Consider the following 56,922-nt stretch of genomic DNA (forward strand, 5'->3'; position numbering starts at 1 on the left):
TCGAACCCGTCGCGGGATTCGACGAGGTCGGTGCCCTGGTCGGCGACGTAGATCGCGTCCAGGGTGTCCAGCGACGACACGTCCGCGGCGAGGGCCTGGAGGTTTTTGAGGCAGTCGTCGGCGCGGTTCATCGTGCAGATCGTGACGGCGGTCGGGCGGATCTTCTCCGGCGCTTCGACCGTCCAGCGGACCTGCTCCACCCGCAGCGTCTGCCCGCCCTCGGTTTCCAGGTCGAGCCAGAGGGCGCCGCCGTCGTAGAACTTGTCCAGCTTCGAGGTCAGCGTGACCTTCGTCTGCTTGGCGTTCGCGACCTGCTCGGCCTCGACCACGCGGGGTTCGCCCTCGACGTCGGAGGCGCCCATCGACAGCAGGCCGGTGCCGGTGACGACAGCCTCGACCGACACCTCGGTGACGGTGGACCAACGCTGCCAGTAGGAGGCGGGGAAGCGGCCGAAGTACGTGTTGCCCGACACCTTGGAGGCGGGCTCGAGGGTGATCACCGCACGTTCCCGCACGGCCGAGCCCCACTCGAGCTCGGCGTAGAGGTCCTTGCTGACGATCGGGGCCGGACCGGCGTAGAGACCGCGCTGCGCCGTCAGGCGGCCCTGCGGAGTGTGCTCGGTGAACCGCGTCTCGGCGGCCGCGCCGGCTGTGGTGGTCGGCGCCGGGGTAGCTGTTTTACCGGGCATGAAGTTCCTCAGTTCTCCTCAGTCGACGGCTCGCGGAAGACGACCCACTTGAGCATCACGAAATTGATCACCGTGGCAGTCGCCTGCGACACGGCCCAGCACAGGGTGTGCTGCCACGCGGACTCCGGCAGCACCTGCAGCATCAGCTGGTTCACCCCGACCGCGACGAAGAACGTCACGGTGTAGAGCAGGACGAACGAGCCGACCTGCGCCTTCCCGTCGCGCCGTCCGCCGGAGAAGGTGAACTTGCGGTTCAGGAAGAACGCCGTGGTGGTGCCCACGATGAAACTGATAGCGCGAGCGACGTCGACCCACGGTGAAGTGGCCATCCCGGCCACCTGGGTCAGCAAGGTGTACGTGCCCAGGTCGACCAGGGCGCAGAAGCCGCCGATCAGGGCGAAGCGAATGAGCTGCCCCAGCAGTCCGATGGACGGCTGCGCAGCTGCTACGTCGGCTTGCGGATCGGTCGCCACCACTGCTTTACCTCGTTGCCTGAGTCATGGTCACCCGCGCGGGCGCTTGTGCCTTGATGCGCAAAGTGTAGAAGCGAGCACTTCAGGGTCACGTTCCGGGCGTCGTTCGGCGTGGCTACCCTGGTCGAGTGACCCAAGCACCCGACACACAGCGTCGCACGCTCACGGGCTGGGCGCGGACGGCACCGACCACCGCCGACGTGCTGAGCACCGCGGACGTCGAAGTCATCGCGAGGGCCGTTACCCAGGCCGGCGAGCGCGGCGTCATCGCGCGCGGGCTCGGCCGCTCCTACGGCGACCCGGCGCAGAACGCGGGCGGCCTCGTCGTCGACATGACCGCGCTGAACCGGATCCACTCGATCGACCCGGACAGCGCGCTCGTCGTTCTCGACGCCGGCGTGAGCCTCGACCAGCTGATGCGGGAGGCCCTGCCGTACGGCCTGTGGGTCCCGGTCCTGCCCGGCACGCGCCAGGTGACCATCGGCGGCGCGATCGCCAACGACATCCACGGCAAGAACCACCACAGCGCGGGCAGCTTCGGCAACCACGTCGTGTCGATGGACCTCATCACCGCGGACGGCAACGTCCGCACGCTGACGCCGGAGGGCCCGGACGCCGAGCTGTTCTGGGCGACCGTCGCCGGCATCGGCCTGACCGGCATCATCACCCGGGCCACGATCCGGATGAAGAAGACCGAGACCGCCTACTTCTCCGTGGACGCCGACCGCACCTCGAACCTCGACGAGACGCTCGGGCTGTTCACCGACGGCTCGGACCTCGGGTACGACTACTCGATGTCGGTGCCGGACCTGATCTCGTCCGACGGCCGGCTGGGCCGCGCCACGTTCTCGCGCGGCTCGCTGGCGACGGTGGACCAGCTGCCGCCGAAGCTGCGCAGCCAGCCGCTGAAGTTCGACGCGCCGCAGCTGCTGACGCTGCCGGACGTCTTCCCGAACGGCCTGGGCAACAAGCTCACCTTCGGGTTGATCAACGAGCTGTGGCAGAAGACCGTGCCCAAGAAGGGCGCGCGCGGCAAGATCCAGAACCTGACGCAGTTCTACCACCCGCTCGACATGATCAGCGAGTGGAACCGGGCGTACGGCTCGAAGGGTTTCCTGCAGTACCAGTTCTCGGTGCCGTTCGGCGCCGAAGACCAGCTCAAGGCCATCTGCCGCAAGATCTCGACGTCCGGCAACTACTCGTTCCTGAACGTGCTCAAGCGGATGGGCGACGCGAACCCGGCACCGATGTCGTGGCCCTCGCCCGGCTGGATGCTCAGCGTGGACTTCCCGATCAAGGACGGCCTGAGCCGCTTCTGCCAGGAGCTGGACGAAGACGTGCTGGCCGCGGGCGGGCGGCTGTACACCGCGAAGGACTCGCGCACCTCGCCCGAGACGTTCGCGAAGATGTACCCGCGCCTCGAAGAGTGGCGCAAGGTGCGCGCCGCCGTTGACCCCGAAGGCGTTTTCGCCTCTGACATGAGCCGGAGGCTCGAGCTGTGATCGACGCTGTTGGCAACCCCCAGTCCCTGCTGCTGCTCGGCGGCACGTCCGACATCGCCCTGGCGATCGCCGAGAAGTACCTGGCCGAGAAGCCGCTGCGGGTCGTGCTCGCGGCCCGTCCCTCGCCGCGGCTCGACGCGGCCGCGCAGCGCCTGAAGGACAAGGGCGCCGAGGTGTCCACTGTGGACTTCGACGCCAAGGACACGGCGTCGCACCCGGCGGTGCTGGCCAAGGCGTTCGAGGGCGGCGACATCGACGTGGCGGTCGTCGCGTTCGGCTTGCTCGGCGACCCCGAAGAGGTCTGGCAGGACCACGCGAAGGCCGTCGAGCTGGCGACGGTGAACTACACCGCCGCGGTGTCGGTCGGCGTCGCGCTGTCGGAGAAGCTGAAGGTCCAGGGCCACGGCACGGTGATCGCGCTGTCGTCGGTGGCCGGCGAGCGCGTCCGGCGGTCCAACTTCGTCTACGGCTCGACCAAGGCCGGTTTCGACGGCTTCTACCTGGGTCTCGGCGAGGCCCTCGCGCCGCACGGCGTGAAGGTGACCGTCGTCCGCCCGGGTCACGTCAAGACGAAGATGACCGAGGGCCTCAAGGACGCTCCCCTGGCGCAGACGGCCGAGCAGGTCGCCGAGATCGCCGTCTCGGCCGCGCGCTCGGGCAAGGACCTGGTGTGGGCGCCCGCGCCGTTCCGGCTGGTGATGTCGGCGCTGCGGCACGTGCCGCGGCCGATCTTCCGCAAGCTCCCGATCTGAGGCCTCAACCCCGGGGTTGACGCGCAGTTCCATCCGGGACCGGTCCGGACGCCGATGTGGCCGCCCGGCAGTCGCCACAGACTGTCACCATGACGACCACTACCGGCGACCGCGGCGGGCTCACGATGCTCCTCCGCGACGTCGCGCTCCCGATGGCCCTGTACTACGTCCTGCGCTCGTTCGACGTCGACGCGTTGTGGGCGCTGCTGGCCGGGGCCGTGCTGCCGCTGCTGCGGACCGGGTACGTCCTGGCGCGGCACCGGCGGATCGACCCGGTCAGCGCGTTCGTGCTGGCCGTGCTGCTGGTCAACGGCGCGGTGGCGGTGTTCTCCGGCGACGCCCGGCTCCTGCTCGTCCGCAGCGCCTGGATCACGCTCCCGCTCGGCGTGGTGATGCTGGTGAGCCTGCTCGCCGGGCGGCGCCCGCTCCTGTTCCGGGCGGTGTGCACCCTCCAGCCCGCCCGCGCCGGCGACCTCGAACGGCGGTGGGGCGTTTCGGCGCCCTTCCGGCAGCGGTGGCGTTCGGCGACGCTCTGGTGGGGCGCCGGCTGTGTCCTGCTGGCCTGTGCCGTCGTCGTGATGGCGTTCACGCTGCCGGTGGACATCGTCCCGATCCTCGACACCGCGCTGACCGTCGGAGCCGTGGTCTTCGGCGTGAAGCTCACGCGGCAGCGGATGGGCATCCACCGGACGGTTGATGCGTAAGAGCCAGGTCGACGATGTTCCCGGCGGCGCCGGTCGCCCATGCTCGGGACATGCTCGGCACGCTGCTCTGCGACATCGCCGCCCCGGTCGGCGGCTACTACCTGCTGCGCGCGTTTGACGTCGCGCCGATCTGGGCGCTGACGCTGAGTGGCCTGCCGCCGGCGCTGCGGGTGCTGTACCTGGCGGTGCGGCACCGGCGGGTCGACGGCATGGGCGTGTTCGTGCTCGCCATCGTCGCGCTCGGGCTCGCGACGTCCCTGCTGACCGGCGACGCGCGGCTGCAGCTGGTGCGCGGCGCGTGGTTCAGCGTGCTGATCGGGGTGTGGATGCTGGCGAGCCTGCGTCTCGGCCGCCGCCCGACGACGTACCAGGCGACGCTGGCCCTGCTGCCGGGGCGGGCGTCGACGCTGGAGGCCCGCTGGGCGGACACGCCGTCGTTCCGGCGGGTGTGGTGGGTCCTGACGGTCGCGTGGGGCGTCGGCGGGCTGGTGCACAGCGCGGGGAGCATCGCGATGGCCTACACGCTGCCGGTGGACGTCGTGCCGGGACTCGACACGGCGTTGTCGATCGGCAGCTTCGTGGTGCTTCAGGTGATCACGCAGGTGCTGCTGGCCCGGGAGGGGACGATGAACCGGATGTTCCGCGGCGGTGATCAGCTGCCGGCCGCGTGAGCGGGCATCAGGTACAGGTTCTGGGCGCCCATCCACGGGGAGTCGATGCGCCAGGTCGCCAGTGCTGTCGGGGGCGGGGTCCGGCGGGTCGTCGCCAGGACCAGGTCGGGACTGATCGGGACGACGCTGTGGTCGAAGTTGTGGAAGTTGGCCTCCAGCAGGGCACGGCCGAGGTCGCCGCTGCGGCGCTTCGTCTCCGTGATCGCCGGGTCGACCGCGCCGCGGTCCGAGAACTCGTCCACCAGCTCGCAGTCGCACGCGTACGCCAGCGCGCCGACCTCGCCCGCCGTCTCGACCTTGCGGCCGTGGGCGATCGAGGCCAGTTCCTGGCCGATCTCGCGGTACTCCGTCGTCGACGCGTGGTTGCTCGTGATCGGCGCGAACTGGCGCGGCAGGCCCGGCAGCGCGTAGACCACGACGCTCGCCACGAGGACGCCGCCGGTCAGCGTCCACGTTGCGCGGCGGACACGTTCCGGCACCGCGCACGCGCACGCCGCCAGGAAGATCGTCGCGCCGATGATGCTCGGCGCGTAGTACCAGTGGTACGGCGGCACGCCGAGCCGGCTGTAAGCCACGTAGTGCAGAGCGCCCGCGACGGCCAGCGCCGCGAACGGCGTCAACCGGCGGGCGACGTCCGAGCCGCGGCGGTACTGGACGATCCAGAGCACGCCCACCAGGCCGGCGAGGGGCAGCGGCAAGAACGACAGCGCGGCCTCGGCCGGGAAGTTGCGCCAGTACAGGAGCGGGCCGTTGGTGAAGCTGAACGGGCCCCACGACTGCTGGCTGATCTTGATGACGAGCGTGTCCGGCACGGCCGAGCCGAGCACCATCCAGCTGAACCCGAACCACGGCAGCGTCACCGCGAGGGCGGCGAACGCCGTGCGCCAGATGCCGGTCCAGAACTCGCGGCGGGCCGCGAACAGGACCGCCGCGATGAGCAGCAGGTCGATCCGGACGAGCGCGAGCAGCCCGATCACGATGCCGAGCCGGCCCCCCTTCCGCTCCCCCGCGTAGACCAGCGTCCAGACGACGCCGGTGGCGCCGAGCGCGACCTCCAGCCCGACCGACGACAGCAGCAGCGGGTTGACCAGCAGCAACGCGAACGTCACCGGCGCGAACGCCGCCGGCAGCCCGGTGCGCTCGCCCAGCCGGCGCAGGCCGGCGACGAGCAGCACCTGCGCGGCGACGAACACGATCCCGGCGGCCAGCACGGCGTCGCGGACGAAGAACGTGACGGCGGCCAGGGCCAGGACGTTCAGCGGGGACGTCGCGGTGTTCGCCGTCCCCTGCTCGATCAGGCCCCAGTGGCCGTGGAAAGCGAGGTTCTTCGCGTAGGACAGCGTGATGTAGGTGTCATCGATGAGATGGCTGCTGACCAGGGCGAACACCAGCGCGGAAGCCGCCGCGGCCCCCGCCGGCAACGCCCACGAGCGGGCAACGGGCACAGCCGCCGACAGGGCGGTGACGGCCTTGGGGAGTTCTGCGGAGGCGCTTCGCATCCCGGACACGGTACCTCGCCCGTGATGCTTCTGTGATCTGAGCACGGTACGGGTGGCTCAGACCACAGCGCACTTTCACGTGAAAGTGCGGGGCCCAGGGCGGACCTTTCACGTGAAAGTGCGGCTTCTAGATACCGTTGCCGGAGCCGGAATCGTCCGAGTTGCCGGAGTTGCCGCCGCCGCGGCCGGGGAAGCCGCGACCGTCGGGACCCTGGTTGTGGCCGTTGTACTGGCGGTGGATGCCCGGATGGTCGCCGCGGGGACCGTGGCTGGTCGCGGCGGCGATCCCGCCGACGATGCCCCCGCCGATCAGCAGGCCGAGGAGGCCGACACCGACGAGCTGGGTCGCGCGGTGGCCGACGAACCGCCGGAAGCCGCCGGGCTGCCGTGGGGCGGCCGGGGGCGGGCCCCAGGCGCCGTAGGCCTGGCCGGGACCGGGCTGGGAGAGCTGCGGAGTCGGCGGGGCCTGAGCCGCGCTCGCGGCGGCCGGCGGCGCCTGCTCCTGCGCGGCGTTCGGCAGGGCAGTGGTTCCGGCAGGGGTCTGTGCGGCGGGCGGCTGCTGGCCGTGCACCGCGGTCTGCTCGGCCGCGCCGGGCTGCTGGGTGGCCGGCTGCTCGGCCGCGGGCTGGGCGGCTGCGTCCGGGGCTTGCGCGGCGGGCTGCCCGGGTCCGGCGGCCGGGGCCTGAGCGGTCGGCTGGGCGGCCGGCAGCTGCGTGGTGGGCTGGTCGGCCTGCGCCGTGGGCTGCTCGGCGGTCGGGTGGTCGGTCCCCTCCGGGGCCTTCTCCTCGCGCGGCTGGTCGTTCATCGTGGGCTCCCGTGGTCACGGGGACGGGCGCAGTGCCCGCCCCCACCACCTCAGCCTGCGCCGGTCAGCTGTGCGTCAGCTGAAACGAACCTGTCGATCCGCCATGAGTCACAGGTAGAACGCCAGGAACAGCGTGATCACCCAGGTCGCGCCGAGGACCTGCAGGATGCGGTCCTTGAGCGCGATCTCCTCGGGCTCGCCCGCGATGCCGCCGTCGACGTCGACCGCGTAGCGCAGCACCGCCACCACGAACGGGACCATCGAGATGAGCGCCCACACCGAGTTGTGCTCGGTCTGGCGGATCTCGAACGCCCACAGGCAGTACGACATGATCAGGATCGCCGCCGACGTCGCCCAGACGAACCGCAGGTAGCTGGCCGAGTACTTCTTCAGCGACGAGCGGATCTTCGCGCCGGTGCGCTCGAACAGCATGATCTCCGCGTAGCGCTTGCCGGCGACCATGAACAGCGAACCGAACGCCGTGACCAGCAGGAACCACTGCGAAAGCGCGATCCCGCCCGCGACACCGCCGGCGATCGAGCGCATCAGGAAGCCCGAGCCGACGATGGCCAGGTCGACCACCGGCTGGTGCTTGAGGCCGAAGCAGTAGCCGAGCTGGACGGCCTCGTAGACCCCCAGCACGATCGCCAGCTGCCAGCTGGCGAAGAACGACACGCCGAGACCGGCCAGGAAGAACACGACCGCGGCCCCGTACGCGACGGGGACCGGCACGATGCCGGCCGCGATCGGCCGGTTCCGCTTGGTCGGGTGGGCCCGGTCGGCCTCGACGTCGATGGCGTCGTTGATGAGGTAGACCGAGCTCGCCACGAGCGAAAACGCCACGAAGGCGACGATCGCGTCGAGCAGGAGGCCCGTGCGGTCGGTCGACTTCGAGAACGCGAAGAACGGGGCCGCGAAGACCAGGACGTTCTTCACCCACTGCCGGGGACGCGCCGTCTTGATGACGCCGCCGGCCAGGCCGAACGGGCCGCGGGTGGCAGTCACCGAAGACGTCTCCGCCGTCTCCGCCGTCACCGGGGTCTCCGGTGCCTCAGGAGTCACGGCCGCTTCGTCGCTGTTGCGCTGCTCGGTCGTTTCGCTCATGGATTCTTCTTCAGCTTCCGTCGTATCAGACCACCGACGAGCCCCCCGAGAGCTGCACCGGCCAGAACGTCTGTCGGATAGTGAACGCCGAGTACGAGCCGCGAGGCGAGCATCGGCGGTACCAGGGCGGGCACCAGGTTACGCCCGGTCAATCCGGAGTAGAGCACCGCCGCCGCCGTCGTGGACGTCGCGTGCGACGACGGGAAGCTCAGCTTGCTCGGCGTGCCGACCAGGACCTCCACGCTCGGGTGGTCCGGCCGGGGCCGCCTGACCACGCGTTTCACCGCGATCGAGGCGGCGTGCGCACCGACGACGCCGGCCGAGGCGACCAGCCAGTCCTTGCGCCGCTTCTTGTCGACCACCGCACCCAGGAGCCCCAGGCCGAACCAGCCGAGCGCGTGCTCGCCGAAGTGCGACATGCCGCGCGCGGCTTTCACCGAAGCTTCACTCTTCAGAAAGCCCTGGGCCTTCGAGAGGACCGCGACCTCGCCCGTCGGGGCGCCCTTCTCAAGCATCGAGGGACCCGTCGAGCGGCGCGCCGTCGGTCAGGTGCGGGGCGATCTTGTTGTCGAACGCCGACAGCGCCGACCCGATGGCCATGTGCATGTCGAGGTACTTGTACGTGCCGAGCCGGCCGCCGAACAGGACGTTCCGCTCGCGCGCCTCGGTCTTGGCCAGCTCGCGGTAGGCCTCGAGCTTCTCGCGGTTCTCCGGCGTGTTGATCGGGTAGTACGGCTCGTCCTCTTCCTTCGCGAAGCGCGAGTACTCCCGGAAGATGACCGTCTTGTCCTTCGGGTAGTCCCGCTCCGGGTGGAAGTGCCGGAACTCGATGATGCGGGTGTAGGGAACTTCCTGGTCGTTGTAGTTGACGACCGAGGTGCCCTGGAAGTCACCGGTCTCCGCGACCTCGGACTCGAAGTCGACGGTGCGCCAGGTGAACTTGCCGGCCGAGTAGCCGAAGTAGCGGTCCAGCGGCCCGGTGTAGACGGTCGGGGTGCCCGCCGGGATGTGCTCGCGCACGTCGAAGTAGTCGACGTTCAGCCGGATCTCGATGTTCTCGTGCTCGGCCATCTTCTCGAGCCACGCGGTGTACCCGTTGACGGGCAGGCCCTCGTAGGTGTCGTTGAAGTACCGGTTGTCGAAGTTGTACCGGACCGGCAGGCGCGTGATGATGTTCTCGCCCAGGTTCTTGGGGTCGTTCTCCCACTGCTTCGCGGTGTAGCCCTTGATGAACGCCTCGTAGAGCGGGCGGCCGATCAGCGAGATCGCCTTTTCCTCGAGGTTCTGCGCGTTGGCCGTCTCGAACTCCGAGGACTGCTTCGCGATGAGTTCGCGAGCCTCGTCCGGCGTGTGCGACTTGCCGAAGAACTGGTTGATCAGGGCCAGGTTCATCGGCAGCGGGTAGACCTGCCCCTGGTACTTGCCGAAGACGCGGTGCTGGTAGTTCGTGAACTCGGTGAAGCGGTTCACGTACTCCCAGACGCGCTTGTTCGACGTGTGGAACAGGTGCGCGCCGTACTTGTGCACCTCGATCCCGGTCTCGGGCTCGGCCTCCGAGTACGCGTTGCCGCCGATGTGGCTACGCCGTTCGAGGATGAGGACCTTCTTGCCGAGCTCGGCCGCCGCTCGCTCGGCGATCGTCAGGCCGAAGAAACCGGACCCGACGATGACGAGGTCGTAACCTGCGAAATCGGCTTCAGTAACCTGTGCGGGGTTCGTGTGCGCGCTCACGGGCGTCGAGGGTACGGGGGTCGCTGACCCGGCTCGCACCCGACTATCACATTTCGGCCTACGACACACCTGGAAAGCAGTGCCTGCACCCGAGGACTTCTGGAGCTACTTCACCGCCGTGGCCACCTATCTGGCCGTGCTGGCGGTGCCTGGCGGCGTCGTCGGATGGGCCGCCGGGGTCCGTGGCTGGACGCTGGCCGGCCTCGCGCCGCTGCTCAGCTACGCCATCACCGGCCTGGCCGGCCCGTGGCTGGCGATCGCGCACGTGCCGTACGGCCCGCTGAGCGTCGCCGCCTGCACCCTGCTGCTCGCCGCCGTGCTCTACGGCCTTCGCCGGCTTTCGATCGCGCGAGGCTGGTCGCGGCTCACGCCGGGCGCCGAGGAGCCGCCGCAGCCGTGGACCCGCCGGGCGCACCTGGCCGTCGGTGCCTGCGTGGCGGTCGCCACGGCCGTGTCGATCGCCGTGGTGATCACCGGCCGCGGCGGGACGACCGCGGTGTTCCAGCGCTGGGACACCGTCTTCCACGCGAACGGCATCCGCTACATCGCCGAGACCGGCGACGGCTCGCTGACCGGCATGGGCACGATCAACTGGTACCCGGACGGCTCCTTCTACCCGAACGCCTACCACCTGGTCGGCGCCCTGGTCTACCAGCTGTCGGGGACGTCGGTCCCGGTCACGCTCAACGCCGTCACGATGCCGATCGCCGGGCTGTTCGCGCTGGCCATGGTCGCGCTGGTGCGCCAGCTCGGCGGCCGCGCGGTGTTCGCCGGCAGCGTGGCGCTGGTCGCGGGCGGCGCGACGACCGGGGCGTACGAGTCGGTGTCGAGCGGGCTGCTGCCGTTCGCGCTCGGCATCGTGCTGACGCCGCTGGCGGTGGTCGCGCTGCAGCGGTTCGTCGTGCGGCCGGGCGTCGACACGGGCGCGGTGCTGGCGCTGAGCGCCACCGGCCTGCTCGCCGCGCACTCGAGCGCGCTGTTCGGGGCGCTCCTGTTCGCGTTCCCCGTGGTCGTGCAGCGCTGGTACCGGGCGCTGCGGGGCAAGCCCCTCGACGGCGTCGCGCCCGGAAAAGCGGCCTGGCGGGTCGTCGGCGGCGACGTCCTGCGGATGGTGCCGGTCATGGTGGCCGCGGGGGTACTGGCCGCGCCGATGATCCTCGGGGCGCTCACCTTCACGGCCGGGTCGTACCCGTACCACCCCTGGGGCTCGCACATGCCGGTGTGGAAGGCACTGGCGATGCTGGCGACGTTCAAGCAGGTGCTGCCGGTGCCGCAGATCTGGCTGACGGTGTTCCTGGCCCTGGGTGTGTTCACGCTGGCGCGGCTGCGGCGGATGCGCTGGGTGGTGCTTTCGGCGATCGGGCTCTCCGCGCTGTTCGTCGTGGTCGCCTGCTTCGGCGGCGAAGACTGGGTGATCAGCCTGTCGCGGCCGTGGTGGAACGACCGGTTCCGGCTGATGGCGCTGGCGGCGATCCCGATGTGCCTGCTCGCCGCGCACGGCATGAGCGAGGCCCAGCAGTGGCTGGCGAAGGTCGCGAGCGGACGCGCCTGGGTGCGGGCGCGGCCGTGGCTGACCGGCCGGGTCGGGCTGGCGACGGCGGTGCTGCTGGTCGTGGCGATGGGCGTGCTGACCGGCGGGTTCTACCGCGCGGCCAACGCCAAGACGGTCTCGCTGCTGTACTACAACGGCCTGCCCGGCGAAACGGTCCCGCCGGTGAGCCAGGACGAGATCGACGCCATGGACCACCTCGGCACGCTGGGGATCCCGGCCGACCAGAAGGTGCTCAACGACCGCATGGACGGCACGGCGTGGATGTACGCACTCACCGGCGTGCACCCGGTGGCCGGCCACTACGACGCGGGCGTCGCTCCCCCGGACGCGCTCTACCTGGCCCTGCACTTCGGCGACTACGACAGCGACCCGCAGGTCCGCGCCGCGACGCGGCGGCTGAACATCCACTACGTGCTGGTCGGCAGCGGGACGATCCGCCGCGACACGCCGATCGCGCCCGGCCTGCGGCACCTCGACGGGCACGACTTCGTGCAGGAGGTCTACCGGAACCCGGGCGCCGTGATCTACCGGATCGTGAAGTAGCCCGGAGAAGACAAAACCCTCGTGGCCGCGGCGCCCCGTGCCGCGGCCACGAGGGCCTCCGTCCCCCAACCACCCCCGGGGTGATCTCTGACGTCTGCTGTGAAGGACGCCTGAGGGACGGCAATCGGTTTCCCGGTGACCCGGATGTCACCCGTTCGGACTAGCGTGCAGCTCCGGCAGCACGTCGCTCGCCACCTGCTCCAGGACGGTTTCGCGGCCTTCGTACGGCGATGACGACCGCGGCCAGTGCGCGATGACGTCGGTGAAACCCAGCTCCCCCGCGCGGCCGGCCGCGTCGCGGAAGGCCTCGACGCTGCTCAGCGAGAAGACCGGCGACGCGTCCAGGCTCAGGTGCCGCTGGATGCCCGCCCGCTCGCGGCCCACCGCGTCCAGGCGCTGGTCGAAGACTTCGGTGAGCTGCTTGATGCCACCCCACCACTCGTCCTCGGTCGCGCCGCCCTTGCCCGTCGTGACCCAGCCCGCGCCGAAGCGCGCCGCCAGGGTCATGGTGCGGGGGCCGTTCGCCGCGACCACGAACGGCAGCCGCGGCCGCTGGACCGTGCCCGGCAGGTTGCGGGCCTCGATGGCCCGGTAGTACTCGCCGTCGAAGTCGAACTTGTCCGTCATGAGCAGCCCGTCGAGCGCCTCGACGAACTCGGTGAACCGGTCCGCGCGCTGCTTCGCCGTCAGCTCGGGGGCGCCGAGTACCGCACCGTCGTAGTGCTGGTGGTCGACACCCGCGCCGACGCCGAGGACGAACCGGCCGTCCGAGATGTCGTCGAGCGTGGTCAGCTCCCGCATGAACGGCACCGGGTGCCGCGCGACCGGAGAGGCCACGAACGTGCCCAGCCGGATGCGCGACGTCACCATCGCGGCGGCCGTCAGGGTCGGGACCGCGGAGAACCACGGGCCGTCGACGAGGTTCCGCCAGCCCAGGTGGTCGTACGTCCACGCGTGGTCGAAGCCGTACTCCTCGGCGGCGCGCCACTTCGGCTCGGCGGCCCACCAACGATCTTCCGGAAGAATCACGATGCCTACTCGCACGCTCCGGGACGCTATCGGTAACCACCGACGATCGCTCGGACGGGGACGAGGCCACCCGAACGGGTCAGGGACAATGGCGAGGTGGAGAGACCTCAGTTGATCGCGTCCGATGTCGACGGCACCCTGCTCGGCCCCTCCGAATCCCTCAGCGCCCGCACCATCGCGACCGTCCGCCGGGCGATCGACGCGGGCGTCCCGTTCGTGCTGGCCAGCGGCCGGCCGCCGCGCTGGATCGCGCCCGTGGCCAAGCCGCTCGAGCTGACCGGCTACGCGGTCTGCGCGAACGGCGCCGTCCTGTACGACTGCGGCCGCGAGGAGGTCGTCGCGGTGCACGGCCTGCTGAAGCCGGAACTGCTGCACGACATCGCGCACGCGCTCGACAAGGCCCTCCCCGGCTGCCGGCTGGCCGCCGAACGCGTCGGCACCGACGCCGACCACGAAATGCGCAGCTTCGTGATCGAGCCGAACTACCACAACCCGTGGGGTGACGGCGAGGGCCGCACCGCGCCGCGCGCCGAAGTGCTCGGGCACCCGGCGATCAAGCTTCTGGTCAGCCACCGCGGGATGTCGTCCGACGAGATGTCCGACGCGATCAACGCGCTCTTCGACCGTGACGTCGACGTCACGTACTCGTCGTCGGGCGGGCTGGTGGAGCTGTCCGCGCACGGCATCACGAAGGCGACCGGCCTCGCCGACGTCGCCGAGCGTTTCGGAGTCGACCGCGAGCGGGTGATCGCCTTCGGAGACATGCCCAACGACGTCGAAATGCTGCGCTGGGCCGGCCACGGCGTCGCGATGGAAAACGGGCACCCGCGGGCGCAGTCGGTGGCCGACGAGATCACCGGCCCGGCCGGCGAAGACGGCGTCGCGCAGGTCCTCGAGCGCTGGTTCTAGCCGCGGTCGAGCTCGGCCGCTTCGGCCGGGGTCGGGGCGGTTCCGCCCAGGTGGGCGGGCAGCCACCACCGTTCCTCGTCGGAGGCGGGCTGGTCCGGGTACTCGGCCTGGGCCCGGTCGAGCAGCGCGCTCATCCGCGTGCGCAGCTCCTTCGTGACGACGTCCCAGTCGTCGCCCTTGGCCGGGTGCATCGGCTCGCCGATGAGGATCGAGATCGGCACGTGCCGGCGGGTCAGGTCCTTCGGGCGGCCCTTCGTCCAGAGCCGCTGCGTGCCCCACAACGCCATCGGCACGACCGGGACGTTCGCCGCGGCGGCCATCCGGACGGCGCCCGACTTGATCTCCTTGACGGTGAACGACTGGCTGATGGTGGCCTCGGGGAAGACGCCGACGACCTCGCCGGCCTGCAGCTTTCCGAGCGCCTCGCGGTAGGAGGCCAGGCCGGCGGAGCGGTCGACGGAGATGTGGTGCATCCCGCGCATCAGCGGTCCGGCGATCTTGTTGTCGAAGATCTCCTTCTTCGCCATGAACCGCGTCAGCCGCTTGGCCGGGCGCGCGCCGAGGCCGCAGAAGATGAAGTCGAGGTAGCTCACGTGGTTGCACGCGATGACCGCACCGCCGCGGCGCGGGATGTGCTCCGCGCCGTCGACCCGGATGCGGTTGTCCAGTACCCGGAACATCGTCCGGGCCGCCGCGATCACGGGCGGGTACACGAGGTCAGCCATCACGCCAGGTTACGGGACCGTAGGTTCTTGACCGCTGTTCAGCGGTGAAGGCCACAAACCGGGCGAAGCTCACGGCCGCCGCACGCCCACTAGGCTTCGGGGCGTGTTGCCAGTGATCGAGGAACCCGGCTCGCCCGTCAGACGAACCGGGCACCGGGTCGCGGTGTACCTGGGCCTGGCCACGGTGACGCTCCTCAACCTGATTTCCTACGCGCCAGTGCAGCCGAACGCGCACGAGAAGGCGTGGGGCGACGCCGCCGAGTACTACGCGATGTCGGTGCAGACCGGCGCTCAGGTCGACAACCCGTTCGCCCTCCGGATGCTCAGCCCGTGGCTCGTCCACACCGTCAACCGGTTCACCGGCATCTCCCTCGACTCCGTGTGGCTGGCGTTCACGTTCGCGCTGGTGCTCGCCGCGGCGATCGTCTTCTTCGAGTTCCTCTGGATCCGCCTGGACCTGCGGCTGTACACCTCGGCGCTCGCCGCGACCGCGCTGGCCTGCACGTTCTGGTACGCGCCGTACGCGTTCAGCAACCCGTACCTGGTCGACCCGCTGAACAACCTGCTCTACCTCGTCGCGCTGTGGCTGCTGTTCGACCGGCGGCTGATCTGGTTCGCGCTGGTGATCGTCGTCGGCACGATCAACAAGGAGACGACGCTGCTGCTCGCGCCGCTGTACCCGCTGGCGGCGTGGACGCGGTCGCGGTCGCTGCGCGACAAGCAGGTCGTCGGCGGGCTCGTCGCCGTCGTGGTCGCGGCCGGGCTGTACTTCGCGTTCCGGCTGTGGGCCCAGGCGCTGATCGGCGGCGACTACGGGTTCGGGGCCGGGCAGGCCAACAGCGGCCTGCTGGGCAACATCCGCTTCGCCCTCTCTTCGAACAAGGGCGTGGACCAAGCGGCCCTGTACAGCACGTTCGGCTTCTTCTGGCTGATCTTCGCCTACGGCCTCTACCTCGAGTACCGGCGCAACGGCACTCGGAGCCTGCTGCTCGTGTCCAGCGTCTGGCTGGGGTTGTGCTGCCTGGCTGGGCGGATGGTCGCCACGGACACCCAGCGCGTCTTCGTGATGCTCGCGCCGCTGGTCATCGGCCTGGTCGCCGTCGTGCTCGACCGGCACCGCGGCGACGCCCGGCGCATCTGGGTCGGCGTGGTGTTCTTCCTGTACTTCGCGGTGAACTACAAGCTGGCGTCGTCGTCGACGATCTTCCTGGTCGGCTTGGCCGGGCTGCTCGTCTTCGTGCTGCTCGAGGTGCCGCCGTTCTGGCCGAAACCGCCGGCGAAGCGGGACCGCGTGGCCGACGACGGCCCGCCGACCGAGGAGTTCCTGCCCCACCGGGGCTCGCTCGACCGTGACTGAGGCAGTGCCGCCAGCACCAGGGCCAGCAGGATCGTGAACAGCGCGACGGACTGGTGCTTGATGCCCTCGATGCCGTCGCCGAGGGCCGCGGCGCCGAACTGCGTCAGCGAGACGGCGAACAGGAACGCCAGCACCACGCCCAGTGCGCCACGGCGCTGCGTCCAGGCCCTGACCAGCACGAACAGCCAGATCGGGACCAGCGCGAACAGGCCGAGCGGGCTGAGCAGGCCGGTCAGCCACGACACCACCGGCACCCGGTACTCCTGCGCGTGCGGCGCGAAGCCCGCGTCCTGGTCGAAGCTGCCGAGGTAGTCCGGGCGCGCGGTGAGCTGGTCGGTCGCGGCCCGGTTCAGCACCTCCAGGGTCCGGCCGGGGTGGCTCGCGAAGTACGCGACGACGTTTTCGCGGGTCAGCTGCCCGCGGTACCGCGCGTAGAGCGGGTCCATGGTCGCCGGGTGCGGGTGCCACCAGCCGTTGCCCGCGTACTGCGCGAACGACGGCGGCAGCCCGAGCGCGGCCAGGTCGGCCTGGGTGTCGTGCTTCCCGTCGACGATGTTCAGGAAGACCGAGTTGAACACGTTGATCTCACGCGAGTCGTCGCCGGGGAACTCGCTGTACGTGCCGTCCGGCGCCCGGGCCGGTTCGACGCTCTGCTGCGCGGACAGCGTGACGGCGCCGAGAGCGCCGACGACCAGCACCGCCGCGGCCCACCGCTTCGGCCCGCGCAGCGTGCCCGGCCGGATGAGGAACACGGCGAGCGCGAGGATCGGCAGGATCGTCAGCGTCTGGACCTTGGCGTTGACCGCGAGGACGCCTCCGGCGAACGTCACCGCCATGCCGGCGTAGCTCCACCGGCCCTCACGCGCGGTCAGCAGCAGGCCGCCGACGACCAGCAGCAGGCCGAGGAAGGCCGCGCCTTCGCCGAGCACCGCGGCGAAGTACCCGAAGAACGCCGAGTCGGCCACGACCAGCAGCAGCCCGGCGGCCACGGCCAGCCGGGCACGCCGGGAGTACGGCAGGCCGAGCACGATCGCGGCGATCGCCGCCGCGGCGATGACGCTGCTCAGCAGGCCCAGCACGACCAGGCTGAGCGTCCCGGGCAGGCCGATCAGCCCGCCGATCCGGACGGCCAGGTCCGCGAGCCAGCTCTGCGTGAGCAGGTAGGTCGGCCGGCACGGCGGCGCGCCGGGCGCGGGCGTGTAGGCGAGGTGGACGAAGGCCTCCGGCAGGCCTTTCCAGGTGATCCCGGCGCCGCACAGCACGCGGCCGCCGTCGCCGTTGTTGGACATCGCGACCGGGCGCGGCATCAGGAACCGCAGCACGAACAACGCGAACGACGTCCCGAAGACCCCGATCCCGAGCTTCGCTTCGGCGCCGAGCCGGCGTTTCGGGACCTCGAGCTTCACGAAGGACAGGGTACGTAGCGGAAGTCCGGGCCCTTGTCGAGGTTCGTCACCACCGACTTCGCCTGCTCCGCGCGCGGGTACACCGAGACCCAGTAGGGCGTGCCGACGCGGCGGAAGGTGGCCACTTCGTACTTGCCCGCGTAGACCGGGTCGATCGCGCAGTGCTGTCGGTCGGCGAACCCGCTGTCGGCGGGCACGGCGACGGTCGGGCGGCGGCCGTTGACGACGTAGTCGTAGTCGGTCGTGACGCCGTCGTCGTGCCGCCCCTCGCGGGCGATGTGGTCGTCGGTGCGGCCGAGGACGTCGATGATGAGCAGCTGGCCGCCGTGCGCCGCGAGCGCCCCGGGCGCGGCGGCGCTGACGACCGACCCGGGCGGCAGGTACCGGCCGAGCCAGCCGCCGATCTCGGTCAGCTCGGTGCCGTGCGCGCGCCAGTCGCGCACGCGGTCGAGCATGTCGGGGCTGAACACCGAGACGAGCACCGCGATGCCGGCCAGCCCGCAGGCGGTCACCGGGACGAGCCGGGTCGCGGCGGACCACGCCTTCGGCCGCGGTGACGGCTTCGCGTCGGCGTCCACGGTGAGCACGCCGTACGCGCTGACGGCCGCCACCGCGATCAGCGGCGGCACCGGGGCCAGCAGCCGCCACGACGGCCCGGGGTCGCCGCCGATCAGCACCGCGGCGGCGGCGACCGTGGCGGCGATCGCGAACAGCAGCCAGATCAGGGCGCGGGCCTCGACGGCTGTGACGACAAGGGCTTTGGCGGGTTCGGTGCGACGCAACAGCAGCGCAACCGCGGCGATCAGTCCCAGCAAGACGAAACCCTGGTGCGCCAGGGCGAATCCGGACAGGTACGGCCAACCCGCGGCCACCTGCGAGCCGAACGGCCCGCCGAGCTTCGCGGCCAGCGGCGCGGGGAGGAAGTGCTGGTAGAACGTCGCGCGCCAGGCCAGCCGCGGGATCAGGAACACCAGCGCGCCCAGGACGTAGCCCACCGGCGCCCACCAGCTGTGCTTCTTCCGCAGCGCGGCGCCGGCCAGCCAGAGGCCGCCCAGCACGGCGACCACCAGCCCCTCCGGGCTGGTCATCACGGCGAACGCGACGAGCACCCCGGCGACCACCGGGCGGCGCGCCGCGAGCGAGTAGCAGACGGCGAGCAGGAGCAGCACGAACAGCGGGACCTCGGAGCCGGACGGCCCGTAGACGGCGAGGCCGCCGGCACTCGCGGTGAGCACCGCGGCGGCGACGCCGATCGCCGGGCGCGGTCCGGCGTCGGCGCCCGCGACGATCCGGTTCACGAGGAGGTAGGACAGGAGCACGCACCCGAGCGCGGCGAGAACGCCGAACACGACGGCGGTGGACTGCACGTCGGCGCCGAACGCCGCCCGCGGCAGGGCGATCAGCACCAGCCAGAGGAAGTTCGTGTACCCCTCGACGCGTTCTCCGGGATTGAAGACCGGGCCGTTTCCGTCGGCGATGTTCTGCGCGTAGCGGAAGGAAACGAGGGCGTCCTCGGTGACCGTCGCGAACAGCAGCTGGTGCAGCAGGGAAAGGCCGAGGGTGAGCGTGAGGACGAAGCCGCGCCAGCCGCGGTCGGTGTCCAGCCGTCCCCAGGTCAGGACCACGATCGCGGCGAGGACCAGCCACGCCACCACGACCGCGTAGACCACCCGGCCCCCTTGTGAAGATCTCTCCGCCCGGCGTCAGTCAAGCAGGGAAACGCACGCGTCAATATAACCCGTTCGGGTATCGCGAAGGGACATTCGCGAATCGTCCCGTTCGGACTGCTCACCCCGGGGCGTTCCCCTGATCGTTGTCGGCTTAGTCTCCAGCGTGCTCTCCGTCTGCGTTGCCGTTGCCGTCATCGCCGTCCCGGGCCTCCTGACGGCACTCGCCGCGGGAGTGCGCGGCTGGGCCCTGGCCGGCTTGGCCCCGTTGCTGAGCTACGCCATCGGCGGCCTGACCGGCCCGTGGACCGCGGCGGTCGGGTGGAAGTTCACGCCGGTCACCTACGCGGTTTCGACCGTCGTCTTCGCCGCGATCGCTTACGGTGTCCGGAAACTGACCGTCCGGCGGTGGGCCCCCGAGCCGGAACCCGGGCTGTGGGACCGTCGCGGGCACTTCGCCGTGGGCGCGTGCCTGCTGTTCGGAGCGGCGGTGGGTTTTTATGCGACACTGCGCGGCCTGGGCCACATCGGCGCGTTGCCGCAGGGGTTCGACGCGGTGTACCACGGCAACGCCGTCCGCTACATCGCCGACACCGGCGACGGCAGCCTGTTCGGCACGGGCCACGTGAACTGGTACGGCGACGCGGCGCCGGTGTTCTACCCCAACGCCTACCACCTGCTGGCGGCGGTGACCAACCGGCTCAGCGGGGCGTCGATCCCGGCCACCCTGGACGCGAACACGCTGCTGCTGCCGGGTTTGCTGACGCTCTCGCTGGTGACCTTGGTCCGCGAATTCCGCGGACGCGCGGTGCTGGCGGGCGCGGTGGCGCTGACGGCGGTGGCGCCGGTGGTGGGCGTCTACGAGTCGATGGACCGCGGGCCGCTGCTGCCGTTCGCGCTGGGCGTGGCGCTGACCCCGCTGGCGGCGGTCGCGGTGCGGCGGTACCTGGAGCGCGTCGCGCCGGACACGGGTTTCGTGCTGCTGCTGGCGGCGGTGGGCCTGCTGTGCATCCATTCGTCGACGTTGTTCGGCGGGATCCTGTTCGCCGGCCCGCTGCTGGTGCAGCGCTGGCTTTCGGGCTGGCGACGGATCGGCCGCGACCTGCTGGCGCTGCTGCCGATCGCGGTGGTGGCGTTCCTGGTGGCGTGGCTGCAGTTGTTCGGGGCGCTGGGCCTGGCCCAGAGCGACCTCCCGTACTTCGGCTGGCCGAGCGAGTGGCGCGCGTCGACGGCGCTGGGCGCGTTGCTGGGGTTCCAGCACTTCGAGGCGCATCCGCAGGTGTGGCTGTCCGTGGCGCTGTTCCTCGGCATCGTGTTCTTCGCGCGGGCGGGCGCGCTGCGCTGGATCGGGTTGACGGCGGGGGTGACGGGCCTGGCGTACATGGCAGTGGCGTCGTCGAACGCCCCGCTGGTGATGGCGTTGTCCCGGCCGTGGTGGGACGACCCGTACCGGTTCTTCTCGATGGCGGCGATCCCGCTGTGCGTGCTGGCGGCGCACGGTTTGGCGTCGACCCAGGCGTGGCTCCGCGAACGGCTGCCCGCGCGGGTGCCGGCGGTGGCGATCGCGGTGGTGGTGCTGCTGGGTTTCGTGGCGCTCACGAACGGCTTGTACTTCCGTTCGAACGGCGCCCGCGTGTACACGGGTTACCAAGCGTCGGACCCGTCGAAGCTGCACGTGACGCCGGGCGAGGAAGCGGCGATGGCGGAGCTGGGCAAGCTGGCCGCCCCGGGCGAGTGGGCGATGAACGACCGTTTCGACGGGACGGCGTGGACGTACGCGCTGTCGGGAGTTCGCACGGTGGCGGCGCATTACGACCAGACTTCACCACCTTCGGACGCGGTGTTGCTGGCGCAGCGGTTCCGGGACTATCCGACTGATCCCGCGGTGAGGGCGGCGGTTCAGCGGCTGAACATTCGTTGGGTGATCCTGGGCGTGCCTTTGCCGGCTCCGGAGCAGCCTTATCAGCCGGGGTTGGTCGGATTGGCCGGGGAGCCGTTCTTGCGGGAAGTTTGGCGCAATTCGGACGCGGTGATTTACCGGCTGGTCAGCTGAGGCGGCGCTTGGCCTTGGCAGAGTCGGTTCCCGGTGGGCGTCTTCGGGGGGCGCAGGTTCGTGGCCGCGCCGGGTGGTGCCTTGAATGAGTCATTCAGGGCGCAAGAGGTCCTGAATGACTCATTCAAGACGTTTGCCCGAGGCACCGCTCCCGTCGGCATGTGCCGGGTGGCAGGCTCGAGGCGGAGCAGCACGGCCCCCGCCCTTCCCCTGGGGGGCGTCCCCTTGGCCAGTCTATCGGCGGCGGCCGACAAAACCCTGGGTTGAGCGCAGGTGGGCCGAAGTTGTCCACATGTGCGTAACGCCTGTGGACAACTTGGGTACAGGTGGTGGACAACCTGCTCCGGGTTCCGGAGTGGGCGAGGTCGAGCGGGCTCCGGCCGCGCAAGACGTGGCGGCCGCTCGGGGCCGGCAGGGTGCACTTGACGGGCAGGCGATGGGTGGGTCAGGCGGGGTTGGTCAGGCTGGTGGGGACCGCCGCGCAGGGTTGAGCGGCTCCGGCCTTACCGGGACAACCACTCAGGCGGGAGTGACCGCCGGGCGGGCTGAGCGGGCCGCTATCGCTGCCAGGCCCGCCGTCAGCAGGTCCGCCACCGTGAACATCACCCGGGATGCCACCGCGAACGCCGTTGCCTGGCCGACCGTCAGGCCGCTGGCCGTCAGGACCGCTACCTGGGCCACCTCGCGGACGCCCACTCCGCTCGGGAGGATGAACGCGAACGTGCCCACCGTCATGGCCACCGCCATCGCGCCCACGCACAGGACGAAACCGCTGAAACCGGGCGTTCCCACCGAGTTGGCCAGGAGCCACAGGTGGATTCCCTGGAGGCACCACGCCGCCGTCGAGGCGCCGAAGACCTTGCCGATCACGCGCCAGCTCAGGGGGTGGGCCAGCGGGGGCCGGCGGAGGATGCGCAGCACCAGGGATGTGCCCCACGTCAGGATCTTCGGGTGCAGCATCGCCAGGCCGACCGGGATCAGCACGAACAGCCACAGCGCGCGGGGACTGTTGCTGAACACCGCCGGGGCCGCCAGGAGCGACACCACCAGCGCCGACACCACGCCCACGCCCAGCTGGATCAGTGAGCCCGTGAAGATGCGGGCCCGCGCCAGCCCCGCCTTGCGGCCGAGCTCCATCTGCAGCAGGTACGCCCAGACCGAGCCCGGTACGTACTTGCCGAGCGAGCCGACCAGGCAGATCTGGGCTCCCCGGGCGTAGCCGATCGGCTTGCCCAGGTCGTCGACCATCACCTGCCAGCCCCAGGTCGACACCATGATCGCCGCGACCAGGGCCACCAGGCTGAGCAGCGACGACTGCCACGCGACGTCGCGCAGGGTGTGCCAGAACTCGCCCCAGTTGGACGCCAGCTGCTTCGCCGCGAAGCCGATGACCAGCAGGATCGCGACCCACCTGACGACGTCGAGGATCTTCGCCTTGGCGGACTTCGGCTGCTTGCCGGCAGCCGGCAAGTCCTCAACTGTCGTCATCGACGGTCTCCTCAGGTCTGAGGCTTGTTCTGGTCAGGCCGCCGCGGCCCGCCCGCACGGTGCTGATCACCGCAGAAGTCATGCGGCGGCCGACGGCTGAACAAGCCTCATTGCACCGTGACCAGGCGGCTGAATTCGGCCAGCAGATCGTAACCGTCCCACACCGCGGAGAACGTCAAGGCCGAACCGAACGGCACGATCCGGTCGACGCCGCGGCCCGCCAGCTCGTGCGCGAACTCCGTCAGCTCCTCGGTCGTGAAGCCGAACTGGCTGACCGTCTGGTCCTTGCGCAGGACGACCGGCACCAGATCGGACAAAGTGGACACCTGCGCGTTCGCGAACGTGCCGGCGCCGAGCCACTCCCGCGGCAGCACCGCCGGGTCGGCCAGCTCCAACGTGGCCAGGCCGTTGCCGTCGAACGCGATCTCCTTGACCAGCCCGTCGACCGCCGCGCCGTACGCCGAGACGCGCTTCTGGACCGCCATCGCCGGCTCGGTGACGTGCTGCTTCGTCTCCAGGACCGCCGCCAGCAGGGTGCGGAACTCCTGGCCTGCCTCACGCGCCCCGGCGGCGTCGCCGACCCAGAACACCGCGCGCGGCGACGAGCAGGCGGCCTGGTCGAACCAGTACGAGTCGTTGTAGAAACCCTCGGCGGCCGCGCGACGCTCCGCTTCGGACGCCCGCTGCCAGCCCGCCACCGAGGCGACGGCGAACGACGAGCGGTCCGGGAACGTCAGGTCACGCGCGTGCGGCGCGAGCGGGTACTTCCGCAGCGCCGCGACCGAGCCGTCGCCGCCCCAGATGACGCGCAGGTCGGCGGCCAGCGACAGGGCGCCGCTCACCTCGTCGCTGCGGTCGTACGTCACCATGCGCTGGGTCGCCCGGACGACGTCGGACACCGCGGAGTCCACTTCGGACAGCGCCGCGTTCAGCGCGTCCAGCACCGCCTCGGCGGCGCCGGCCGAGCGCGACGACACCCGCACCACGTTGTGGTTGCCCGCCAGCGCGGACAGCGCCCACGAGTAGACGAAGATCGTGTCGACGTTCGCCGGCGGCACGTGGAACACGAGACCGCGCGGGAACCGCAGCGAACCGGACGAAGTGTCCAGAGTGGACAGTGCCTTGGCTATTTCGCCCTTGCGCAGGAAGAACCCGAGCGACGCCAGTTCCGGGAACCGGCGCGCGGTGGCCGGGGCCAGCAGCTTGCGCGCGAACTTCGTGATGAATTCGACGATCCGCGGGTCACCGACGCGCAGCCGGCCGCCGGGCGGCGAGGCGCGCAGCTCGGAGACCAAGTCATCCACCGAAACCGCATCCGACAAAGGGAAACGCTGATTCAGAGTGGTCACGCCGCCGCTCCCGAGAACGTGTCCGAACAGCCGCGAGCCTCGGCCTTGGGCAGCCGGCCGAGCACGGAGAAGTGCTTGCCCGGCCAGTCGCCGTCGTCGATCCCGTTGTAGACACCGAGATCTTCGGTCAGCAGCACGTGCCCCGGGTACGACCGCGGCAGCGTCGAGACGACCTCGATCACGCCCGGCTCGCCGACCGGCTGCTCTTCCCACGTCTCCGGGTTCCGGATCACGACGTCGGCGAAGTCCGGGCAGTACAGCGAGTTGCCGGACGGCCCTTCGAGGAACACTGTGCCGATCTGCTCGATCATGCCGTAGTAGTTGTGGATCCGGGTGAGCCCCGTGTCTTCCTTGAACCGCCGCCGGAACTCGGTGTTGTCCACCGCGCGGTCGATCAGCTTCTTCCAGCCACCGCTGTGGATGAGGATGCCGTTCGAGAGGTCCAAGCCGTGGTCGCGCGCGACCTCGTACAGGTACTGCCACACCATGAACGTGAAGCCGAAGATCAGGAACGGCTTGCCGCCGTACTCGGCCAGGAACTTCTTGACCGCTTCGACGTCCGGCTTGTCGTTCTCGTCGAGCACGTACGTGTGCTTGCGGCCGAAGTTCGCCATGCCCAGCACACCCGCGCCGCGCGCGGAGAACGACCGGCGGTTCTTGATGATGCCGATCGTGTCGACCATGAGCATCGGCAGCCGTTCGCCGCCGAGGACCTCCTGCAGCGTCGCGCCCAGCTGCTTGGTCTGCGCGCCCGCGGCCTCCTTGTCGAGGTAGATCCGCGACGCGCCGGCGCCGGTGGTGCCGGACGAGGTGAGAGTCTTGAACACCTCGCTGTCCGGGACCGACTTCAGGTCGTGCGTCTTGAACATCCGCACCGGCAGCCACGGCAGGTCGGCGATCGTCGCGAACGAAGCGGAGGGCGTGATCCCGAGTGACGACAGGATCCGCTCGTAGCCCGCCGAGTTCGCCCTGTGGTGGGACGTCAGAGCGGCGAGCTCGGGCAGCAGCAACGCCTCCCGGTCGGCCTGCGACCGAGTGAACACGCTCATACCTTCGCCTCCAGTGACCGGTAGTCGATCTTGCCGCTGGCCAGCAGCGGCACGGTGTCGATCGGGCGCACGTCGAACCCGCTCGAGTGCAGGTGCAGCCGCTCGGACAGCGCCTTCGACGCGTCCTTGCAGATCGCCTTGTCGACGCCCTCCGCGAACAGCACGACCTTGTCGCCGGCGGGCACCGCCGCCACGACGTCGATCCCGACCGCCGCCGCGCGGGCCGCCTGCTCGAGGTCGTCGAGGCTGACGCGGTTGCCGAACACCTTGCCGATGCGCTTGAGCCGCCCGGTGATGAACAGGTACCCCTCTTCGTCGAGGTACCCGAGGTCACCGGTGGCGAGCACGCCGCCGCATTCGTCGCCCTTGGCCAGGCCGGACTCGTCGTCCGCGTAACCCAGCATCACATTGGGCCCACGGTAGACGACCTCACCGACAATTTTCGGGTGCGTGGTCTCCGAGCCGTCGTCCCGGCGGACCGCGAACTTGCCGCCCGGCAGCGCCGGCCCGGCGGAACCGAGCTTCTCGGCCAGTCTTTCGGCGGGCACCGTCGTCATCCGCGGCGCGGCCTCGGTCTGGCCGTACATGACGTACATCCGGCCGCCGACGGCCAGCATCTTGGCGTTGAACTCGGCGATCAGGTCGTCGCGCAGCTTCCCGCCGGCCTGCGTCAGCGTGCGCAGCGTCGGGTACTTCGCGGGGTCGAACTTGAGCCGCCGCAGCATTTCGTAGTGGTACGGGACGCCCGAGAGGGACGTGACGCCGTACGTGGTCACGGCGTCCCAGAAGCCGCGGCCGAGCACGCCGGACGGCTCGATCACGATCGTCGCGTCGCGCACCAGGTGCGAGTTCAGCACCGACAGGCCGTAGCTGTAGTGCAGCGGCAGGCACGTCGGCGCGACCTCGTCGGCGTCGATGTCCAGCACCTGGGCGATGGCGTCGGCGTTGGCCAGGATCGCCTGGCGCGACAGCCGGACGAGCTTGGGGTTGCCGGTCGACCCGCTGGTCGGGAGCAGCACGGCCAGGTCGGGGTGCGGCTCCACGCCCTCGGCCGACGAGCGAACCCAGTCGGAGCCGCGGGTGACGTACCCGGCGGGCGCGTCCCCCGAAGCCGACAGCACGGCCGCCGGCCGGAAGCGCGAAACCAGCCCGGCCAGCACGTCGGCGTCCAGCGCCGGATCGATCAGCGCGATCGCCCGGCCGGATTCGAACGCGCCCAGGTAGGTCAGCACGCTCGGCAGGTCGACCGCCATCCGCGCGAAGACGACGCCGACGGGCAGCGCCGCCAGCTCGTCCATCCGCTTGCCGACCTCGGCCGACAGTTCCGCGCCCGCCAGCGTGCGGCCCCCGGCCACGTCCACCAGCCGAGCTCCCGCACCCAGCAAAGTCACAGCACCAAGCCTCCGTCGACGCCCAGCACCTGTCCGGTGACGAAGGACGCCTCGTCACTCACCAGGAACCGGATCGCGTTCGCCACGTCTTCCGCCCGGCCGAGGCGCCCGAGCGGCGTCCGGCTCGTGTTTTCGGCCTTCGCGTCCTCGCTCAGGCCCGCGGTCAGGTCCGTCTCGATCACGCCGGGCGCGACCGCGTTGACCCGGATCCCGGACCGGCCGAGCTCCTTCGCCGCCGAACGCGCGATGTTCGCCACCGCCGCCTTCGACGCCGCATACACCGTCTGACCAGCGCTTCCGTACTCACCGACGATGGAGGCGAGCACCACGACGGAGCCGGTCTTCTTCCGCATCATCGCCCGGGCCGCGGCCTGGACGGTGTGCAGCGTGCCGGCGACGTTCGTGCTCAGCGTCGTGTCGACGAGCTCCTCGCGGATCATCCCGAGGAGCGCGTCCTCCATGATCCCGGCGTTCGCGACGACGATGTCGAGCTTGCCGTGCTCCTTCGCAACACCCCTGACCAGCGAAGACACGGCCTTCGCGTCGGTGACGTCCAGCGCGAGCCCGGCCGCGGCGCCCACTGAAGAAGCGGCTTCCTTCGCACGAGCTTCGTCGCGGCCGGTGAGCACCACCGTCGCGCCCGACTCCACCAGAGCGCGGGCGGTGGCCAGGCCGATCCCCCGCGTCCCGCCGGTGACGAGCGCGACGCGACCGGACAGATCAGTCATTCTTCGCCTGCAGCTCGGTCACCATGTCCACGGCGACCTTGAAGCTCGACATGTCGATCACCTGGTCGGTGTCGAACTCGACGTCGAACTCGTCCTCGATGGCCGCGACCAGCGCCATGTGGCCGACCGAGTCCCACGCCTCGAGGTCGCGGTACTTGAGGTTCTCGACGTCCACGTCGCCGTCGAGGTCCAGCGCCTCGACGAAGACCTCGCGCAGCTTGGGGGCGACTTCCGACATCAGACAGCTCCTAGTGCTCTTCGCGCGGGCGGGCGTCCCACGCCTTTACCAAGGTAGAGAGGTCGCCGGGCAGCGTGGCGTCCGGGAGACCTTCCTTGCCCTTCAGCCACGGCCCGAGCGCCTCGATCGTCGCCTCGTCGACGCCGCGGCGGGACAGGCCCACGACGTTGACGCCGGTGACGCGCGCCGGGTTGCCGACGGCGATGGTGAACGCGCCGATCTCGCGCCGCACCGCCGAGCCCATCCCGATCATCGCGCCGGGGCCGATCACGACCTTCTGGTGCAGGATCGCGCCCATGCCGAGGTTGGCGCCGTCCCAGATGTGGCAGTGCCCGCCCGTGACGGCGTTGGACGCGATCGTCACGCCGTCGCCGACCAGGCAGTCGTGCGCGATGTGGGAGTTGCGGAGGAAGTAGCCGTCGCTGCCGATCATCGTCGTCCGCCAGGTCCCTTGGTGGACACTCACGTACTCGCGGATGCGGTTGCGGCTGCCGATGACCACGCCGTGGCCGTCATGATCCGGGTCACCGGACGGCGGCTCGCTCCAGGCCGCCGGGTGCGGGCGGCCGCGGTCCTCGCCGGGGGTGCCGATCGTCACGTGGGGGCCGATCCAGTTGCCGTCGCCGATCCGGGCCGGCCCGACGATCACGGCGAACGGCCCGATCACGTTGTCGTCGCCGAGTTCGACGCCTTCGCCGAGGACGGCGGTCGGGTGGATGCGGTTGGCCACGGGCGGGTATCCGTTCGTCGGCGGCTGGGTACTGGGCGTGCTACCGCGCCCGGTAACGTGTGGCCCGCGTTCATGCAGGGCGGCCGGGCGCAGAACCGGCGGCTCACTGTACCGGACGCGCCGAAATCGCCTGCCGAGAGAGACTGCCCATGATCCCCATCACTGTGGTCGACGTCCGCGACGCGGAGGACCTCGTCGTCGAGGTGCTGCGCTCCGGCGCCATCGCACAGGGACCGATGGTCAAACGCTTCGAAGACGCCTTCGCGGCGGTCTCCGGGACGAAGCACGCGATCGCGGTCAACAACGGGACGACCGCGCTCGTCGCGTCGCTCCAGGCGCTCGACCTGAAGCCGGGCGACGAGGTCATCACCTCGCCGTTCACCTTCGTCGCGACCCTGAACGCGATCCTCGAGGCCGGTGCGACGGTCCGGTTCGCCGACATCCGGCGCGACGACTTCGCGATCGACCCCGACGCCGTGGCGAAGGCGGTGACCGGCCGCACGAAGGTGCTCATGCCGGTGCACCTCTACGGCCAGACCGCGGACATGGGCAAGCTCGCCCCGCTGGCCGCCGAGCACGGCCTCCAGGTCATCGAGGACTCCGCGCAGGCCGTCGGCGCGTCGTTCGAGGGCAAGCAGGCCGGCTCGTTCGGCATCGGCTGCTTCTCGCTGTACGCGACGAAGAACATCACCACCGCCGAGGGCGGCGTCATCACGACGGACGACGACGCGCTGGCCGACAAGCTGCGCGTGCTGCGCAACCAGGGCATGCGCGCCCGCTACCAGTACGAGGTCGCCGGGCACAACTACCGGATGACCGACCTGCACGCGGCGGTCGGCATCCCGCAGCTGGCGAAGCTCGACCAGCTGACCGCGGCCCGCCAGGCGAACGCGAAGCGGCTGTCGGAGGGCCTCGCCGGCACGCCCGGCCTGGACATCCCGCAGGTGCTGCCGGGCCGCGAACACGTGTGGCACCAGTACACCGTGCTGGTCGGGCCGCACGCGTTCCTCTCGCGCGACGAGCTGGCCGCGGCGCTCACCGAGCGCGGCATCGGCAACGGCATCTACTACCCCAAGATCGTCTTCGACTACGAGTGCTACGCGGGTCACGACCTGATCCCGGGCGCGCGCGTCGAGGACTTCCCGGTGGCGCAAGCGGTCGCCCACCAGGCGCTTTCGCTGCCGGTGCACCCGCACCTGACCGAGTCCGACCTGGACACCATCATCGAAACCGTTCGCGAGGTACTGGGCGCATGACGCATCGGATCGCTCTTGTCGGGACCGGGAACATGGGTTCCCTCCACGCCCGCGTGCTCGCCGGCAACGAACGCGTGGACCTCGTCCGCGTGATCGATCCGCGTGAAGAAGCGGGCAAGGCCGTCGCCGAGCGGTACGAAACCCAGTGGACGCCGGAAATCGGCTCACTGTCCGATGTGGACGCCGTGGTGCTGGCCTCGGCCACCGAGGCGCACTACGACCTGGCGCAGGAGATCCTCGGCCAGGGCAAGCCGATGCTGGTGGAAAAGCCGGTGTGCAACAGCTACGAGCTCTCGCAGGAGATCGTCGCGCTGTCGGCGTCGAAGGGTGTCCCGCTGATGTGCGGGCTGCTGGAGCGCTACAACCCGGCGGTCATGACCGCGCGGGCGCTGGTGCAGGAGCCGGTGCACCTGATGGCGCGCCGCCACGGCCCGTACGCGCCGCGCATCAAGACCGGTGTGGCGTGGGACCTGCTGGTGCACGACGTCGACCTGGCGATCCAGTTCTTCGGCGGCGCGACGCCGTCTCGGGTCACCTCCGGCGCGGGCTACTTCCACCCGTCGTCGGTCGACGGCGCCGAGGACACCATCGAGACGGTGCTGTCGTTCCCGACCGGCCTCGCCACCGTTTCGGCCTCGCGGCTGGGCCAGAAGAAGGTCCGGTCGCTGGTGGTGTCGGAGCTGGACCGGCTGATCGAGATCGACCTGCTGCGTCGCGACGTCACGATCTACCGGCACATCTCGCACGACTCCGTCACCCCGGACGGCCTCGGCTACCGGCAGCAGACGGTGATCGAGATCCCGGAGCTGATCACCGCGCGCGAGCCGCTGGCTTCGCAGCTGGACCGGTTCTGCGACCTGCTGGAGGGCAAAGTCGACGCCGACACCGAGCGCGACCTGATCCTGCCTTCGCACCACGTCGTCGAGCAGGTCCTCACGCAGGCCGCGGCTTAGCTGACCGGCGCCGGGAAGGCCGCCGGGCTTCGGCGGCCGTCCGGGCCCACCGCGCGGACGGCGAAGAAGACGTTGTCCTTGGACAGGTCGATCTTCGCCGTCAACGCCGGGCCGGCGTCGATCGCGTGGGTCCAGTCCGGCGCCGTCGTTTCGCGCCAGAGGACCTCGTAGCCCACGGCGCCCGGCGTCGCGTCCCACAGCAGTTCCGAATCGTTCGTCAGGGCCGCCGTGCGGATCTTGACGCCCTTGGGCGTGCCCGGCGCCGTCGCGAGCGACCACAGCGCGGCGCCGTTCACCCGCGCGACCCGGGCGATGAACGGGAAGTCACAGAACTCCGGCAAGTCGCCGTACCGGACGCCGTCCTCGACGCGGACGTCCTGGTGCTGGTGCGCGAAGTCCTCGGCGGGCTCGGTGAACCGCGCCGCCGGATAGCCCTGCTCCAGGAAGCCGATGTGGTCGCCGCCGCGCAGGTAGCGGTCGCGGCGATAGATCACGCGGACGTTCATGCCGGTCGCATCGTTCTCCGCCACGGACTTCACGAACCGGGCCAGCTGCCGCGGCGGTGAGTCGTTCTCGCCGCCGATGCTGCGGCGCAGGTTCGCCTCGGCCGGCGTCTCCGCAGTCGGGACGCCCTCGGCGAACAGGCGAACCGTCACTGGGTCCCGCGTGCCGTCGTCCGCGCGGCTGGAGCCGACGATGTCGTCGGTGAACATCGCCTGGACGTCGGTGCCGGCGGCCTTGAACTGCCGCGCCAGGTATCGCGCGCCGTAGAGGCCCTGCTCCTCGCCCGCGACGGCGGCGAAGACGATCGTCGCGAGCGGCTGCCGGGTCGAGAGGACTCGCGCGAGCTCCAGTGCGACCGCGACACCCGAAGCGTCGTCGTCCGCTCCCGGTGCTTCGCCGGTGAAGTCCATGACGTCGCTGCGGCGCGAGTCGTAGTGCCCCGAAACGACGTACACGCGGCCAGGATCGGCGGATCCGCGCAGCGTCGCGACGACGTTGGTGATCTTCGTCGGCACCGGGATCCGGTCGGCCGGCGGCTGCACGTACGACTGCAGCTCGACCGTCAGCCGGCCTCCGGAAGCGGCTGCGACCTGCTGGAACTGCGCGTACAGCCAGTCGCGCGCGGCGCCGATGCCGCGGGAAGGGTCGTCTTGGGCCGAGAGCGTGTGCCGGGTGCCGAACGCGGCCAGCCGCCGCACGGTCGCCTCGATCCGCCGCTCGTCGACCTGCCGGAGCAGCGCCCGCAGGTCCGGGCCGGGACGCTGCGGCCGCACCGGGCGGCCCGGCCCGCGGTCCCCGAGTTCGGCGGCACCCGCCGGGACACCGGCCGCGGAGACGGCCCCCAGCACGGCTGGGACATTCGGGCTTCGCCCCGCGCCCCCGAAAAGAGTCGCTGAAGCGGTCAGGAACGCCCGTCGTGAGGTCACGGTTGCCGTCTTACGCCCGTGCGGGGCCGTCGTGTACCGCCGACCGGCTGTCCGGCTACTTGGTGAGCCGCTTTCCTTCGCCGTCGTAGGCGATCAGCGGGGTCAGCGACGCCGAGTCCGGCACGACGACCGGGTCGAACCAGAAGAACACGACGTTCGGGTCCTCGGTCCACTTCGTCAGGTTGGCCTCGATGGTCTTGCCGTGCACCGTCGTGGTGATCCGCGCCGCCGGGCCGGCGAAGTAGCCGAAGACCGGGATGAGCTGGTCGCTGACGAGTTCGCCGCCGTCGGTGGCGTGGAAGCCGAACGACCGGTCGGAGCCCCGGATCTCGTTCGTGGCCAGCGCGGCCTGCAGGGACGTGCCGGAGCGGAAGCCCGCGACCAGGCCGAAGTGGATGTCCGGCAGTATCTGCGGCTCGTCGACCGCCCGCGCGAAGAAGACGATCTCGCCCGCTTTCGTCAGGATCCCCGTGCCGACGACGTCGCCGATCGGCGGCCGTTCGGGTGGGGCGCCGGTCGTCGACGCGGACGACGTCGGCGGGGCAGGCGGCTGCGCGACCGGCACGGGCGCGGGCTGCCGCAGCTGGACGGCGAACACGACCACCAGCACGACGGCGGCCGCGGCCGCGATGCCCCCGGTGGTGGTCAGCACGCGGCGGCGACGCCGGATGCGCGTGCCGCCGGCCATGATCGCGGCCAGGTCGGGTTCGGCGAAGGGTTCGTCGGGCGGCTGCCGGAGGGCGGCGCGGAAGTCGTCGAGGTCGTTCATCGCCCGCTCCCTCCGATCAGCGTGTCCTCGCCGGTGCCGGCCTCCACGCGCAGCTTGGCCAGCGCGCGCGAATTCGTGCTCTTCACGGTACCCAGCGAAACGCCGAGCTCACGGGCCACGTCGGCTTCGGGCAGGTCGAAGAAGTGGCGCAGCACGACGACGGCGCGTTCGCGGGCGGTCAGCGTCCGCAGCACGGCGGTGAGCCACGCGCGCTGGGTGACGGCCTGGTCGACGTCGAGCCGGTCCTGCCGGTCGGGCATCGCCTCGGTGGCGTACTCGCGGATCGGGCGCCGCCAGCCGTCGATGACGTGGTTCACCAGGACGGTGCGGGCGTAGCCGTAGGCGTCCTTGTGCCGGACGCGCGACCAGGCCGCGTACGTGCGGGTGAAGGCGGTCTGCGCGGCGTCCTCCGCCTGGTGGCGGTCACCGGTGAGCAGGTAGGCTGCGTGGGTGAGCCGGGCCGAGGACGCGCGCACGAAGTCCGCGAACTCGTCGTCGCCGCGCGCCATGCGTCACCTCGTTCCGTTTCTCCCAGCGACGGCCGGGCCGCGGAAAGGTTGCTCCAGACCTTTCGAGCGTACGCTCGTCTTGGGACGCGACCGAAACGTTGCGTAACCGCAATCCTGCGCTCGGTTACGAAGTACTAAATTGTCAGGCGTGCGCTTCACCGGGGGATTCTTCGCCGCCACATGCCTGCTGACCTGCATCACAGCGTGTTCGGGCGGCTCCACGACGGCGGCGCCGGCGACGACGTCGGTGCCGCCGTCATCCACTTCTTCGGTGAGCAAGCCGAAGACCACGGCCTACGTGTGCGAATACGGCGCCGGCCAGACCGCGGAGCTGTTCATCGGCCCGGACACGTCGGTGTCCCGGTTCGTCGCGGGCGCGAAGTCGTCGTGCAAGAACACGACGATGATGGCGGGCATCGGCGAGGCCGCACTGCACTGCGAGTCGACGAGCCAGGGCGGCGGCACCACGGTCGCGGTCGCCAAGCACAGCCACGGAGGGGTGCGCACCGCGCAGTTGTACCTGTACGTGACAGGCAGCGAAGACGGCTACGCCAAGATCGGGAAGCTGCTGGCGGACCGGCTCTGACCTACTCCGAGAAGTCCCCGGACGGCGCGCCCCAGCCGGGAGCCTGACCACGTTCCTCCGCGATCTCGCGGCGGCGGGCGTTCTCCGCCCGGACGCGGTCCACTTCGGACTGGATGTACTCCTCGTCGTACCGCTGGAACACCCGTGCCGGGTTGCCCGCCACCAGCGTCCGCGGCGGGACGTCCTTCGCCACCACCGAATTCGGCTGCACCGTCGCGAAGTCGCCGATCGTCACGCCCGCCATGATCACCACCAGGCCGCCGATGAAGCAGCCCTTGCCGATCTTCACCGGCTTGCGCTCGATCAGGTCGCTGCCCGAATGGTTCTGCAGCGTCATGTTCGCGAGCCAGCTCGAGTGCGTGAAGATCAGCGTGTTCAGCCCGATGCTGGTGTGCTCGCCGATCTCCAAGCCACCGCTCGCGTCGAGCGCCGCGCCCTCACCGACCCAGCAGTGGTCGCCCATCTTCAGGTTCTCGGGGCTGATGATCTTCACGCGCTCACGGACGCGGCACGTCGACGGCAGCCCGTAGAACTGCGCCCGCTCGGCGTCGTTCATGTACTGCGAGACGAGCTCGGTCAGGATCTGCGGACGCAGCCGGTGGCTGCGCTCGTCATCGAAGAACATCCGCTTCAGACACCAGTTTCTCGAACGTGCGAAGGTGTTCCTCGGCGACGACGTCGAGGCCGAAGTTCGACCGGACCAGCTCGCTCTCGCGCTGCGCGATCAGCGCCCGCTTCTCCGGGTCGTCGAGCAGGCCGATCACCGTCGAGGCCACGGCTTCGGCGTCGTCGGGCCGCACCAGCAGGACGTTTTCGCCGTTGCGCAGCTCGATGCCGGGGTAGTTGTCCTCGGTGACCGACGCGATCGTCGCCGTGCCGGACAGCATCGCCTCGAGCGACGCCGTGCCGCAGCCGCCGTTGAGGTCGTGCGTGACGATGTCCGCCGCCGCGAAGTACGCCGGGACGTCCGCCTTCGGCACCGCACCGGTGACGACCAGCGCGTCCGAGACACCCAGTTCCGCGGCCCGCTTCAGGAACGCGTCGTGGTAGACGCGGCCGACGACCACCACCCGGGTGCCCGGGTGCTTGTCCAGAATGGCCGGGAGCGCCTCGATCAGCGGCAGCCGGTTGCGCAGCGGGATGACGTGCCCGAGCGAGACGATCAGCGGCGCGTCACCGATCTCGTGCTCCGCGCGGACGTCCTTCGTCACCGGCTTCGCGAAGTGACCCGTGTCGACCGCGATCGGGAAGTACTCCGAGTTCGCGTCGCTGGTGCCGTAGCGCTCGACGCAGTAGTCGACGCCGAGCTTGTCGAGGATGACGTAGCGCGGCCGGATGTAGCGCAGGATCGGCTTCACCAGCACCGCGTCGAGCATCCGGAACACGCCGCCGTACAGCTTGTTGTCGCTGATCAGCAGCGTGTGGATGGTCAGCAGCACCGGGATGTTCCGCCGCCGCGCGTAGCTCCCGGCCAGCCACGACAGGTCGAAGAACTGGCCGTGCAGGTGGATCGCGTCCGGCTTGAACTCGTCGAGCAGCTTCCACAGCCGCCGCCAGTTGCCCGGCCGCAGCGACGCGAAGCTCATGTCGAAGTCGATCGACAGGCCGACCTGCGGCATCTTCACCGCCGGGAGGCGCACGACGCGGTAGCCGTCGCGCTCCTCCTCGGCGGGGGCGTCGGCGTACGCGGCCGTGATCGCCAGCACCTCGTGGCCGGCCTCGACGAACTGCGCCGCCAGCGAAGCCGACATGTGTGCGCTCCCGCCCACCCGGGGCGGGAAGAAGTTGTTGACCACCGCGATGCGCATCGCACGTCCTCGGGCAGGGCCCGCGGTGGCTGCGTTCATGACGCCTCCGCGGGGAAGAGCACGTCGGCGTTCACTGAGAGTCCTCGACCAGCTGCCGCATACCTTCTTCGACAGTGATCCGCGGCTCCCAGCCGAGCACCTCGCGGGCGCGGGTGATGTCGGCGGCGCGGCGCGAGACCAGGACGTCACGCTCGTTGAACAGCGGCTCGACGTCGACGCCGACGGCCTCGATCAGGATCTTGGCGAGCGCGGCGATCGAGGTGTCGATGCCGGTGCCGATGTTGATCGGCAGGTTCGCCCGCTCCGACTCCAGCGCCGCGACGACGGCCCGCGCCAGGTCGCTGACGTGCACGAAGTCCATCGACTGGTCGCCGCGGCCGTCGATGATCGGCGGCTGGCCGGCGCGCAGGCGCTGGATGAAGTGGTTGATCACCGACGTGTAGTAGGCCTCGATCTTCTGGCCCGGGCCGTACACGTTGAAGAACCGCAGCGCGTTCCAGGACAGGCCCTTCTGGCGCTCGTAGAAGCCGAGCATGTCCTCGCCGGCGCGCTTCGAGATGCAGTACGGCGTGAGCGGCTTGAGCTCGTCGTCCTCGTGCATCGGCAGCCGCTTCGGCTCGCCGTAGACCGACGCCGTCGACGCGAACACCAGGCGCTCGACGCCTTCGTCGGCGGCCGCGGCAAACACGTTGTGGTTGCCGGTCATGTTGATGTCGAACGACTCGTGCGGGTCCGCGATCGACTTGTTGATCGACACCGTCGCGAAGTGGATGACGTGCGTGCAGCCGCGCATGGCCTCGCGCACCGCACCGCCGTAGCGGACGTCCTTCTCGACGAGCTCGACCTTGCCGGTGGCGACGAACTCGTTGACGCGGGCGCGGTCGCCGCGGGTCATGTTGTCGAAGATCCGCACCGTGTAGCCGCCCTCGATGAGCAGCGGGATGACGTGCGCGGCGATGAACCCACCCGCCCCGGTGAAGAGCACCTTCTTGTCGGACACCAATTTCTCCTCGGTTGGCGGGGTCAAGACAGGGACTGCACGGCTTCGCGCACGACCTCGCCGACGCGCGTCACTTCGGCGTCGGTGAGGTTCGCGTGCATGGGGATCGCGAGCTGACGCGCGAACGCGTCGGCGGAGACGGGCAGCGGGGTCTGGGGCCCGTAGATCGGCTGGAGGTGTGAGGCGTAGGTGCCGAAGTTGCACTGGACGCCCCGCTCGCGGACCCGCAGGGCGAGCGTGTCGCGGCTGATCTCCGGCGCGACCGTGAGCAGGTAGGCCTGCCACGGGTGCTCGCGATCGGGGAGCTCGACGGGGACGGTCAGCGCGCCGGTGTCCGCCAAGTCCGCGAACGCCTCGTGGTAGCGCTTCGCGACCGAACGGCGGGCGGCGAGCAGGTCCGGCAGCCGGTCGAGCTGGACGTTCATGATCGCGGCCTGGACGTCCGACATGCGGAAGTTGTAGCCGAGCTCGTGGAACTCCGGGATCGGCAGCGTGTTCGAGCCTTCGCGGCTGATCGCCGGCTCGATGCCGTAGGTGTGCAGCTTGCGGGCGTGCGCGATGAGGTCTTCGCGGTCGGAGACCAGCGCGCCGCCTTCGCCGGCGGTGATGCCCTTGCGGCCGTGGAAGGAGAACGCCGCGAGGTCGGCGAGGCTGCCGGCCGGGCGCGTCTTGTACGTCGCGCCCGCGGCACAGGCAGCGTCCTCGAACAGCCAGAGGCCGTGCTTGTCGGCGATCGCGCGGTACTCGTCGAAGTCACCGGGCTGGCCGGCGACGTCGACGACGAGGATGCCGACGGTCTTCGGCGTGATCAGGGACTCGACGTGGGCCGGGTCGGCGCTGAAGACGTCCGGGCGGATGTCGGCGAACACCGGCGTCGCGCCTGCCTGCACGACGGCGTGGCCGGTGGCGGGGAACGTGTAGTCGCCGACGATCACCTCGTCGCCCGGCCGGACTCCCAGCACCTTGAGGCCCAGGAAGAGCGCGGAACCGCAGTTCGCGGTCGTCAACGCGTGCGCGGTGCCGGTGACCTGCGCGAACCGTTCTTCGAAGCGGCGGCAAGCCGGTCCGGCGCCGGCCAGCCAGCCGGATCTGAAGACCTCGGCTACGGCGGCGAGCTCTTCTTCTCCGACGGTCGGCTGACCGAGGGCAATGCTGTCGGTCGACATACCTCTCCCATTGCGTGGGGACCCGGCGAAGTGTATATACGCTCACTCAGGTGATTCACAGGCCCACGCCGAAGACCACTTTCGAGTGACAACTTCCCCAGGTCGGCGACCGTCTTAAGCTGAGGCCATGCGATTCGGGGTGCTGGGGGCGGTCGCCGCGTGGCGCCCGGACGGCACGCAGGTGCCGGTCGGCGGCCCGCGGTCGCGGACGCTGCTGGCCCTGCTCGCCTTGGAGGCCGGGCGGTTCGTGCCCGCCGAGCGGCTGATCGACGGCATGTACGGCGAATTCCCGCCGGACGGCGCGGCGAACGCCCTCCAGTCGCAGGTCTCCCGGCTGCGGACGGCGTTGAAGGAGCTGGCCCCGGTCGAGTTCACCGCCGCCGGGTATCGCCTGGTCGTCGAACCGGACGAAGTGGACGTTCATGTCTTCGAACGCCTGGCGCGCGAAGGCCGGACGCTGCTGAAGAACGGCGAGCACGCCCGCGCCGCGTCCACAGTGGGCGAAGCGATGGCGTTGTGGCGCGGAGCCGCGTTCACCGACCTGGCCGACGCACCGTTCGCCGCCGCCCAGGCCGCCCGCTTGGAGGAGCTGCGGGCCGACGCCGCGGACGACCACGTCGAAGCCCGGCTGGCCCTGGGGCGGGCCGAAGACGTCCTCGCCGAGCTGCGGGAGACCGTCGCCGCGCAGCCGTTGCGGGAACGGCCGCGCGCGCAGCTGGTCCGCGCGCTCGCCGCCGCGGGCCGGCCGGCCGACGCGCTGGCCGCGTTCGAAGACGCCCGCCGCACGCTGGCCGACGAGCTGGGTGCCGACCCTGGTCCGGACCTCGCCGAAGCCCACCTCGCGGTGCTGCGCGGCGAAACCGAGAAGCCGGCGATCTCCGCGCTGCCCGCGCAGCTGACCAGCTTCGTCGGCCGGACCGGCGAGCTGCGGCAGGTGGCCGGGCTGCTGGACCGCAGCCGGCTCGTGACGCTGACCGGGCCGGGCGGCACCGGCAAGACGCGGCTGGCCATCGAAACCGCAGCAGCCGCCTCCGTTGATTTCGGGTCGGTCGCGTTCGTCGAGCTCGCCCCGCACGACGGCGACGGCGTCGCGGGCGCGGTGCTGGCCGCGTTCGGCCTGCGCGAGAGCACGCGCGGCGGCCCGCAGGACCCGGCCGACCGGCTGATCTCGGCGCTGCGCGACCGGGCGGCGCTGCTCGTGCTCGACAACTGCGAGCACGTCGTCGACGTCGCGGCCCGGCTGACCGCGCGGCTGCTCGGCGCGTGCCCGGGGCTGCGGGTGCTGGCGACCAGCCGTGAGCCGCTCGGCATCACCGGCGAGCAGCTGGCGCCGGTGCCGCGGCTGGCCGTCCCACCGCCGGGCACGCCCGCGGCCGAAGCCCTGACCTACCCGGCGATCCGGCTGTTCGCCGACCGCGCGGCCGCGAGCGACCCCGCGTTCACCGTCGGCGACGCGACGATCGGCGACGTCCAGCACGTCTGCGCGGCCCTCGACGGCCTGCCGCTGGCGCTGGAGCTGGCCGCGGCCCGCGTCCGGAGCCTGGACCTCGGCGAGATCGCGGCCCGGCTCGACGACCGGTTCCGGCTGCTCGCCCGCGGCAGCCGGACGGCCGAGGAGCGGCACCGGTCGCTGCGCGGGGTCGTCGAGTGGAGCTGGGACCTGCTCGGTGACGACGAACGCGAGCTCGCCCGGCGGCTGACGGTGTTCCCCGGCGGCGCGACACTCGCCGCGGCGGCCGAGGTCTGCGGCGCCGACGCTGAGCTGCTGCTCGAGCTGGCCGACAAGTCGCTGGTCGAAGCCGTCGGCGGCCGGTTCCGGATGCTCGAGACGATCCGCGCGTTCGGCGCCGGGAAGCTCGCCGAAGCGGGCGAGACCGAGCGGGTCCACCGCGCGCACGCCGAGTACTTCCTGCGGTTCGCCGAGGAAGCCGACCCGATGCTGCGGACCGCGGCCCAGCTCGAGTGGCTGGACCGGATCGACGCCGAGTACGACAACCTGCTGGCCGCCCTGCGCTGGGCGACCGAGCACGACGTCGCGCTCGCGCTGCGGCTGGTGCCGTCGCTGGCGATGTACTGGTGGATGCGCGGACGGCGGTTCGAGGGCGCCGGGTTGTCGCTGGCCGTCGTCTCGCGGACCCCGACGGAGCTGCGCGAGCAGTACGTCGAGGAGTTCCTGGTGTGCGTGCTCGGCGCGTTGTCCGGGCACCCGGACGAGTCGCTGGAGCAGTACCTGCCGCTGGTCCGGCGGTACGCGGCGGACGGCGGCTGGTCGCCCCGGAACCCGATGCTGGTGATGCTGCTCGGCGTCGTCGTGGGCCCGCCCGGTGACGACGACGAGCTGGTCGGCCGCGGCGAGGGCCTGCTGGCGGCCGGCGACGCCTGGGCCTGGGCGCTGCTGCCGACGGGCATGGGCCTGCGGGCGATGATGACCGGCGACCTGACGGGGGCCGAGGAAGGGCTGCGCGAAGGCGCGGCGCAGTTCCGCGCGCTGGGCGAGCGGTGGGGCCTGTCGATGGCCCTGGACCACCTGTCCCAGCTGCTCACGTGGCGCGGCCGGCCCGGCGACGCCGTGCCGATGATGGACGAGGCGCTGAGCCTGATGCGGGAGATCGGCGCACTGGACGACGCCGCGGACCTCATCTGCCGCCGCGGGTGGACCCGTCTGCTGGCGGGCGACCGCGCGGGCGCGCGGGCGGACTACGAACTGGCCGCGGCGACGGCCCGCCGCACGGGGATGCCCGAGTCCCGCGCGGCCGCGTACACCGGGCTGGCGAACCTGGCCCGGTACGAAGGCGACCTCGCCGCGGCCCGCGCCCTGGGCGAGCGCGCGCTCGCGGAGTGCCCGGGCGGCTCGTTCGCGGCGGAGACGGTCCGCGCGATGGCGATGATCTCGCTGGGCTGGCTGGCTTCGGCCGAGGGCCACCCGGCCGAGGCGGTCCGGCTGCACCGCTCGGCCCTGCTGACCGGCCGCCGGCGGAACGCGGGCGACGTCGTGGCGTTCGCCCTGGAGGGACTGGCCGGGGCGGCTCCGCCCGAGCAGGCGGCGACACTGCTGGGCGCGGCGGCGGGGGTACGGGGCACGTCGATCGCCGGCGACCCGGACGTCTCGTCGGTGCGGGCCCGGGTCGTCGAGTCGCTGGGGACGGACGGTTTCGAGCGGGCCTACGGGACGGGCTTGGGGATGAACACGCAGAAGGCGCTGACCACGGCCGGGCTGGCGGACTGACCGGCTCACCAGGCCCTTCCCCGCTCGCGTAGCCTGGTCGATCGTGCGCAACGTGGTGGTCGTCGGGGGTGGGATCGTCGGTCTGGCCGTGGCCTGGGAGCTGACCAGGCGCGGGCTGGACGTCACGGTGCTGGAAAAGGAGCCGCGCTGGGCGGCGCACCAGACCGGGCACAACTCGAACGTCGTCCACGCCGGGCTCTACTACAAGCCCGGGTCCTTCAAGGCGCGCATGTCCGTCGCCGGGAACCGGTCCATCGTGGACTTCGCGCGGCAGTACGGCGTGCCCGTCGAGGTCTGCGGGAAGCTCGTCGTCGCGACCGACGAGAAGGAGATCCCGGCGCTGAACACGCTCGCCGAGCGGGCCGAGGCGAACGGCGTCCCGGCGAAGAAGATCTCCCCCGCCGAAGCACGCGAGTACGAGCCCGAGGTCGCCTGCGTCGCCGCGCTGCGGGTCGAGTCCACCGGGATCATCGACTTCCCCGGCGTCTGCCAGGCGCTCGTCCGGCTGCTCGACGAAGCCGGCGTCGACCTCCGGCTGAACAGCCCCGCGCTGGCCATCCGCGCCGGGAGCGACGGCGGGGTCGAGGTCGCGACCGGCGAGGACGTCATCGTCGCGGACGGGCTCGTGAACTGCGCCGGCCTGCACTCCGACCGCGTCGCGCGGCTGGCCGGGCTGACGCCGTCGGCGAAGATCGTGCCCTTCCGAGGCGAGTACTACGAGCTCAAGCCCGAACGCCGCGGCCTGGTCAAGGGCCTAATCTACCCGGTGCCGGACCCGACGCTGCCGTTCCTCGGCGTGCACCTCACGCGGATGCTCGACGGCAGCGTGCACGCCGGTCCGAACGCCGTGCTCGCGCTGCGCCGCGAGGGCTACCGCTGGACCGACTTCTCCGCGAAGGACGTCGCCGAGGTCGCGGCCTTCCCCGGCGTCTGGCGGCTCGCGAAGAAGTACGCGCTCCCGACCGGGCTCGACGAGGTCCGGCGCTCGTTCTCGAAGAAGCGGTTCGCAGCGAGCCTCGCCCGGCTCGTCCCGGCCGTCACCGAGGACGACATCGTCCGCCACGGCTCCGGCGTGCGCGCGCAGGCGATGCGCCGCGACGGCTCGCTCGTCGACGACTTCCTCATCGAGACCGCGCGCGACCAGGTGCACGTCCTGAACGCGCCGTCCCCGGCCGCGACGAGCGCGCTCGAGATCGCCCGTCACATCGCCGACCACGTGTCGAAGGACTAACCCGGCAGGTTCGCCGTCACCAGCGGCAGGCCCTGCTTGACGACGTCGCACGTCTTCGTGTCGTCGCCGATGAACCCGCTGACCACCTGCACCGACGACGTGTCGGTGATCGGCAGGAACGCGCCGCAGGTCACGCGCAGGCCGCCCAGGTTCGGGTAGACGCCCCACTTCTTGCCGCCGACGTCGACGGTCTCGAGCGGCTTGACGCCGTTCACGCCCGGCCAGTCGGCGACCGGTGTGCTCGGGCCGAACCAGACTTCGAACGCCTTCTGACCCTCGCTGCCGTCGGTGTCGTCCCAGAGGCAGTACGTCGCGTTGGGCACCGCCGACGAGTCGTCCTTCTCACCGGTGGGCGAGATGTTCTTGAGCTGCGCGACCTGGTCCGGCTTGAGCGTCGCGCACGGGTCCGCCGACAGCAGTGGCCCACCCGGCTCCACCTTGGCCGGCGCGGTCGGGGTGATCGACGGCGCGTCCTGGCCGCCGGGCAGGTGGGCCGCGACCTGCGGGATCACCGTCTTCGCCAGCTCACACGACTTTTCGAGAGGCGGTTCGGACACGCTGACGTACGCGAAGGACTTGTCGCCGAGCAGGGCGTAGAGCACGCAGTCGTCGGCGAGGAGCGACGGGTACTGCCGCCAGCTGAAGCCGGCGATCTGCTCCGGGTCGCCCTTCGGGACGGCTCCGGCGATGTACTCGTTGAAGTCGATGTCCGTCGTGTAGCCGACGTTGAGGATGTTCGACGGCTCGATGTCTTCCTTGGTGCTCCAGAGGCACATCGCCGTCTGGTTCCGGTCCTTTTCCTCCGGCACCGAACGGCCCTGGGTCTCGTAGCCGAGGGCGTCGAGCTGGCCCTCGTCGAGCAGGGAGCAGGCGTCGATCGCCTTGACGATCGGGCCCTGGCCCGGCACCGGCGACGCCGAGCCGCCGACGGCCACCGTGCAGCCGGACACCACCACGGTCAGGGCCGCCAAGGCCGCGACGGCCTGCCACTTCATGCGCATGCGAAGAGTCCTCTCCCGTTCGGCCCGGACATTACTGGGCCGAACGGGTGCGCACCTGGCATAAGGCCGAATCAGCGGGGCGTGAGGACTTCCTTGCCGCCGACGAACGGGCGCAGCGCCTCGGGCACGCGGACCGAGCCGTCGGCCTGCTGGTGGTTTTCGACGATCGCGACGATCCACCGGGTGGTGGCCAGGGTGCCGTTGAGGGTCGCGGCGATCAGCGGCTTGCCGTTCTCGCCGCGGTAGCGGATCGACAGCCGGCGGGCCTGGAACGTCGTGCAGTTCGACGTCGAGGTCAGCTCGCGGTAGGTCTCCTGCGTCGGGACCCACGCCTCGCAGTCGAACTTGCGGTGCGCGGACGTGCCGAGGTCGCCGGTCGCGGTGTCGATGACCCGGTAGGGCACCTCGATCTTCGCGAGCATCTGCTCTTCCCAGCCGAGCAGCCGCTCGTGCTCGGCTTCGGCGTCCTCCGGCTTGGTGTAGACGAACATCTCCACCTTGTCGAACTGGTGGACGCGGATGATGCCGCGGGTGTCCTTGCCGTAGGAGCCGGCCTCGCGCCGGAAGCAGGACGACCAGCCCGCGTAGCGGTTCGGGCCGTCGTTCAGGTCGAGGATCTCGTCGGCGTGGAAGCCGGCCAGGGGCACCTCCGACGTCCCGACGAGGTACAGGTCGTCTTCCTCGAGGTGGTAGATCTCGCTCGAGTGCGAACCGAGGAAGCCGGTGCCGGCCATGACCTCCGGGCGGACCAGCGAGGGCGTGATCATCGGCGTGAAGCCGTTCTCGAGGGCCTGCGCGATGGCCATGTTGAGCAGGCCGAGCTGCAGCTGCGCGCCGACGCCGGTGAGGAAGTAGAACCGCGAGCCCGACACCTTGGCGCCGCGTTCCATGTCGACGCCGCCGAGCGCTTCGAGCAGCTCGAGGTGGTCCTTCGGGGTGAAGTCGAACTTCGTGGGCTCGCCGACGTGCTTGACCACGGCGAAGTCGTCTTCGCCGCCGACCGGCGCGTCCGGGTGGACGAGGTTCGCCACGGTGCGGAAGAGCTGGTCGAACTCCTCCGACGCGGTGTTCTGCTCCGCCTCGGCGGCCTTGACCTGCGCGGCGAGCTCCTTGGCGGTGGCCAGCAGCTGCTGCTTCTCCTCCGGCGGTGCCTTCGGGATCTGCTTGCCCAGCACCTTCTGCTCGTTGCGCAGCTTGTCCGCGGCCGCGATCGAAGAGCGGCGCCGGGAGTCGAGGGAGAGCAGCTTGTCGACCACTCCCTCGTCTTCACCACGGGCGCGCTGCGACGCGCGCACGGCTTCCGGGTCATCGCGCAGAGTCCTGGGGTCAATCACGAAGACAGAGGGTAGTCCGTACAGACTGTGCGTCCCTACTGGGTTATCCCGACAGTCTGATCGTTGAAGCGCTGTTCACGGCGTCCTCATACTCCAGGGAAACCCCAGAGGAGGCGTTCGATGACCGACGAGCTGCTCGCCCGGCACCGCGCTGTCATGCCGTCCTGGATGTCGCTGCTCTACGAAGAGCCGATCGAGATCGTGCACGCGCACGACCGGCGGATGACGGACTCCCAGGGCCGCACCTACCTCGACTTCTTCGCCGGGGTGCTGACCAACTCGATGGGCTACGACGTCGCCGAGATCGGCGACGCGGTCCGCAAGCAGCTCGACACCGGCATCCTGCACACCTCGACGCTGTACCTGATCCGGTCGCAGGTCGAGCTGGCCGAGCGGATCGCGAAGCTGTCCGGCATCCCGGACGCGAAGGTGTTCTTCACCAACTCGGGCAGCGAGGCCAACGACACGGCGTTGATGCTGGCGACGCAGTTCCGGCGTAGCAACCAGGTGCTGGCGATGCGCAACTCCTACCACGGCCGGTCGTTCGGGACGGTCGCGATCACCGGCAACCGCGGCTGGTCGGCGTCGGCGCTGAGCCCGGTCAAGGTCAACTACGTCCACGGCGGCTACCGGTACCGCAGCCCGTTCCGCGACCTGTCCGACGCGGACTACATCGACGCGTGTGTCGCGGACTTGGTGGACGTCCTGGACACGGCGACGGCGGGCGACGTCGCGTGCCTGATCGCGGAGCCGATCCAGGGCGTCGGCGGGTTCAGCCTCCCGCCGGACGGCCTGTTCCGGGCGATGAAGGAGGTGCTGGATTCGTACGGGGTGCTGTTCATCTCCGACGAGGTCCAGACGGGCTGGGGCCGCACGGGCGAGCACTTCTGGGGCATCGAGGCGCACGGCGTGACACCGGACATGATGACGTTCGCGAAGGGCCTGGGCAACGGCCTCGCGGTCGGCGGCGTGGTGGCCCGCGGGGACGTGCTGGACTGCTTCCAGGCCCAGTCGTTCTCGACGTTCGGCGGCAACCCGGTGTCCATGGCCGGCGCGACGGCGGTCCTGGACTACATCAAGGACCACGACTTGCAGGCCAACTGCGCGGCCCGGGGTGCGCAGCTGCTTTCCGGCCTGCGCGCGGCTTCCTCGCCGCTGGTGGCCGAGGTGCGCGGCAAGGGCCTGATGATCGGGGTGGAGCTGATCAAGCCGGGCACGACCACGCCCAACGTGGCCGCGGCGGCGCGCATGCTGGAGGAGACGAAGAAGCGCGGCCTGCTGATCGGCAAGGGCGGCTTGCACGGCAACGTGCTGAGGCTGGGCCCGCCGATGACCCTCACAGCGGAGGAGGCCCAGGAGGGGCTGGACATCCTGGTGGATTCCCTGGCGGCCACGCACGCGGCGCTGACCTGACCCCAAACCAAGGAGCTGAGTGGTCATCCCGTCGCCTGAGGCCGTGATAGGCCTCTTTCAGGCGACGGGATGACCACCCAGCGGCCCCCTCGAAAAGGTGAGAGGACAGCGCTCCGGGTGGCCATCCCGGAGCCTGCCCGTCCGGCGAGGACGCTTTTGCTTTCTGCTGCGGCAGAAAGCTGGCCCGGCCGGGCGGGGGAGGCCTGGTGACGTCGTGGTCATCTTGCGCCGCCGCTCGCCGGTTCGCTCACCCGCGCACGAACCTCGCCACGTGCTGGGCCAGCTCCTCGCCCGCGTCCTCCTGCAGGAAGTGGCCCGCGTCCGCGATCACCGGGTGCTCCAGCCCCTGCGCTCCCTTCATCGAGCGCTGCAGGATCGGGGCCATTCCGCCCGTGATCGGGTCGCCGTCGGAAAACGCGACCAAGAACGGGATTTCCAGCTCCGTCAACGTCTTCCACGCCGCGCGGTTCGCCTCCGAAGCCGGGTTGTCCGGCCGGTACGGCACCAGCGAAGGCATCGCCCGGGGACCCGCCTTGTACATCTCGTTGGGGAACGGCGCGTCGTACGCCGCCCGCTCCGCTTCCGACAGGGAAGTCCGGCAGCCCGACTGGACGAAGCGGGCGACGTCCAGGACCGGGGCCTTCTCCACGGCCTCGCGGAACGAGTGCCACACCGGCGGCATGTCGATGTCTCCGGTCGGCAGCCCCGTGTTGGCCGCCACGACTCGCGCGAACCGGGAGGGGTTCTCCGCGACCAGCCGCAGCCCGATGAGGCCACCCCAGTCCTGGCCGACCAGCGTCACGTCCCGCAGGTCCAGAGCGTCGAACGCGAAGCCGCGCATCCACTCGACGTGCCGGGCGTAGCTGTGGTCCGTCAAGGCGCCCGGTTTGTCGGACCGGCCGAAGCCGACCAGATCCGGCGCGATTGCCCGCAGCCCCGCGGCAGCCAGCACCGGCAGCATCTTGCGGTAGAGGAACGACCAGCTGGGCTCACCGTGCAGCAGGAGCACCGGCCGGCCGTCGGCGGGTCCCGCCTCCACGTAGCCCACTCTGATCACGCCGCCGTGGGGGTCGGCGAGCTCGACGTACTTCGGCTCGAAGGGGAAGTCGGGCAGGTCCGTGAACCGGTCGTCCGGTGTCCTCAGCAGGCGCACGATTCCCAGGCTAGTGCGAACGGAGGAGCCGGGCCACGCGCTGCGTGACCCGGCTCACAAACGCTGCGATCAGGAGATGCCGACCGCCACCACGAGGCCCAGGCCGATGTGCGCGGCGGCCACGACGATGCTCACCGGGGCGAACTTCTCGCTCTCGATGGTCGACGCCACGTCGATGCGGGTCGCCCACTCCAGCAGCCGGACCGCGATCACCTGGACGACGATCCCGAGCAGGCCGTAGACCAGCGAGGTGATCAGGCCCTCGGTGAGGTCGCTGGCCGAGTTGAAGATCGCCACGACGACGATGAACGCCATCGAAAGCATTCCGGACGCGGTCACGATCACCGCGTTCGGCAGGCCCTGCGTGACCAGCTTCGACAGCTTGCCCGGCGTGGTCCAGTCGATCGCGTAGAAGCCGGCGAACATCAGCAGCAGGCCGATGACGCCGTAGAGCAGGATCGCGCCGATCCCCCGCACGAGGTCGGAGCCGAACGTGTCGGACAGCGCAAGGGTCGTGTTCACGAGTTGTCTCCCAGGAGGAAAGAGCTGATCAGCGACGGTGTTGTATCACGACTCGGGGATGCGATGTGGGACAAATGCCGCACCGTCGTCGGTGACCAGGCCGCCGGTCTCGCGGATGCCGAGCCCGGCGGAGCTGTCCCCGACGATCCACGCGCCGAGCGCCGGCCGGTAGCCGTCGAACTCGGGCAGCGGGTCGAACGCCTGGTAGACGAAGCCTTCGGCGCCGTAGACGCCGTCGGTCTGGGTCTCGTAGCCGGTCGCGACGATCTGGACGTTGGCGCCCTCGCGGCCGAGCTTCGGCTTGCGCACGTACTCGGTGAGGATGCCGGGGTCGTCGGCGAACGCGGGCAGCAGGTTCGGGTGGCCCGGGTAGTTCTCCCACAGGATCGCCAGGAGCGTCTTGTTGGAGAGGATCATCTTCCAGAGCGGCTCGATCCACAGCGTCCGCGGCAGCGACTCGACGGCGTGGCGGCCGAACTCCTCGTCGACCACCCACTCCCACGGGTACAGCTTCAGCACGGTCGCCATCTGCGACTCTTCGAGGTCGACGAACCGCTTGAGCACCGGGTCCCAGCCGATCTCCTCGATCGCCAGCCCCACCGTGTCGAGCCCGGCCTCGGCCGCCGTCTCCTGCAGGTACGCCGTGGTGACGTTGTCCTCGCCGGACGGGTCGGCCGCCGACCAGGTGAAGTGCAGCTCGTTCGACGGCAGCTTGTCCTGCAGGAACGACCACCGCTCGACGAGCTTCTCGTGGATCGAGTTCCACTGGTCGTCGTCCGGGAAGACGTCGGTCTTCCAGTGCCACTGCAGCAGCGACGCCTCCAGCAGCGTGGTCGGCGTGTCCGCGTTGTACTCCAGCAGCTTCGCCGGCGACTTGCCGTCGTAGCGCAGGTCGAACCGGCCGTAGACGTGCGGGTCCTGCCGCTTCCACGACTCGGCGATGTGCGGCCAGACCCACTCCGGGATGCCGAACCGCTGGTAGCCCTCGGTGGTCACGACGTTGTCGACGGCCTCCAGGCACATCGAGTGCAGCAGTTCGACGTCGGCCTCGAGCGAGAGCACCTCGTCCATGTCGAAGACGTAGTGCACCGACTCGTCCCAGTACGGCCGCACCCGGCCGCTGCTGTCGCGGGCCGGCGTGCCGTAGACGAGCCCCTGCTCCTCGACGATCCGCTGCCAGTCGCGCCGCGGCTCACGCCGGTCCCGGTACACCTAAGATCCCCCGCTCTTGCCGCTGCCGCCGGTCCCGCCGGTGCTGCCGCTCTTGCCGCTGATGCCGAAGCCGCCGCGCTGGACGGACTTGCCGGACTTCGTGTTGACGCTGGTCCGCGACGACGGCGCGTCGTACGAGCCGCCGGACACGCGCTGCCCGATCGTGCCGGTGCCGCCGTAGTTGTACCGGTAGCTCTGGTAGCCGCCGGTGTTGATCGGCAGGAACAGGAAGCCGCCGCTGTGGTAGCCGCCGTGGCTGGTGACGTAGTTGTCGTCGCAGTAGTCGTCGTTCTGGACGATGCCGTCCTTGTCGGTGCAGACCGCGGTCACCTCGCCGGCAGGCTTGGCGACCGTGTAGAACGTCGCCACCAAGCCGACCAGGCCGACGGTCACGCCGCTGCCGATCAGGATCTTGCGCCGGGTCGCCGCCTTGGCGTCGGCCTGGCGGGCCAGCTCGGCGTCGCGTTCCTCCTGCGCGAGCGCCTGCTGGCGGGCCCGCTGCTCCGCGACCGAAGGCTGGCGGGCCTGCGTGTTCGAGTCCTGGAATCTCATCGAACCGCGCTTCGGCGGCTCGGGGGGCGGCTGGTCCCCGCCGTTGCTGTCCTGCGTCATGTGCGCTCCGTAATCCCGGCCACCACGAAACCGTGACCTACCCTAACCACCCAGCTCGCGCACGTCGCGTGCGGCGCGGGCATCATGGACTGCGATGTCTCCCAGCGCCGATCGGTTCCCTGCCGCCACGCAGACGCTGCACACCCGCGTCGTGATGGGCGGGATCTTCGCGGGCGCGCTCATCGCGCTCGCTCTCAGCGTCCTGTTCACCGGCAGCGGTGGCTTCACGGGCGGGGCCGGCGGTGGCGCCGGCAAGCTGTCCCCGGAGGCCGAGGAGGCCTTCCACTCCCCGCCCGGCAGCTGCCTGACCTGGACCAACCCGGACGCGAGCGACGCGCGCAAGATCGCCTGCACGCAGCCGCACAAGTTCGAGGTGACCGCGCTCGTGGACATCGGCGCCCAGTTCCCGGAGGGCGCGCCGGTGCCGTCGCTGGAGCAGTGGCAGCAGATCGCCCAGCAGAAGTGCACCTCGGACGTGAAGCCGTACCTCGGCCACAACCTCGACCCGTACGGCAAGCTCACGACGAACCTGCTGCGGCCGACGCCGTCGCAGTGGGACGACGGCGACCGCCAGCTGCGCTGCGGCCTGCAGTGGGCCGGCCCCGGCGGCACGCTGCTGCCGACCACCGGACCGGCGAAGGAGCAGGACCAGTCGCTCGTGTTCGAGCCGGGCACCTGCCTCGCGCTGCAGGGCAAGGGCGTCGGCGACCCGCTCGAGTGCACCAAGCCCCACTCCTACGAGATCATCGCGACCCTCGACCTGAAGACGAAGTTCAAGGACGCCTACCCGTCGCAGGACGACCAGAAGGCCTGGCTCGACACCGAGTGCACCAAGCAGGCGGCGGACTACACCGACGGCGCCGACCTCGACGCGAAGAAGCTGATCCTGACCTGGGACCTGCGGGAGCAGGAGAGCTGGGACGCCGGGTCGACCAAGGTCAACTGCAAGGTGGCGGCGCTGCTGCCGGACAAGAGCGGCCTGCAGGCGGTGACCGGCAGCATCAAGGGCGCCCCGGCGGGCGACGGTGGCCAGCCGCAGGACGGCGGTCCGCCGTCGGACGGGGGCGGCGGACCGGAGACGTCGAGCTCCGCCCCGCCGTCGACGAAGAAGAACGGCTGATGCCCGTCGAGATGAGCCGGGAGCGGTTCGAGGAACTGGTCTCGGAAGCCCTGGACGAGGTCCCGGCGGAGTTCGCCAAGGCGATGGACAACGTCGTCGTGCTCGTCGAGGAGTTCAACGACGAGGCGCCGGACATCCTCGGGCTCTACCACGGGGTCGCGCTGACCGAGCGGACGTCGTCGTACGGCGGGGTGCTGCCCGACCGGATCTCGATCTACCGGCAGCCGATCCTTTCGATGTGCGAGGACGAGGACGAGGTCGTCGAAGAGGTGCTCATCACCGTCGTGCACGAGCTGGGTCACCACTTCGGCATCGACGACGCCCGGCTGCACGAGCTCGGCTGGGGCTGAGCCGCACTAGTAGTGACACCGTGACCACCAGAGGGTGACACCGCGCTTACCCTGTTACTCGAAGTCATTGCCTGACTGCGATGAGTGCCGGGGGTCGCGGTGCACCCTGCTCGGAGGCTTACGTGGCTGCTGACGTCGAGCGCCGCCTCGCACCTGGGCGACGGTATCGGCAAGGTGGCGCTGCCCCTGCTGGCGACGACGCTGACCCGCGATCCCGTGCTCATCGCCGGGCTGTCCGCCACCCAGTTCCTGCCCTGGCTGCTCTTCGCCGCCGTCGCCGGCGCGCTCGTCGACCGGATCGACCGGCGGCGCGCGATGATCGTCGCGAACACCGCCCGCGCCGTCGCCGTCGGCACCCTCGCCGTGCTCGTCGCGGCCGGCGGGATGACGATCTGGCTGGTCTACCTGACGGCGCTGGTCATCGGGACCGCCGAAACGATCGCGGACAGCGCGGCCAACGCCCTGATCCCGGCGGTCGTCGGCGACGGCTCGCTCGACGCGGCGAACAGCAAGCTCCAGGCGTGCGAGATCGTCGGCCAGACGTTCCTCGGCGGCCCGGTCGGCAGCCTGACCTTCGCGCTCTTCGCCGCCCTCCCCTTCGTCCTCAACTCCGCGGGCTTCGCGATCGCGGCCGCGGTGCTGCTCGGGCTCGCCGGCACCTACCGCGCGCGAGACGACGCCGCCCGGGAGCCCACGCGGCTGCGCACCGAACTGGCCGACGGCCTGCGCTGGCTGCGCGGGAACGTGCTGCTCAAGCGCCTGGTCATCGTCGCCGGGCTGCTCAGCCTGGTCAGCGAGCTCGCGCAGGCGCAGCTGGTGCTCTACGCGCTCGACGACCTCCACCTGTCCGACGCGACCTTCGGGTTCTTCGCGTTCGCCGGCGGCATCGGCGGGCTGCTCGGCGCGGGGGTCGCGCCGCGGCTGGTACGCGCGGCCGGCCGGCGCGTGGTCGTGCTCGGCGGGATCCTCGGCTGCGGTGCCGGGTTCGGCGGGATGGGCCTGGTGCGCTCGCCGGTCGCGGCCGCGGCCCTGTTCGGCCTGTTCGCGGCGGCGGTGGTCGCCGTCAACGTCGTGCTCGCCACCGCGCGGCACACGCTGGTGCCCGGCGAGCTGCTCGGCCGGGTGCTCGGGGTGTGGCGCACGGTCGTCTGGGGCGCGATCCCGCTCGGGGCCCTGCTCGGCGGGGTGCTGACCGAGGCGCTCGGCACCGCGGCGCACACGTTCGCGGTGTCCGGCTCGGCGATGCTGGCGATCGCCGTGTTCGCCTTCGTCGCGCTGCGCCGCTTCCCGCTCGATGACAAATCGGACTCAGCCGTGGCGCTACTGCACCAGGATCCGGGTTTGTGAGCTGAAATGTCTCATCACCCAGGTGGTGGGAGGCGGCTATGCGCACCGTGGACCCGGGCACCGGCACCGACGCCGAGCCCGATTTCGACGAGTCTTCGACCGAGTCCGAGGAGGTCAGAGCGGCACCGCCCCAGTCACGCCGGATGCTCGTGCTGTGCGCGGTCGCCGGGTTCGTGCTCGGCGGTGGCGTGCTCGGGCTGCTGTGGAGCCTGTCCGGCGTGCACGCGGGCGCGCTCGACGACGCCCTGGCCGCGTGCCAGGCATTGGACCGCGTCGGCGAGCTGCCGGACACGAGCCGGGACGCGCAGCCGTCGCTGACGCCCGGCCTCACGCCCGAGCGGCTGCACCGGATGACGGCGGCGCGCGAGCTGTCCGCGGCCGCCGCCCAGGTCAACGCGGCCTACCAGCCGCTGGCCGACCACATCGACGGCGTCAGCCGCATGGTGCTCAGCCTGCACTTCAACGACATCTCCGGCCAGCGGCACGTGGTCCAGGCGCAGGAGATCTGCGCTCGACTCTGACAGCCGGGCGGAGCCCGTCCGTCGAGGGTGGTGGTGGGGCGGGGTCGGGGCTTTAAGGAGTGTGGACCGTCTTCACCGAAAGCTGGTTGCCCGGGATCTTCGTGCTCGCGCAGGCGGTGCCGTCGGTCGGCACGAAGTTCGACGCCGTCTCCTGCGGCAGGTAGATGCGCAGGCCCTTCACCGCGGTCGGCTGGCAGGTACCCGGGTCGAAGTTCTGCACGTTGACGAACTGGATGTCGGCGACCGCGCTCTGGCCCGGGTTCAGCTTCACCGCGTTGCCCTTGGTGCCCTCGCGGAAAGCGTCCTTGCCGACCTGGTGCCCGTCGGTGCCCGCCACGTACGAGACGCCGGGGAAGCCCTGGATCTCACACGCCTTGGAGCTGCTGTTCTTGATGAGCAGCGGCCGGAAGACCGAGCCCGCGCCGGCGTCACCCTGGCCGAGCGACAGCGTGACGTCGCCGGCCTTGCAGAGGCCGTTGCCCGCCGCCTGGGCGGGCGTCGACGGTGCCGGCGTCGAGCTGCTCGGGGTGGACTCGGCCGTGGTGGCGGTGGTCGAGGTGGGCGACGCCGTGGTCGACGGCGTCGAGCTGCTCGCCGCGTTGGTGGTTCCGCCGCTTCCGCAGGCGGAGAGCGCGAGAACGCCCGCCGAAGCCGCGATGACCGGCAGCAACCGTGAGAGCTTCGTCCGAACCATGTCTATCGCCTCCCTGGTGTGGTGCTCATGGGTAGACGTACGGATCTTCGGCAGGTTGGTTCGCACCGTTAATTCCCCACCAAACGTGTTCTAAACGTGACGGGATTACACTTTCGTGACGTTCACAGAGGCGTGTCAACCCAGGTCAAGCAGTACCACTGGCCTTCCGGACGCGCGTCCAGCTCGACCAGCCCGGTGTTCGGGATCAGCGCCGCGTTGGCGATGTCGGCGTGGACGTTCGGCGCCAGCCACTCGGCGGACAGCCGGATCGCGCCACCGTGGCTGACCAGCGCGATCACGCCGTCCGGGTCGGCCTGCTCGTGCTTGGCGCGCAGCCGGCCGACGGCGTCGAGCATGCGGGTGCGCACGCTCGTGCCGCTCTCGCCGCCGGGCAGCGACGGCGTCAGCTCACCGAGCGTCCACCGCTTCACGACCTCCATGTAGGTCCGGATCGACTCGTGGTCGGTCGCTCCTTCGAGGTCGCCCGCGCCGACTTCGTGGACGCCGTCGACGACCTGGACGTCCAGGTCGAACCGGGCGGCCAGCGGCGCCGCGGTCTGCTGGGCGCGGGTCGCCTGCGACGCGTAGACCGCGACGATCGGCTCCCCCGCCAGCCGGAACGCGAGGTCGGCGGCCTGGGTGCGGCCGAGCTCGGTCAGCGGCGGGCCGGGCAGGGCGGTGTCCAGCGCGCCGCGGACGTTCCCTTCGGTCTGACCGTGGCGGATGAGCAGCAGCCTCACGCCAGGTCCCCCTTGCGGACCGCGTCGGCCCACACGGCGGCCTCGACGAAGTCGTCGTTGCCGGCGCCCGGCTCGATCGTGGTGCGCGTCCCGTCGGCGCGCGGGTGCGAGCCGAGGAACCGCAGGTTGCGGCAGTGCCGGCGCAACGCCGTCAGCGCGTCGAGGATCCGCGGCTCGGCCACGTGCCCCTCGAAGTCGATGAAGAAGCGGTACTCGCCGAAGTTGTTGCGCGTCGGGCGGGCGTCCAGGCGGGTCAGGTTGATCCCGCGGTCGGCCAGCGCGGTGAGCAGCTCGGCGAGCGTGCCGGTGCGGTTCACGGCCGCGGCCACCACCGACGTCCGGTCGGCGCCCGTCGGCTCCGGCAGCTCGCCCGGCGGGCGGACCAGCAGGAACCGCGTCGCCGCGTCGCTGACGTCGGCGACCTCGGTGGCCAGGACCTCGAGGTCGTAGTGCTCGACGGCGACGGGCGCGCAGACCGCGGCGTCGAACTGGCCCTCGAGCACCCCGACCGCGGCCGCCGACGTCGACGAGGACGCCACCGGGTGCGCGCCCGGCAGGTTCGCCTCGATCCACTCGCGGACCTGGGCGAGCGCGTGCGGGTGGCTGGCGACGGTCTTGATGTCGCCGCCGCCGCGCCGGGCCAGCACGCTGAAGTGGACCGGCAGGATGTGTTCGGCCACGGCGACCAGCGGGGTCGACTCGCTGAGCGCGTCGAGCGTGGCGGGCACCACGCCCTCGACCGAGTTCTCGATGGGGACGCACGCGGCGTCCGCTTCGCCCGTGCGGACGGCCGTCATCGCCAGCCGGACGGTCTCGACCGGAATCAGTTCTTCGCCGCCGGCGAGGGCCCGCGCGGCCTGTTCGGTGAAGGTCCCCTGGGGGCCGAAGTATGCGATCCGTGACACAAGACCCAGGCTACGGGGCCGCATCGTGGCGACTTTCACTCGGACAGCCGGTACCAGAACCGGTTACGCCGGGTGGCATTTTTTGCGATGCTAGGAAGGTGACCGCCGACTCGGGCACGCACACCGGCCGTGAGGGCACGCACCCGCCGGTCTCCCCTCGCACACCGGAGCTGGTGCTGTGCGCCGTCGATGAACCACTCGCCACCGCCTGGACGTCAGCCGCGAAGAAGCTGACCGGCCGGGTCCGGGTGCACCGCGGGTCGGTCCTCGACGTCGTCGCCCAGGCGGTGGTCAGCCCGGCCAACTCCTACGGCTGGATGCGCGGCGGCATCGACGCCGTTTACGCGCGGGCGTTCCCCGGCGTCGAGCAGAGCGTCCGGAGTGCCGTTTTGGCCTTTCACGGCGGTGAGCTGCCCCTCGGCGAGGCCGTGATCGTCCCGACCGGCGAGGCCGAGCCGGCGTGGCTGATCAGCGCGCCGACCATGCGCGAACCCGGCGAGCGGCTGCCCGCCGACACCGTGCACCCCTACCTCGCGGCGCGCGCGGTGTTCCTCCAGTGGCGCGACGGCCGGCTCGACCAGGGCCCGGTGCGGGAGCACATCGACACGATCGCGATGCCCGGCCTCGGCACCGGCGTCGGCGGCGTCGACCCCGCGACGTGCGCGCGGCAGGTCGCGGCGGCCTGGGACGAGGTCTTCCGTAACTCGCGGTGATCACCCGAAACCCGGGGTGGACTACATCACAGCGCGTTCACCGGCCGTAAGCCCTACCGTTAATCACGCAGGTGAAACGTCCGCCAGTGCAGGCGACGGCCGGAGGAGTGTGCGATGACCCGGGTCCGCGAACTCAGCCCGTATGTCGAGCTGCACCGGGAACAATGGAAAGAACTACGCAGTTCGACGCCGTTGCCGCTGACCGCGGCCGAGCTGCTGCGGCTGCGCGGGCTCGGCGAGCAGGTCGACCTGGCCGAGGTCGCCGACGTCTACCTCCCGCTTTCGCGCCTGATCAACCTGCAGGTCGCCGCCCGCCAGCGGCTCTACGAAGCCACGACGACGTTCCTCGGCGACGACTCCCGCGGCACGAAGGTCCCGTACGTGATCGGCATCGCCGGGAGCGTGGCGGTCGGCAAGTCGACCACCGCCCGCATCCTGCGCACGCTGCTCGCCCGCTGGCCGGACCACCCCCGCGTCGACCTGGTCACCACCGACGGGTTCCTGCACCCCCGTGCCGAGCTGATGCGGCGCGGGATCATGCACCGCAAGGGCTTCCCCGAGAGCTACGACCGCCGCGCGCTGCTGCGGTTCGTCACCGAGGTGAAGTCGGGCGCCGAGCGCGTCACCGCGCCGGTGTACTCGCACCTGGCCTACGACATCCTGCCCGGCCAGGAGCAGGTGGTGCAGCAGCCGGACATCCTCATCCTCGAGGGCCTGAACGTGCTGCAGCCGGGCCCGCGGCTGATGGTGTCCGACCTCTTCGACTTCTCGATCTACGTCGACGCGCACACCGACGACATCCAGCGCTGGTACGTCGAGCGGTTTCTCGAACTGCGGCACACGGCGTTCGCCGACCCGGCCTCGCACTTCCACCACTTCGCCGGCCTGCCCGACGACGAGGCCCGTGCCGAAGCGCGGCACCTGTGGCACTCGATCAACGAGCCGAACCTGATGGAGAACATCAAGCCGACCCGCCCGCGGGCCACGCTGGTGCTGCGCAAGGACGCCGACCACACCATCAACCGGGTCCGCCTGCGCAAGCTCTGACGCGGCCGGATTCGTCGGATCGGTGACGCGGCTCGTCACCCACATGCGACTCATCCCACGCTGAGCGCACATCCGGGCACGCTTCGTCGCGCGCTCGCGACTCTCCGCGCCGGAACCCGACCGATCGGCCGAGAGGACGTAACCGGTTGGCCGATACCGG

At 70.7% G+C, this 56,922-nt stretch carries 52 protein-coding genes and 1 pseudogene; 19 read left to right on the top strand and 34 right to left on the bottom strand.

Annotated features, from left to right (window positions below):
- A pseudogene (locus ACZ4TR_RS00005) lies at positions 1-689 on the bottom strand (glycosyltransferase); the annotation flags it as partial.
- Positions 690-697: 8 nt separating this feature from the next.
- Positions 698-1,165 carry a GtrA family protein gene (locus ACZ4TR_RS00010; protein ID WP_364516381.1) on the bottom strand — a complete coding sequence of 156 codons (468 nt, stop codon included), beginning with the start codon at positions 1,163-1,165 and terminating at the stop codon, positions 698-700.
- Between the two features lie 125 nt (positions 1,166-1,290).
- On the opposite strand from ACZ4TR_RS00010, the gene ACZ4TR_RS00015 reads away from it, so the two are divergent.
- The 4 genes from ACZ4TR_RS00015 to ACZ4TR_RS00030 all read left to right on the top strand — a co-directional run bounded on the left by ACZ4TR_RS00015 (position 1,291) and on the right by ACZ4TR_RS00030 (position 4,791).
- Entirely contained in the window at positions 1,291-2,664 is a 1,374-nt protein-coding gene (locus tag ACZ4TR_RS00015) for an FAD-binding protein (RefSeq protein ID WP_465285082.1), read from the top strand.
- Positions 2,661-3,416: a decaprenylphospho-beta-D-erythro-pentofuranosid-2-ulose 2-reductase gene (locus ACZ4TR_RS00020; protein ID WP_364516377.1), complete on the top strand. Its 756-nt coding sequence runs from the start codon at positions 2,661-2,663 to the stop codon at positions 3,414-3,416. The genes ACZ4TR_RS00015 and ACZ4TR_RS00020 overlap by 4 nt, the downstream gene beginning before the upstream one ends.
- Positions 3,417-3,505: 89 nt before the next feature.
- Positions 3,506-4,120, top strand: a complete 615-nt coding sequence (locus ACZ4TR_RS00025) for a VC0807 family protein (protein ID WP_465285083.1) — start codon at positions 3,506-3,508, stop codon at positions 4,118-4,120.
- A 50-nt stretch (positions 4,121-4,170) separates the two neighbouring features.
- Positions 4,171-4,791 carry a VC0807 family protein gene (locus tag ACZ4TR_RS00030; RefSeq protein WP_465285084.1) on the top strand — a complete coding sequence of 207 codons (621 nt, stop codon included), beginning with the start codon at positions 4,171-4,173 and terminating at the stop codon, positions 4,789-4,791.
- On the opposite strand, the gene ACZ4TR_RS00035 is transcribed toward ACZ4TR_RS00030, so the two are convergent.
- From ACZ4TR_RS00035 to glf, 5 genes are all read right to left on the bottom strand, one after another.
- Positions 4,773-6,290, bottom strand: coding sequence for a hypothetical protein (locus ACZ4TR_RS00035; protein ID WP_465285085.1), 1,518 nt, complete (start codon positions 6,288-6,290; stop codon positions 4,773-4,775). The two genes, ACZ4TR_RS00030 and ACZ4TR_RS00035, sit on opposite strands and share 19 nt — an antisense overlap.
- 127 nt (positions 6,291-6,417) lie before the next feature.
- Complete coding sequence (locus ACZ4TR_RS00040) at positions 6,418-7,095, bottom strand: hypothetical protein (RefSeq protein ID WP_465285086.1); 678 nt, start codon at positions 7,093-7,095, stop codon at positions 6,418-6,420.
- A gap of 108 nt (positions 7,096-7,203) precedes the next feature.
- Entirely contained in the window at positions 7,204-8,199 is a 996-nt protein-coding gene (locus tag ACZ4TR_RS00045; protein ID WP_465285087.1) for a decaprenyl-phosphate phosphoribosyltransferase, read from the bottom strand.
- Positions 8,196-8,714, bottom strand: coding sequence for a phosphatase PAP2 family protein (locus ACZ4TR_RS00050; RefSeq protein ID WP_465285088.1), 519 nt, complete (start codon positions 8,712-8,714; stop codon positions 8,196-8,198). Before ACZ4TR_RS00050 ends, ACZ4TR_RS00045 begins: the two co-directional genes overlap by 4 nt.
- Positions 8,707-9,930, bottom strand: a complete 1,224-nt coding sequence (gene glf, locus ACZ4TR_RS00055; protein ID WP_465285089.1) for a UDP-galactopyranose mutase — start codon at positions 9,928-9,930, stop codon at positions 8,707-8,709. Before glf ends, ACZ4TR_RS00050 begins: the two co-directional genes overlap by 8 nt.
- A gap of 79 nt (positions 9,931-10,009) precedes the next feature.
- Here glf and ACZ4TR_RS00060 point away from each other — a divergent pair, with 79 nt between their 5' ends.
- A complete protein-coding gene (locus tag ACZ4TR_RS00060; RefSeq protein WP_465285090.1) occupies positions 10,010-12,025 on the top strand; it encodes a DUF6541 family protein in 2,016 nt (671 codons plus the stop codon).
- Between the two features lie 147 nt (positions 12,026-12,172).
- Here the strand turns inward: ACZ4TR_RS00060 and ACZ4TR_RS00065 are convergent, their stop codons facing one another.
- Positions 12,173-13,069, bottom strand: coding sequence for an LLM class flavin-dependent oxidoreductase (locus ACZ4TR_RS00065; protein ID WP_465285091.1), 897 nt, complete (start codon positions 13,067-13,069; stop codon positions 12,173-12,175).
- A gap of 96 nt (positions 13,070-13,165) precedes the next feature.
- Here ACZ4TR_RS00065 and ACZ4TR_RS00070 point away from each other — a divergent pair, with 96 nt between their 5' ends.
- Positions 13,166-13,963, top strand: a complete 798-nt coding sequence (locus tag ACZ4TR_RS00070; RefSeq protein ID WP_465286251.1) for an HAD family hydrolase — start codon at positions 13,166-13,168, stop codon at positions 13,961-13,963.
- Here ACZ4TR_RS00070 and ACZ4TR_RS00075 read toward each other — a convergent pair.
- From ACZ4TR_RS00075 to ACZ4TR_RS00085, 3 genes are all read right to left on the bottom strand, one after another.
- On the bottom strand, positions 13,960-14,688 hold the full coding sequence (locus ACZ4TR_RS00075; protein WP_465285092.1) for a lysophospholipid acyltransferase family protein: 729 nt from the start codon (positions 14,686-14,688) through the stop codon (positions 13,960-13,962). The genes ACZ4TR_RS00070 and ACZ4TR_RS00075 overlap by 4 nt on opposite strands.
- Positions 14,689-15,864: 1,176 nt before the next feature.
- Positions 15,865-17,451: a glycan biosynthesis hexose transferase WsfD gene (gene wsfD / locus ACZ4TR_RS00080; protein ID WP_465285093.1), complete on the bottom strand. Its 1,587-nt coding sequence runs from the start codon at positions 17,449-17,451 to the stop codon at positions 15,865-15,867.
- Entirely contained in the window at positions 17,448-19,121 is a 1,674-nt protein-coding gene (locus tag ACZ4TR_RS00085; protein ID WP_465285094.1) for an ArnT family glycosyltransferase, read from the bottom strand. Before ACZ4TR_RS00085 ends, wsfD begins: the two co-directional genes overlap by 4 nt.
- A 163-nt stretch (positions 19,122-19,284) precedes the next feature.
- Between ACZ4TR_RS00085 and ACZ4TR_RS00090 the strand changes: the two genes are divergently transcribed.
- Positions 19,285-21,171 carry a DUF6541 family protein gene (locus tag ACZ4TR_RS00090; RefSeq protein WP_465285095.1) on the top strand — a complete coding sequence of 629 codons (1,887 nt, stop codon included), beginning with the start codon at positions 19,285-19,287 and terminating at the stop codon, positions 21,169-21,171.
- A gap of 519 nt (positions 21,172-21,690) precedes the next feature.
- Here ACZ4TR_RS00090 and ACZ4TR_RS00095 read toward each other — a convergent pair.
- The 7 genes from ACZ4TR_RS00095 to ACZ4TR_RS00125 all read right to left on the bottom strand — a co-directional run bounded on the left by ACZ4TR_RS00095 (position 21,691) and on the right by ACZ4TR_RS00125 (position 28,144).
- Positions 21,691-22,659, bottom strand: a complete 969-nt coding sequence (locus tag ACZ4TR_RS00095) for a lysylphosphatidylglycerol synthase transmembrane domain-containing protein (protein WP_465285096.1) — start codon at positions 22,657-22,659, stop codon at positions 21,691-21,693.
- Positions 22,660-22,766: 107 nt separating this feature from the next.
- Positions 22,767-24,008 (bottom strand): acyl-CoA reductase, encoded by a 1,242-nt coding sequence (locus ACZ4TR_RS00100; protein ID WP_465285097.1) that lies wholly within the window; start codon positions 24,006-24,008, stop codon positions 22,767-22,769.
- Positions 24,005-25,057 (bottom strand): LuxE/PaaK family acyltransferase, encoded by a 1,053-nt coding sequence (locus tag ACZ4TR_RS00105; RefSeq protein WP_465285098.1) that lies wholly within the window; start codon positions 25,055-25,057, stop codon positions 24,005-24,007. Before ACZ4TR_RS00105 ends, ACZ4TR_RS00100 begins: the two co-directional genes overlap by 4 nt.
- Positions 25,054-26,448 (bottom strand): AMP-binding protein, encoded by a 1,395-nt coding sequence (locus tag ACZ4TR_RS00110; RefSeq protein ID WP_465285099.1) that lies wholly within the window; start codon positions 26,446-26,448, stop codon positions 25,054-25,056. The genes ACZ4TR_RS00105 and ACZ4TR_RS00110 overlap by 4 nt, the downstream gene beginning before the upstream one ends.
- Positions 26,445-27,176, bottom strand: a complete 732-nt coding sequence (locus tag ACZ4TR_RS00115; RefSeq protein ID WP_465285100.1) for an SDR family NAD(P)-dependent oxidoreductase — start codon at positions 27,174-27,176, stop codon at positions 26,445-26,447. Before ACZ4TR_RS00115 ends, ACZ4TR_RS00110 begins: the two co-directional genes overlap by 4 nt.
- Positions 27,169-27,414 carry an acyl carrier protein gene (locus tag ACZ4TR_RS00120; RefSeq protein ID WP_284744421.1) on the bottom strand — a complete coding sequence of 82 codons (246 nt, stop codon included), beginning with the start codon at positions 27,412-27,414 and terminating at the stop codon, positions 27,169-27,171. The genes ACZ4TR_RS00115 and ACZ4TR_RS00120 overlap by 8 nt, the downstream gene beginning before the upstream one ends.
- 10 nt (positions 27,415-27,424) lie before the next feature.
- Positions 27,425-28,144, bottom strand: coding sequence for an acyl-ACP--UDP-N-acetylglucosamine O-acyltransferase family protein (locus ACZ4TR_RS00125; protein ID WP_465285101.1), 720 nt, complete (start codon positions 28,142-28,144; stop codon positions 27,425-27,427).
- A gap of 149 nt (positions 28,145-28,293) precedes the next feature.
- Here ACZ4TR_RS00125 and ACZ4TR_RS00130 point away from each other — a divergent pair, with 149 nt between their 5' ends.
- Together ACZ4TR_RS00130 and ACZ4TR_RS00135 are read left to right on the top strand one after the other, a co-directional pair.
- A complete protein-coding gene (locus ACZ4TR_RS00130) occupies positions 28,294-29,400 on the top strand; it encodes a DegT/DnrJ/EryC1/StrS family aminotransferase (RefSeq protein WP_465285102.1) in 1,107 nt (368 codons plus the stop codon).
- Positions 29,397-30,353 carry a Gfo/Idh/MocA family protein gene (locus tag ACZ4TR_RS00135; protein WP_465285103.1) on the top strand — a complete coding sequence of 319 codons (957 nt, stop codon included), beginning with the start codon at positions 29,397-29,399 and terminating at the stop codon, positions 30,351-30,353. Before ACZ4TR_RS00130 ends, ACZ4TR_RS00135 begins: the two co-directional genes overlap by 4 nt.
- Here ACZ4TR_RS00135 and ACZ4TR_RS00140 read toward each other — a convergent pair.
- The 3 genes from ACZ4TR_RS00140 to ACZ4TR_RS00150 are packed head-to-tail and all read right to left on the bottom strand — an operon-like array spanning position 30,350 to position 33,061.
- Complete coding sequence (locus ACZ4TR_RS00140) at positions 30,350-31,783, bottom strand: M20/M25/M40 family metallo-hydrolase (protein ID WP_465285104.1); 1,434 nt, start codon at positions 31,781-31,783, stop codon at positions 30,350-30,352. The two genes, ACZ4TR_RS00135 and ACZ4TR_RS00140, sit on opposite strands and share 4 nt — an antisense overlap.
- 55 nt (positions 31,784-31,838) lie before the next feature.
- The gene (locus tag ACZ4TR_RS00145) at positions 31,839-32,552 is read right to left on the bottom strand and encodes a hypothetical protein (protein ID WP_465285105.1); all 714 of its coding nucleotides are present in this window, start codon (positions 32,550-32,552) and stop codon (positions 31,839-31,841) included.
- Positions 32,549-33,061, bottom strand: a complete 513-nt coding sequence (locus tag ACZ4TR_RS00150; protein WP_465285106.1) for a SigE family RNA polymerase sigma factor — start codon at positions 33,059-33,061, stop codon at positions 32,549-32,551. The genes ACZ4TR_RS00145 and ACZ4TR_RS00150 overlap by 4 nt, the downstream gene beginning before the upstream one ends.
- Before the next feature lie 148 nt (positions 33,062-33,209).
- Here ACZ4TR_RS00150 and ACZ4TR_RS00155 point away from each other — a divergent pair, with 148 nt between their 5' ends.
- Entirely contained in the window at positions 33,210-33,647 is a 438-nt protein-coding gene (locus ACZ4TR_RS00155) for a hypothetical protein (protein ID WP_465285107.1), read from the top strand.
- A gap of 1 nt (position 33,648) precedes the next feature.
- Here ACZ4TR_RS00155 and ACZ4TR_RS00160 read toward each other — a convergent pair whose 3' ends face one another.
- The 4 genes from ACZ4TR_RS00160 to ACZ4TR_RS00175 form a co-directional block, all read right to left on the bottom strand.
- On the bottom strand, positions 33,649-34,272 hold the full coding sequence (locus ACZ4TR_RS00160; RefSeq protein WP_465285108.1) for an acyltransferase: 624 nt from the start codon (positions 34,270-34,272) through the stop codon (positions 33,649-33,651).
- The gene (locus tag ACZ4TR_RS00165; RefSeq protein ID WP_465285109.1) at positions 34,259-35,455 is read right to left on the bottom strand and encodes a glycosyltransferase family 4 protein; all 1,197 of its coding nucleotides are present in this window, start codon (positions 35,453-35,455) and stop codon (positions 34,259-34,261) included. Before ACZ4TR_RS00165 ends, ACZ4TR_RS00160 begins: the two co-directional genes overlap by 14 nt.
- Positions 35,456-35,525: 70 nt before the next feature.
- Positions 35,526-36,455 carry an NAD-dependent epimerase/dehydratase family protein gene (locus tag ACZ4TR_RS00170; protein ID WP_364516322.1) on the bottom strand — a complete coding sequence of 310 codons (930 nt, stop codon included), beginning with the start codon at positions 36,453-36,455 and terminating at the stop codon, positions 35,526-35,528.
- A gap of 23 nt (positions 36,456-36,478) precedes the next feature.
- A complete protein-coding gene (locus ACZ4TR_RS00175) occupies positions 36,479-37,621 on the bottom strand; it encodes a DegT/DnrJ/EryC1/StrS family aminotransferase (RefSeq protein ID WP_465285110.1) in 1,143 nt (380 codons plus the stop codon).
- 127 nt (positions 37,622-37,748) lie between these two features.
- Here ACZ4TR_RS00175 and ACZ4TR_RS00180 point away from each other — a divergent pair, with 127 nt between their 5' ends.
- Positions 37,749-40,847: an AfsR/SARP family transcriptional regulator gene (locus tag ACZ4TR_RS00180; RefSeq protein ID WP_465285111.1), complete on the top strand. Its 3,099-nt coding sequence runs from the start codon at positions 37,749-37,751 to the stop codon at positions 40,845-40,847.
- A gap of 43 nt (positions 40,848-40,890) precedes the next feature.
- Positions 40,891-42,078 (top strand): L-2-hydroxyglutarate oxidase, encoded by a 1,188-nt coding sequence (lhgO, locus tag ACZ4TR_RS00185; protein ID WP_465285112.1) that lies wholly within the window; start codon positions 40,891-40,893, stop codon positions 42,076-42,078.
- Here the strand turns inward: lhgO and ACZ4TR_RS00190 are convergent.
- Positions 42,075-43,079, bottom strand: a complete 1,005-nt coding sequence (locus ACZ4TR_RS00190; RefSeq protein WP_465285113.1) for a DUF3558 family protein — start codon at positions 43,077-43,079, stop codon at positions 42,075-42,077. The two genes, lhgO and ACZ4TR_RS00190, sit on opposite strands and share 4 nt — an antisense overlap.
- A 71-nt stretch (positions 43,080-43,150) precedes the next feature.
- Positions 43,151-44,413 carry a serine--tRNA ligase gene (serS, locus tag ACZ4TR_RS00195; RefSeq protein WP_465285114.1) on the bottom strand — a complete coding sequence of 421 codons (1,263 nt, stop codon included), beginning with the start codon at positions 44,411-44,413 and terminating at the stop codon, positions 43,151-43,153.
- A 120-nt stretch (positions 44,414-44,533) separates the two neighbouring features.
- Here serS and ACZ4TR_RS00200 point away from each other — a divergent pair, with 120 nt between their 5' ends.
- On the top strand, positions 44,534-45,826 hold the full coding sequence (locus ACZ4TR_RS00200; protein WP_465285115.1) for an aspartate aminotransferase family protein: 1,293 nt from the start codon (positions 44,534-44,536) through the stop codon (positions 45,824-45,826).
- A gap of 247 nt (positions 45,827-46,073) precedes the next feature.
- Here the strand turns inward: ACZ4TR_RS00200 and ACZ4TR_RS00205 are convergent, their stop codons facing one another.
- Genes ACZ4TR_RS00205 through ACZ4TR_RS00220 form a run of 4 tightly spaced genes read right to left on the bottom strand, consistent with a single transcriptional unit; the run spans position 46,074 to position 49,325 of the window.
- The gene (locus ACZ4TR_RS00205; protein ID WP_465286252.1) at positions 46,074-46,988 is read right to left on the bottom strand and encodes a haloalkane dehalogenase; all 915 of its coding nucleotides are present in this window, start codon (positions 46,986-46,988) and stop codon (positions 46,074-46,076) included.
- 60 nt (positions 46,989-47,048) lie between these two features.
- On the bottom strand, positions 47,049-47,501 hold the full coding sequence (locus tag ACZ4TR_RS00210; RefSeq protein WP_364516306.1) for a DUF350 domain-containing protein: 453 nt from the start codon (positions 47,499-47,501) through the stop codon (positions 47,049-47,051).
- Positions 47,502-47,546: 45 nt separating this feature from the next.
- Positions 47,547-48,713, bottom strand: coding sequence for a glutathionylspermidine synthase family protein (locus ACZ4TR_RS00215; RefSeq protein WP_364516304.1), 1,167 nt, complete (start codon positions 48,711-48,713; stop codon positions 47,547-47,549).
- Complete coding sequence (locus tag ACZ4TR_RS00220; protein WP_465285116.1) at positions 48,714-49,325, bottom strand: hypothetical protein; 612 nt, start codon at positions 49,323-49,325, stop codon at positions 48,714-48,716.
- Between the two features lie 94 nt (positions 49,326-49,419).
- Here ACZ4TR_RS00220 and ACZ4TR_RS00225 point away from each other — a divergent pair, with 94 nt between their 5' ends.
- From ACZ4TR_RS00225 to ACZ4TR_RS00240, 4 genes are all read left to right on the top strand, one after another.
- Positions 49,420-50,445, top strand: coding sequence for a septum formation family protein (locus ACZ4TR_RS00225; RefSeq protein ID WP_364516300.1), 1,026 nt, complete (start codon positions 49,420-49,422; stop codon positions 50,443-50,445).
- A complete protein-coding gene (locus ACZ4TR_RS00230) occupies positions 50,445-50,795 on the top strand; it encodes a metallopeptidase family protein (RefSeq protein WP_465285117.1) in 351 nt (116 codons plus the stop codon). Before ACZ4TR_RS00225 ends, ACZ4TR_RS00230 begins: the two co-directional genes overlap by 1 nt.
- A gap of 84 nt (positions 50,796-50,879) precedes the next feature.
- Positions 50,880-52,142, top strand: a complete 1,263-nt coding sequence (locus ACZ4TR_RS00235) for an MFS transporter (RefSeq protein WP_465285118.1) — start codon at positions 50,880-50,882, stop codon at positions 52,140-52,142.
- Between the two features lie 38 nt (positions 52,143-52,180).
- Positions 52,181-52,663: a hypothetical protein gene (locus ACZ4TR_RS00240; protein ID WP_465285119.1), complete on the top strand. Its 483-nt coding sequence runs from the start codon at positions 52,181-52,183 to the stop codon at positions 52,661-52,663.
- A gap of 52 nt (positions 52,664-52,715) precedes the next feature.
- On the opposite strand, the gene ACZ4TR_RS00245 is transcribed toward ACZ4TR_RS00240, so the two are convergent.
- The 3 genes from ACZ4TR_RS00245 to pheA form a co-directional block, all read right to left on the bottom strand.
- Entirely contained in the window at positions 52,716-53,357 is a 642-nt protein-coding gene (locus tag ACZ4TR_RS00245; RefSeq protein ID WP_465285120.1) for a DUF4232 domain-containing protein, read from the bottom strand.
- 122 nt (positions 53,358-53,479) lie between these two features.
- Positions 53,480-54,097 carry a histidine phosphatase family protein gene (locus tag ACZ4TR_RS00250; protein WP_465285121.1) on the bottom strand — a complete coding sequence of 206 codons (618 nt, stop codon included), beginning with the start codon at positions 54,095-54,097 and terminating at the stop codon, positions 53,480-53,482.
- Positions 54,094-55,002 (bottom strand): prephenate dehydratase, encoded by a 909-nt coding sequence (gene pheA / locus ACZ4TR_RS00255; protein ID WP_465285122.1) that lies wholly within the window; start codon positions 55,000-55,002, stop codon positions 54,094-54,096. The genes ACZ4TR_RS00250 and pheA overlap by 4 nt, the downstream gene beginning before the upstream one ends.
- Positions 55,003-55,100: 98 nt before the next feature.
- Between pheA and ACZ4TR_RS00260 the strand changes: the two genes are divergently transcribed.
- On the top strand, positions 55,101-55,715 hold the full coding sequence (locus ACZ4TR_RS00260; RefSeq protein ID WP_465285123.1) for a macro domain-containing protein: 615 nt from the start codon (positions 55,101-55,103) through the stop codon (positions 55,713-55,715).
- 114 nt (positions 55,716-55,829) lie between these two features.
- Entirely contained in the window at positions 55,830-56,762 is a 933-nt protein-coding gene (coaA, locus tag ACZ4TR_RS00265) for a type I pantothenate kinase (protein ID WP_364516286.1), read from the top strand.
- Positions 56,763-56,922: the final 160 nt, after the last annotated feature.

This window comes from Amycolatopsis sp. NPDC028719 (genome assembly GCF_055565395.1).

Coding starts and splice junctions, on each gene's coding strand:
- ACZ4TR_RS00230 (WP_465285117.1), top strand. CDS start 50,445: ATGCCCGTCGAGATGAGCCGGGAGCGGTTCGAGGAACTGGTCTCGGAA.
- ACZ4TR_RS00095 (WP_465285096.1), bottom strand. CDS start 22,659: ATGACGACAGTTGAGGACTTGCCGGCTGCCGGCAAGCAGCCGAAGTCC.
- ACZ4TR_RS00175 (WP_465285110.1), bottom strand. CDS start 37,621: ATGTCGACCGACAGCATTGCCCTCGGTCAGCCGACCGTCGGAGAAGAA.
- ACZ4TR_RS00030 (WP_465285084.1), top strand. CDS start 4,171: ATGCTCGGCACGCTGCTCTGCGACATCGCCGCCCCGGTCGGCGGCTAC.
- ACZ4TR_RS00025 (WP_465285083.1), top strand. CDS start 3,506: ATGACGACCACTACCGGCGACCGCGGCGGGCTCACGATGCTCCTCCGC.
- ACZ4TR_RS00240 (WP_465285119.1), top strand. CDS start 52,181: ATGCGCACCGTGGACCCGGGCACCGGCACCGACGCCGAGCCCGATTTC.
- ACZ4TR_RS00245 (WP_465285120.1), bottom strand. CDS start 53,357: ATGGTTCGGACGAAGCTCTCACGGTTGCTGCCGGTCATCGCGGCTTCG.
- ACZ4TR_RS00115 (WP_465285100.1), bottom strand. CDS start 27,176: ATGACTGATCTGTCCGGTCGCGTCGCGCTCGTCACCGGCGGGACGCGG.
- ACZ4TR_RS00180 (WP_465285111.1), top strand. CDS start 37,749: ATGCGATTCGGGGTGCTGGGGGCGGTCGCCGCGTGGCGCCCGGACGGC.
- ACZ4TR_RS00220 (WP_465285116.1), bottom strand. CDS start 49,325: ATGACGCAGGACAGCAACGGCGGGGACCAGCCGCCCCCCGAGCCGCCG.
- ACZ4TR_RS00130 (WP_465285102.1), top strand. CDS start 28,294: ATGATCCCCATCACTGTGGTCGACGTCCGCGACGCGGAGGACCTCGTC.
- ACZ4TR_RS00200 (WP_465285115.1), top strand. CDS start 44,534: ATGACCGACGAGCTGCTCGCCCGGCACCGCGCTGTCATGCCGTCCTGG.
- ACZ4TR_RS00145 (WP_465285105.1), bottom strand. CDS start 32,552: ATGAACGACCTCGACGACTTCCGCGCCGCCCTCCGGCAGCCGCCCGAC.
- ACZ4TR_RS00105 (WP_465285098.1), bottom strand. CDS start 25,057: ATGAGCGTGTTCACTCGGTCGCAGGCCGACCGGGAGGCGTTGCTGCTG.
- ACZ4TR_RS00075 (WP_465285092.1), bottom strand. CDS start 14,688: ATGGCTGACCTCGTGTACCCGCCCGTGATCGCGGCGGCCCGGACGATG.
- ACZ4TR_RS00035 (WP_465285085.1), bottom strand. CDS start 6,290: ATGCGAAGCGCCTCCGCAGAACTCCCCAAGGCCGTCACCGCCCTGTCG.
- ACZ4TR_RS00160 (WP_465285108.1), bottom strand. CDS start 34,272: ATGTTCTTCGATGACGAGCGCAGCCACCGGCTGCGTCCGCAGATCCTG.
- coaA (WP_364516286.1), top strand. CDS start 55,830: ATGACCCGGGTCCGCGAACTCAGCCCGTATGTCGAGCTGCACCGGGAA.
- ACZ4TR_RS00135 (WP_465285103.1), top strand. CDS start 29,397: ATGACGCATCGGATCGCTCTTGTCGGGACCGGGAACATGGGTTCCCTC.
- ACZ4TR_RS00150 (WP_465285106.1), bottom strand. CDS start 33,061: ATGGCGCGCGGCGACGACGAGTTCGCGGACTTCGTGCGCGCGTCCTCG.
- ACZ4TR_RS00225 (WP_364516300.1), top strand. CDS start 49,420: ATGTCTCCCAGCGCCGATCGGTTCCCTGCCGCCACGCAGACGCTGCAC.
- ACZ4TR_RS00040 (WP_465285086.1), bottom strand. CDS start 7,095: ATGAACGACCAGCCGCGCGAGGAGAAGGCCCCGGAGGGGACCGACCAC.
- ACZ4TR_RS00165 (WP_465285109.1), bottom strand. CDS start 35,455: ATGCGCATCGCGGTGGTCAACAACTTCTTCCCGCCCCGGGTGGGCGGG.
- ACZ4TR_RS00050 (WP_465285088.1), bottom strand. CDS start 8,714: ATGCTTGAGAAGGGCGCCCCGACGGGCGAGGTCGCGGTCCTCTCGAAG.
- ACZ4TR_RS00120 (WP_284744421.1), bottom strand. CDS start 27,414: ATGTCGGAAGTCGCCCCCAAGCTGCGCGAGGTCTTCGTCGAGGCGCTG.
- ACZ4TR_RS00045 (WP_465285087.1), bottom strand. CDS start 8,199: ATGAGCGAAACGACCGAGCAGCGCAACAGCGACGAAGCGGCCGTGACT.
- ACZ4TR_RS00190 (WP_465285113.1), bottom strand. CDS start 43,079: ATGCGCATGAAGTGGCAGGCCGTCGCGGCCTTGGCGGCCCTGACCGTG.